This is a genomic window from Myxococcales bacterium (assembly GCA_016720545.1).
GTDB lineage: Bacteria > Myxococcota_A > Polyangia > Polyangiales > Polyangiaceae > JAAFHV01.
In genome coordinates, this window is sequence record JADKKK010000005.1 from 1 (window position 1) to 57671 (window position 57671).

Annotated in this window: 46 protein-coding genes and 1 pseudogene (1 of these 47 running past the window's edge); 18 read left to right on the forward strand and 29 right to left on the reverse strand. The window is 71.7% G+C overall.

The window, feature by feature from the left end; translation table 11 throughout:
* The 9 genes from IPQ09_11790 to IPQ09_11830 all read right to left on the reverse strand — a co-directional run.
* Positions 1-492 (reverse strand): hypothetical protein (locus IPQ09_11790; GenBank protein MBL0194886.1); only part of this gene is annotated, 492 nt, incomplete at its 3' end.
* A complete protein-coding gene (locus IPQ09_11795; GenBank protein ID MBL0194887.1) occupies positions 480-1826 on the reverse strand; it encodes a hypothetical protein in 1347 nt (448 codons plus the stop codon). The genes IPQ09_11795 and IPQ09_11790, both read right to left, overlap by 13 nt.
* 52 nt (positions 1827-1878) lie before the next feature.
* The gene (locus IPQ09_11800) at positions 1879-2700 is read right to left on the reverse strand and encodes an OmpA family protein (GenBank protein MBL0194888.1); all 822 of its coding nucleotides are present in this window, start codon (positions 2698-2700) and stop codon (positions 1879-1881) included.
* A complete protein-coding gene (locus tag IPQ09_11805; GenBank protein MBL0194889.1) occupies positions 2697-4829 on the reverse strand; it encodes a hypothetical protein in 2133 nt (710 codons plus the stop codon). The genes IPQ09_11800 and IPQ09_11805 overlap by 4 nt, the downstream gene beginning before the upstream one ends.
* 1028 nt (positions 4830-5857) lie before the next feature.
* Positions 5858-6292, reverse strand: a complete 435-nt coding sequence (locus IPQ09_11810) for a transposase (protein MBL0194890.1) — start codon at positions 6290-6292, stop codon at positions 5858-5860.
* A 1586-nt stretch (positions 6293-7878) separates the two neighbouring features.
* Positions 7879-9810, reverse strand: coding sequence for a PQQ-binding-like beta-propeller repeat protein (locus tag IPQ09_11815; protein ID MBL0194891.1), 1932 nt, complete (start codon positions 9808-9810; stop codon positions 7879-7881).
* Complete coding sequence (locus tag IPQ09_11820; GenBank protein MBL0194892.1) at positions 9807-10292, reverse strand: hypothetical protein; 486 nt, start codon at positions 10290-10292, stop codon at positions 9807-9809. The genes IPQ09_11815 and IPQ09_11820 overlap by 4 nt, the downstream gene beginning before the upstream one ends.
* A 214-nt stretch (positions 10293-10506) precedes the next feature.
* Positions 10507-11397 (reverse strand): Mrp/NBP35 family ATP-binding protein, encoded by an 891-nt coding sequence (locus IPQ09_11825; protein MBL0194893.1) that lies wholly within the window; start codon positions 11395-11397, stop codon positions 10507-10509.
* A gap of 70 nt (positions 11398-11467) precedes the next feature.
* Entirely contained in the window at positions 11468-12304 is an 837-nt protein-coding gene (locus IPQ09_11830; GenBank protein ID MBL0194894.1) for a MoxR family ATPase, read from the reverse strand.
* 101 nt (positions 12305-12405) lie between these two features.
* On the opposite strand from IPQ09_11830, the gene IPQ09_11835 reads away from it, so the two are divergent.
* The 6 genes from IPQ09_11835 to IPQ09_11860 all read left to right on the forward strand — a co-directional run bounded on the left by IPQ09_11835 (position 12406) and on the right by IPQ09_11860 (position 20811).
* The gene (locus tag IPQ09_11835) at positions 12406-13851 is read left to right on the forward strand and encodes an FAD-binding protein (GenBank protein ID MBL0194895.1); all 1446 of its coding nucleotides are present in this window, start codon (positions 12406-12408) and stop codon (positions 13849-13851) included.
* Between the two features lie 210 nt (positions 13852-14061).
* Entirely contained in the window at positions 14062-14268 is a 207-nt protein-coding gene (locus IPQ09_11840) for a YHS domain-containing protein (protein ID MBL0194896.1), read from the forward strand.
* A 154-nt stretch (positions 14269-14422) separates the two neighbouring features.
* Positions 14423-17083, forward strand: a complete 2661-nt coding sequence (locus tag IPQ09_11845; protein ID MBL0194897.1) for an AAA family ATPase — start codon at positions 14423-14425, stop codon at positions 17081-17083.
* Entirely contained in the window at positions 17080-19584 is a 2505-nt protein-coding gene (locus IPQ09_11850) for a VWA domain-containing protein (protein ID MBL0194898.1), read from the forward strand. Before IPQ09_11845 ends, IPQ09_11850 begins: the two co-directional genes overlap by 4 nt.
* A gap of 23 nt (positions 19585-19607) precedes the next feature.
* Positions 19608-20021 carry a hypothetical protein gene (locus IPQ09_11855; protein MBL0194899.1) on the forward strand — a complete coding sequence of 138 codons (414 nt, stop codon included), beginning with the start codon at positions 19608-19610 and terminating at the stop codon, positions 20019-20021.
* Between the two features lie 145 nt (positions 20022-20166).
* Positions 20167-20811, forward strand: coding sequence for a hypothetical protein (locus IPQ09_11860; GenBank protein ID MBL0194900.1), 645 nt, complete (start codon positions 20167-20169; stop codon positions 20809-20811).
* Positions 20812-20881: 70 nt separating this feature from the next.
* On the opposite strand, the gene IPQ09_11865 is transcribed toward IPQ09_11860, so the two are convergent.
* From IPQ09_11865 to IPQ09_11890, 6 genes are all read right to left on the reverse strand, one after another.
* On the reverse strand, positions 20882-21775 hold the full coding sequence (locus IPQ09_11865; protein MBL0194901.1) for a 1-acyl-sn-glycerol-3-phosphate acyltransferase: 894 nt from the start codon (positions 21773-21775) through the stop codon (positions 20882-20884).
* Between the two features lie 193 nt (positions 21776-21968).
* On the reverse strand, positions 21969-22529 hold the full coding sequence (locus IPQ09_11870) for a hypothetical protein (protein MBL0194902.1): 561 nt from the start codon (positions 22527-22529) through the stop codon (positions 21969-21971).
* Complete coding sequence (locus tag IPQ09_11875) at positions 22526-24055, reverse strand: hypothetical protein (GenBank protein MBL0194903.1); 1530 nt, start codon at positions 24053-24055, stop codon at positions 22526-22528. Before IPQ09_11875 ends, IPQ09_11870 begins: the two co-directional genes overlap by 4 nt.
* Positions 24056-24125: 70 nt before the next feature.
* Positions 24126-25688, reverse strand: coding sequence for a glutathionylspermidine synthase family protein (locus IPQ09_11880; protein MBL0194904.1), 1563 nt, complete (start codon positions 25686-25688; stop codon positions 24126-24128).
* Positions 25689-26437: 749 nt separating this feature from the next.
* A complete protein-coding gene (locus IPQ09_11885; protein MBL0194905.1) occupies positions 26438-26887 on the reverse strand; it encodes an Hsp20/alpha crystallin family protein in 450 nt (149 codons plus the stop codon).
* A 158-nt stretch (positions 26888-27045) separates the two neighbouring features.
* On the reverse strand, positions 27046-27873 hold the full coding sequence (locus tag IPQ09_11890; protein ID MBL0194906.1) for a hypothetical protein: 828 nt from the start codon (positions 27871-27873) through the stop codon (positions 27046-27048).
* A gap of 91 nt (positions 27874-27964) precedes the next feature.
* Here IPQ09_11890 and IPQ09_11895 point away from each other — a divergent pair, with 91 nt between their 5' ends.
* Complete coding sequence (locus IPQ09_11895; protein ID MBL0194907.1) at positions 27965-29026, forward strand: 2-dehydropantoate 2-reductase; 1062 nt, start codon at positions 27965-27967, stop codon at positions 29024-29026.
* A 26-nt stretch (positions 29027-29052) separates the two neighbouring features.
* Here IPQ09_11895 and IPQ09_11900 read toward each other — a convergent pair whose 3' ends face one another.
* Together IPQ09_11900 and IPQ09_11905 are read right to left on the reverse strand one after the other, a co-directional pair.
* A complete protein-coding gene (locus IPQ09_11900; protein MBL0194908.1) occupies positions 29053-29646 on the reverse strand; it encodes a hypothetical protein in 594 nt (197 codons plus the stop codon).
* Positions 29643-30701 carry a hypothetical protein gene (locus IPQ09_11905; GenBank protein ID MBL0194909.1) on the reverse strand — a complete coding sequence of 353 codons (1059 nt, stop codon included), beginning with the start codon at positions 30699-30701 and terminating at the stop codon, positions 29643-29645. The genes IPQ09_11900 and IPQ09_11905 overlap by 4 nt, the downstream gene beginning before the upstream one ends.
* A gap of 47 nt (positions 30702-30748) precedes the next feature.
* Here IPQ09_11905 and IPQ09_11910 point away from each other — a divergent pair, with 47 nt between their 5' ends.
* Positions 30749-31870 carry a hypothetical protein gene (locus tag IPQ09_11910; protein ID MBL0194910.1) on the forward strand — a complete coding sequence of 374 codons (1122 nt, stop codon included), beginning with the start codon at positions 30749-30751 and terminating at the stop codon, positions 31868-31870.
* Positions 31851-32525 carry a hypothetical protein gene (locus IPQ09_11915; GenBank protein MBL0194911.1) on the forward strand — a complete coding sequence of 225 codons (675 nt, stop codon included), beginning with the start codon at positions 31851-31853 and terminating at the stop codon, positions 32523-32525. Before IPQ09_11910 ends, IPQ09_11915 begins: the two co-directional genes overlap by 20 nt.
* Positions 32526-32538: 13 nt before the next feature.
* Here the strand turns inward: IPQ09_11915 and IPQ09_11920 are convergent, their stop codons facing one another.
* The 5 genes from IPQ09_11920 to IPQ09_11940 all read right to left on the reverse strand — a co-directional run bounded on the left by IPQ09_11920 (position 32539) and on the right by IPQ09_11940 (position 37108).
* The gene (locus IPQ09_11920) at positions 32539-33111 is read right to left on the reverse strand and encodes a pilus assembly protein (GenBank protein MBL0194912.1); all 573 of its coding nucleotides are present in this window, start codon (positions 33109-33111) and stop codon (positions 32539-32541) included.
* A 36-nt stretch (positions 33112-33147) separates the two neighbouring features.
* Positions 33148-34509, reverse strand: coding sequence for a hypothetical protein (locus tag IPQ09_11925; protein MBL0194913.1), 1362 nt, complete (start codon positions 34507-34509; stop codon positions 33148-33150).
* Positions 34506-35006: a hypothetical protein gene (locus tag IPQ09_11930; GenBank protein ID MBL0194914.1), complete on the reverse strand. Its 501-nt coding sequence runs from the start codon at positions 35004-35006 to the stop codon at positions 34506-34508. The genes IPQ09_11925 and IPQ09_11930 overlap by 4 nt, the downstream gene beginning before the upstream one ends.
* Positions 35007-35234 (reverse strand): hypothetical protein, encoded by a 228-nt coding sequence (locus tag IPQ09_11935; protein ID MBL0194915.1) that lies wholly within the window; start codon positions 35232-35234, stop codon positions 35007-35009.
* Positions 35235-35479: 245 nt separating this feature from the next.
* Positions 35480-37108 carry a hypothetical protein gene (locus IPQ09_11940; GenBank protein MBL0194916.1) on the reverse strand — a complete coding sequence of 543 codons (1629 nt, stop codon included), beginning with the start codon at positions 37106-37108 and terminating at the stop codon, positions 35480-35482.
* 190 nt (positions 37109-37298) lie between these two features.
* Here IPQ09_11940 and IPQ09_11945 point away from each other — a divergent pair.
* Both IPQ09_11945 and IPQ09_11950 read left to right on the forward strand, forming a co-directional pair.
* Positions 37299-37397: pseudogene (locus IPQ09_11945) on the forward strand (RNA--NAD 2'-phosphotransferase).
* 53 nt (positions 37398-37450) lie between these two features.
* Positions 37451-38830: a hypothetical protein gene (locus IPQ09_11950; protein ID MBL0194917.1), complete on the forward strand. Its 1380-nt coding sequence runs from the start codon at positions 37451-37453 to the stop codon at positions 38828-38830.
* A gap of 97 nt (positions 38831-38927) precedes the next feature.
* On the opposite strand, the gene IPQ09_11955 is transcribed toward IPQ09_11950, so the two are convergent.
* Positions 38928-40091 (reverse strand): ERAP1-like C-terminal domain-containing protein, encoded by a 1164-nt coding sequence (locus IPQ09_11955; GenBank protein MBL0194918.1) that lies wholly within the window; start codon positions 40089-40091, stop codon positions 38928-38930.
* A gap of 25 nt (positions 40092-40116) precedes the next feature.
* Positions 40117-41694, reverse strand: coding sequence for a hypothetical protein (locus IPQ09_11960; GenBank protein ID MBL0194919.1), 1578 nt, complete (start codon positions 41692-41694; stop codon positions 40117-40119).
* 134 nt (positions 41695-41828) lie between these two features.
* On the opposite strand from IPQ09_11960, the gene IPQ09_11965 reads away from it, so the two are divergent.
* The 6 genes from IPQ09_11965 to IPQ09_11990 all read left to right on the forward strand — a co-directional run bounded on the left by IPQ09_11965 (position 41829) and on the right by IPQ09_11990 (position 48425).
* The gene (locus IPQ09_11965; GenBank protein MBL0194920.1) at positions 41829-42488 is read left to right on the forward strand and encodes a hypothetical protein; all 660 of its coding nucleotides are present in this window, start codon (positions 41829-41831) and stop codon (positions 42486-42488) included.
* Positions 42489-42580: 92 nt separating this feature from the next.
* Positions 42581-44590: an asparagine synthase (glutamine-hydrolyzing) gene (asnB, locus tag IPQ09_11970; GenBank protein ID MBL0194921.1), complete on the forward strand. Its 2010-nt coding sequence runs from the start codon at positions 42581-42583 to the stop codon at positions 44588-44590.
* Between the two features lie 145 nt (positions 44591-44735).
* Positions 44736-44978 (forward strand): acyl carrier protein, encoded by a 243-nt coding sequence (locus tag IPQ09_11975; protein MBL0194922.1) that lies wholly within the window; start codon positions 44736-44738, stop codon positions 44976-44978.
* Positions 44979-45124: 146 nt separating this feature from the next.
* Complete coding sequence (locus tag IPQ09_11980; protein MBL0194923.1) at positions 45125-45607, forward strand: DUF2238 domain-containing protein; 483 nt, start codon at positions 45125-45127, stop codon at positions 45605-45607.
* Positions 45608-45637: 30 nt separating this feature from the next.
* A complete protein-coding gene (locus IPQ09_11985; GenBank protein ID MBL0194924.1) occupies positions 45638-47755 on the forward strand; it encodes an amidohydrolase family protein in 2118 nt (705 codons plus the stop codon).
* Between the two features lie 49 nt (positions 47756-47804).
* Entirely contained in the window at positions 47805-48425 is a 621-nt protein-coding gene (locus IPQ09_11990) for an AgmX/PglI C-terminal domain-containing protein (protein ID MBL0194925.1), read from the forward strand.
* Positions 48426-48677: 252 nt separating this feature from the next.
* Here IPQ09_11990 and IPQ09_11995 read toward each other — a convergent pair whose 3' ends face one another.
* The 5 genes from IPQ09_11995 to IPQ09_12015 form a co-directional block, all read right to left on the reverse strand.
* Positions 48678-49988 carry a peptidylglycine alpha-amidating monooxygenase gene (locus tag IPQ09_11995; protein MBL0194926.1) on the reverse strand — a complete coding sequence of 437 codons (1311 nt, stop codon included), beginning with the start codon at positions 49986-49988 and terminating at the stop codon, positions 48678-48680.
* Positions 49989-50040: 52 nt separating this feature from the next.
* Complete coding sequence (locus IPQ09_12000) at positions 50041-51294, reverse strand: hypothetical protein (protein MBL0194927.1); 1254 nt, start codon at positions 51292-51294, stop codon at positions 50041-50043.
* A gap of 300 nt (positions 51295-51594) precedes the next feature.
* Positions 51595-53907, reverse strand: a complete 2313-nt coding sequence (locus IPQ09_12005) for a copper-translocating P-type ATPase (protein ID MBL0194928.1) — start codon at positions 53905-53907, stop codon at positions 51595-51597.
* A 473-nt stretch (positions 53908-54380) separates the two neighbouring features.
* On the reverse strand, positions 54381-54989 hold the full coding sequence (locus IPQ09_12010; GenBank protein ID MBL0194929.1) for a hypothetical protein: 609 nt from the start codon (positions 54987-54989) through the stop codon (positions 54381-54383).
* 109 nt (positions 54990-55098) lie between these two features.
* Positions 55099-56130 (reverse strand): hypothetical protein, encoded by a 1032-nt coding sequence (locus IPQ09_12015; protein MBL0194930.1) that lies wholly within the window; start codon positions 56128-56130, stop codon positions 55099-55101.
* 60 nt (positions 56131-56190) lie between these two features.
* Here IPQ09_12015 and IPQ09_12020 point away from each other — a divergent pair, with 60 nt between their 5' ends.
* A protein-coding gene (locus tag IPQ09_12020; GenBank protein MBL0194931.1) for a GMC family oxidoreductase crosses the window boundary here: on the forward strand, positions 56191-57671 show its 5' portion. It continues 1018 nt past the right edge of the window; the window shows 1481 of its 2499 coding nt (coding positions 1-1481); its start codon is at positions 56191-56193; the stop codon falls past the right edge of the window.

Consider the following 57671-nt stretch of genomic DNA (forward strand, 5'->3'; position numbering starts at 1 on the left):
GCCTCGCATGCGATCGTCGAAGGTGTTCGCGGCGCGCGCGTTGAACGCGTCGACCTGCTCCAGGAGGGCGAACGTCGCCGGTGACAGCACGTGGCGCTCCGCGCCGGCGGCGATGAAGGCACCTTCCCGCTCGAGGGCTCGCTCTCCGCGCCCCGCATAGGCAAGACCGACCTCCAATCGGAAGTCCACGTCCAGGGTCGCGCCGCGCGCTCGGATCGAGACGCTCGGGTCCCGGCGCTGTGGCAGGCCGAGCAGGCGGAGCTCGGCGTCTGTCAGGTCGGGGATCGCCCGATGCGGCACGTACACACCTTGTCCGACCGGGAACGCGAGGTCGTCCTGCAGGAGTGGCACGAGCGGGCCCGCGCTTACCGGCGCCCCGGCTGGGCTCCTCAGCTCGTGAAGGAGCCACGACTCCACCGGGAGGCAGACGCCATCTGCGCGCACCTCGAACCGGACCCCGCCCGCATCCACGTGCCAGCTCAGCGTTTCCATTTTGCTCCTGTTCTGGGCTGGGCTCCGGTCTCATCCGACAGGAGGCGCCGGACTTTGTCCTCCCACTTCCCGTACGCGTCGTGGGCGACCCACTTCGTGGTGGCGCCGCGCAGCTCCTCCCTCCGGTAGGAGCGTTGGTACAAGCGAGGCGCGCCATCCTCGTCGGTACTCCACACTCGCGCCGCCCCCTTATGACTCCACTCGCAGACGATGGCGTCACCCGTGGGGCCGTGGATTCGCATGATGAGCGTGCTCTGCCGGCGGTCTTCGGGGCTCATGGTCCCGAAGGCCCGCTCGTCCAGCTCGAGCTGCGTCCTCGCGAGCATGGCTGCCTTGGGGCCCAAGACCGGCCAGGCCTCGACCAGCGCACCCGGCCTGCCCTCCCTCGGTAGGTAGCCCTCCCAGAACGCGCGCCGCGCCATCCACCGATCGTCGGCGGTCAGGTCGAGGATCCTCATGAACGTTTCGAAGGCGGCCGCGGTGAGCCAGCGATCCATCGTTCTTCGGTCGCCCTCGTCGACCCCCACCCAATGGGCCGGCTCAAGGCGTGGATGCCCGAGGAGCATGAGCAGCGCGCGATCTAGGCAGTCCTTGAGACCGGGCTCGCGCGGATCTTCGTTATGGAAAGGACGAAGCAGAGCTTTCGCCAACTCCACCCTAAGCGACCGGAACCGCAGCCTCCGCTGGCCGTCCTGAAGCGGCGCGAGCAAGTGCGCCACGACCTGAGGACGCCCGCGCGAGCGCGTCTCCTCGGCCACGAAGCTCAACACCCACCGCAAGCTGTGCTCGAGGAAGTGCGCGTGGGCGAGCTCCCCGTCGAGCCCCGCCTCCTCGAGGAGCTTGGTCGGCGCCTGGGCGTCGCGGAGCGCCTCGGCGAAGCGCTTCGGCCCGTCCTCCGCCAGCAGCCCAAACCGCTCGGCGCGATCTCTCCATCGCGCCGCGGCCGGACCGCGACACGCCGCGAGGTCGCTAACCAGCGCCCGACGCCACTCCTCGGCCCAGGGTTGCCCGGTCGGGTACGTCTTCAAGAACATGCGCACCAAGGCGGCGAGCGTGGTCGAGCGACTCCGATCCCGGACCCACCGCAGGTAAGCCTCGCGAAAACCCGCTCGACCGGCGACCGGCGCGTCCGCTTCGCCAGCCTCTGTGAACGCAAAGAAGGGCACCAGGCGGAGCACCCTCGGCGAGACGCCCTCCAAGGTACCCGTCACTCCCCACGCGGCGAGGAGGTCTTCTTTGGCCTCCGCGAGGCGCAGCTGCGCCGGAGGCTTCTGACCCGCGTTCGCGAACAGGTGCTTCACGCGCGTGGCGGCCGCCAAAATCTTCTTCGGCACGAGCCCGTGCAGGTCCAGCTCTCGAAGCGACGAGAGCGACGCTTCGAGAGCGCTACTCAGCTCCACCGTCGCCCCCCTGCACGCTGGGCGCGGCCATCAAGATGCGGATCTCGATGCGGCGATCCCTCGCGAGGTCTGCCGCGGATCCGTCGGCGGAGGCGTGGGGTTCAAGGTCCGCCGCGGATCCGTCGGCGGAGGCGTCGCGTTCAGTGGGGCGCGAAGAACCATAGCCGGAGATCCCGAGCAGGCGCTGCCCGTTCAGGTTCCTGAAGTCGCGGAGCTGCGGCTCCAGCACCTGGAAGGCCGCGAGAGCTCGTTCTGTCGAGAGGCGCCAGTTGCCGTCTCCCCCATCATGGCCGACTTCGGGGATTGGCCTCGCGTCGGTGTGGCCCTCTACGAGCAGGGCGTCTATCCCGCCCGGATAGATTCGATTCGCCTCGCACGGCGCGCTGCTGTTCGTCTTGGACGGTACGAAACATGGCAGCAAGCGTTTGAGCTCTTTCCCGAGTTTGTCTAGCGCGTCCTGCCCTGCCTTCGTCAGGCGTGACTCGTTGGAGGCGAAGAGGACCTCCGATTCAAAGCGTATCCCGTCGGCGGTGACCTCCACCTTGATAGAATGCTGCTTGAGCGCCGCCTTGACCTTGTCGAGCAGGTCCTTGCGCGCGGCGGCGGCGCCGACGACCGCTTGGTTTGCCTGCTTGAGTTGCGTCTGCTCCGCATCGGCCCGGCGCTGCGCCGTCGTCGCGGCGTCTTGGGCGTCTTTGGAACGGAGCGCGAACAGGACCGCCACGATCACGAAGACGAACACGAGCGACGCCATCAGGTCGCTCGCCGAAGCGAGGTAGTCACCGGACGAGTGGGCCGCCTTCTTCATCGCCGCGCGCCGCCCTGGAGCCCGCCCCCAAGCCTGTCGACCGCGTCCGCGAACCGCTTCACCTGGTCTGGCAGCGCCTCGAGGTCCTCCCCGAGGGGGCTTATCGCGCTGGAGAGCTGGTTGACCGCCTCGCCCAGGCTGCGGTCCACCTCCGAGAGGTACTCCTTCACCCGCGCGGCGTAGCTCGCGAGCCCCTCGTCGAGGCTCTTGAACGTCTGCGCCAAAGACGCGTCGACTCCGGTGAACCGCCTCTCGTACTCGCCCCAGGATGCGCGCGCGTGCTGAAGGCTCTCGTCGATCGCCTTCGTGGCGGCGCTCATGGCCGCCGCGGAGCGCGCGGTCGCCTCGGCGTGGACGGCGAGGTGAGCCTGCGCACCGTCCATGCTGCTGGCCGTACGGGCCAGGTTGGCGGAGATCGCGGTGAGCTGCGTCCCGGTGCTGTCGAACGACTGCACGGTGGTCCCTGCGCGCTCGACCAGCTGCTCGGAGCCTCGGATCAAGCTCGCCCAGGTGTCGGTCGCGCGGGTGAGCGCCGCCGCGGAGGCCTCCAGCGCTGCGGTCTGCTGCTGCGTTCCGCGAGCGAGCTCGTCGCCAGCCGCGGTGAGGTGAGCTCGCACCGCGCCCTGCGAGGTAGACGAGGCTTGGTGGATCATCTCCGTCACGGTCGCGAGCTGGCTGTTCATCGCCTCGCGCATCCCGGCGACCAACTCGGTCATCTGCGCCGTCGCCGTCGCCGAGGACGCCCCGGAGCTTTCGAGGACTTTCGCCATGCCGGCGGTCGCGCGCTCGATGACCGCCGTGACCGAGCTCCCCGATTCGGTCGCGATGGTCCTAATGAGCTCGGACAGCGCGGCCGTCTGCGTCCCGAGCGCCTCTTGCGTCTTCGTGAGCGTGGTCGCGGCGTCCGTGGTCATTCGGGCTGAGGTCGCGGACGCGCGCTCGTGCGCCTCGGACATGGCGGCGGACGCCTCGGCCAGCGACCCGCGGAGGTCGGACAGGGTCTGCGCCATTCCGGCCATTTCACTGCCAGCAGCGCCGGTGAGGGTGGACTGGAACTGCGACACGAGGCCCTGGAGTGCCTTCTCGTTGGAGGAGCTGCGCTCCGAGCGGATACCGCCAAGCTCCGCGATGACGGCCTGAAGCATGGGCCCGAGGCGCTCGCTGATGCGGCGCTCGAGCGCCGTCTCCAGCGCCCCGCTCACGCTATTCGCAAAGTCCGTGTTGAAGTGCTTGAGCTGGGTCGTCTGCTCGCTGAGCTCCCTCGTCTGCTCGCGGGTCCCGTCGAGGTTCTTGGCCGCCACGTCAAGGCGTGCTCTCGCCTGGCGAGTCTCCTCTGCCGCGTGGGCTTCCATCCTGGCGTGGTGTCGGCTCGCGTCCTTCGCTTGGTCCTCGCCGTGCATTCGCTGGTCGCGCAGCTCGGTCGTTATCTGCGCGAGGAGCGTCGCGCTCTGCGCCGCGAACGCGTCAAGGCTCGCTGTCTGCTTCAGAAGGGTGTCGATGAGCTCGCGCGTCTGCGCGTTCTGCTCCAAAGCGAGGCGCTCGGGCGTCACGAGCGTGAGCCGCTCCTCGAGCGCCTTGGTGAGCTCGCCGAGCGCGGCCTCCGCCTTGGATTGATACCAGTCGTCGACGCGTCCGAACACGAGCGAGCAGAAAATCGCGGCTGCCGACTTCCCGAACGAGAGGAAGGCCCCGTCCAGCAACGACTTGAGCGCTGAGATGTCCCCCAAGTTGAGTTTACCACTGGCCAGAGAGATACCGGCCGCGAGACCGAGGAACGTGACGCCGAGGCCGAAGCCGACGAGGAGGTTTGGCAGGCTCGAGTGAAACCTGCGCGACACGTGGCCTTCCTGGAGCCGAGCCAGGTCGAAGTATTCGCCGGGCTGGGCGGTGTTGGAGACCTCGCCGGTGGGCCACAATTCCCTCCGGACGAGCGTCTCGAGGAACTCCATCCACGCGTGCTTCAGCAAGGGTGATTTCCCCAGCTCCGCGGACACGCGCTCGAAGTGGAGCCCGAAGGTCGCCCTGTCGACCTTGCTAACTGTCGCAGTCGCTCGCTTCAGCTCTCGAATCACCGCGCGATTCTGGAATACGAGATGGATCGCGAAGAACAGCGTCGCTGCGAAGATCAACCCGATAAGGCACCACGCGAACTTCTCGTTAACGAGGAAGTTGGCTATTGTAGATGCAGTTGATACGGGACTACTAGTAGCGGATGCAGTTGATACGGGTCCAGTAGCTGTTGCTGCCGTTGCTGCCGAAATAGGGTCGACTAGCCACTCGCCCATGTCACTCCCCAATCCTTTCCACAAGTCACCCAACGCCGGGGACGGAGCGTCCACCGTCACGTCGCGGACGTCGCGGACCCGATCCCCGATGAGCTTACGTCAGCGGGCGCAGTGGACCAGCGAATTCCGCCCCCGCGGACGAGGCGCGCGGAGAGTGCGAGGGCGTTCGCGGCTCGCGCTCCCCCGTCGTGGCGTTTTGGGTCGAGCTCCTTGTCGTTCGAGGAGCGCGGGGGTGTCCGCCTTTTTCGGCGGCGGTGGGAGGAGCCTCATGTCTGAGGCCGGCGTTCTCGCGCGGCTGCCCGTCGTACGGCGTCTCATCCCCGGCGGGAGGCTCGCCTTCATCGCGCGGAACGACGCCGAGTTGAGGTGGGGCCCGCCGGCGCCGAAAAAGGGGGCGCCCCCGGGCTCCGCGCCGTCTTCCTTCTTGTCCGTCCGCGAGGCGTGCCCGCTCCACCCTTTGCGTGGCGTTTTGGGTCGAGCTCCTTGTCGTTCGAGGAGCGCGGGGGTGCCCCCTTTTTCGGGCTCTTTGTCAGAAGTCGGGCTGCGTGGGAGCGCATAGTTTGTTAGGCCGCCCGACCGAGTGGGAGAGGCGGTTAAGGCCGAGAGCGAGAAGCGCCTGATCCCGTCCCCCTCGCGATGGGGTTCGCCGTCATGAAGCGCAACTTGCGTAGGAGGTATGCGTGGTCTCGGATCCGCGGGCCCTTCGACCAGCGTCTCCCAGTTGTTGTTGACGCTTCGACTCGCCCAACAGCGGGGCGGTGCTCGGCCAAGGCAACGATCCGTTGTACCGCTCATTGAGAGTATCGTGCAGTCGGCGCAGCGGACGGATGCTGTGCCGGTTGGTCCGACGAAGGATGCGGTCGAGCCCGCCTTCATCGCGCTTCGATCAGGCGCCGCAGGACTTCGCGGCTCCTCCTGATCTGGTAGGCAGCCAAGGTCTTGTTTGCGCGAGGAGCATCTTCAGGTCGCGCGCTGGCCTTCCCGTGCGCTCCCAGGCGCGGAGCAGGAGCCAGCGGCGTCCCTTGCCGACGGCGCGCACCGGGCCCGCGCGGAAGAAGACTCGCGACGGACCCGTCGAGCATGGCCCCGGCGAGCTTCATGATGTGAAACGGGTCGTGCACCACGAGAGCGTGCTCGAGGCCCGGAACGCCGTCGACCGCGTTCCAAAAGCCCCGGTGCAGGTCCATGGCGAAGAGCTTGATGGTGCTTCGCTGCTCGAGCGACAGGCTTTCGAGCCAGCCCCGCAGCGTCGCTTCGCTTCGGCCATGGCCGATCCACACTGGCTCGCCCGTCTCCAGGTCGCTCACGATCTGACGTACTTGTAGGCAAGGTGGTGGCGGCGGCCGAGCCACTTCTCGTCGACGCCGACATGACGGAGCGGGCGGGTCGACAAGTCGCCTCCCACCGCGCGAGCGCGCGCCTCTTCCGCGCGGTGAACGGTCAGCCAGCTGAGGCCGAAGCGCGGCGACGTGCATGACCGGCATGGACGCGGCCTCGACTGCGAGGCGCTGCTGCAGGCGCCTACTCTGCCGCTGGTAGGGTCGGCCCACGCGACCATTCGGTCGTCGCCGTGCCACACGTTCGGCACTTTTACCCGGCTGGCGGCATACTCGATCTCGACGGGTGGTCGCCCCACGGCAGGTCCGCCCAGCGCCGCGGCTTCCTTGCTCGTGGATGCGGGGGCCCTCTCCGTGCACCGGCCGCACCGCCGAACCCATCGACGCTCGACAACGAGCACGACCTTCGTCCGCGAAGCGCGGCGTACAGCCGGCCGGGCGTCACCCGTTCGCCGGTAGCGTTCTCGAAGTAGGCTCCTTCACACGCCACCCATCGAAGCCGAGAATTTTCAAGAATACGAGCGCGCTGCCCCATCCGGTGTCCTCCAGGCTGCTTTTCACAACCCGATGGATGCCACCGCACGGTGCGGAATGGGTGGGGGAGCGCACTCTCACGCCCAAGATCGCCGCCGCTCGAGATCGACCCCGCGCCTCAGGCCGGCGCCCGAGGCGCAACCCGCCCCTTTCACGTGCTCGAGCGACGAAAGGCGCTCGGAACCCTGCCCGACTTTCGAGAAAGAGCGCTTTTTCGGCGGCGGGTGGGAGGAGCCTCATGTCTGAGGCCGGCGTTCTCGCGCGGCTCCCCGTCGTACGGCGTCTCACGCCCGGCGGGAGGCTCGCTTCATCGCGCGGAAGACGCCGAGTTGAGGTGGGGCCCGCCGGCGCCGAAAAAGGGGGCGCCGCCGTGCTCCGGGTCGATCTTGGCCTGCCCACGGAGTGTCGAGAGCGAGGGCGTCCCCCCTCGCGCTCCCCTGGTGTCGTGGTCGGTTGGGTCGAGGTCCTTGTCGTTCGAGGAGCGGGGGCCCCCTTTTCGGCGGCGGTGGGAGGAGCCTCATGTCTGAGGCCGGCGTTCTCGCGCGGCTCCCCGTCGTGACCCCGTCTCACGCCCGGCGGGAGGCTCGCCTTCATCGCGCGGAACGACGCCGAGTTGAGGTGGGGCCCGCCGGCGCCGAAAAAGGGGCCACCCCCGGGCTCCGGGCCGTCTTCCTTTTGTCCGTCCGCGAGGCGTGCCCACCGAGTGTCGAGAGCGAGGGCGTTCCCCCCTCGCGCTCCCCCTTGGCGGGCTCCCGGAGTGTCGGGTCCTGGTGTCGTCGAGAGCGAGGGCGTTCCCCCCTCGCGCTCCCCCCCATTGTCGTGGGGGTCTGGGTCGAGGTCCTTCGTTCTCGCGCGGCTCCCCGTCGTACGGCGTCTCATCCCCGGCGGGAGGCTCGCCTTCATCGCGCGGAACGACGCCGAGTTGGGGCCCGCCGGCGCCGAAAAAGGGGGCCGCCCCCGGGCTCCGGGCCGTCTTCCTTTTGTCCGTCCGCGAGGCGTGCCCACGGAGTGTCGCGACGAACCTACTGGGCCACAGGCGCCATCGTGGGCCCCGTCGTCCCCTCGAAGCTTCCCAGCGGCACGACCGATCGCTTCGCGTACTCGGCTGCGGGATGCAGGCTCGCTTCGTCGAGCCCGTAGGCGACGAGTCCGCGGTTGACGAGCTGCACGGCGCGCTGCTCCTTGCCGTCGACCCATTTCGAGGCGTCGAGGCCCTCCGAGAACGTGACCACCGTCTGCGCTAGCGGTAGGTAAGCCGCGACGGAGGCCTGGCGGAACGCGTCTTCGTAGACGTCCGGCGGCCCGGTCACGATCTCGCGGAATGCCCCATCGCTCTTCCGCACGACGAGCACGCCACGACCCGTAGCCCACGAGATCGGACGCAGGATCATGTTGGACCCGTCGTCGATGCGCGCCTGCGCGAGCGACGCGCGCACCTGCTCGCGCTTCCGGAAGTTCAGCGCCTCGACGAACATACCCCAGTTCCCCGCGGACGCCGCCTGCCCGGCGCTCTGCATCTGCATGGTCGCCTCGAGCGCGCCCGTTGTGAGGCCGCCCCCACCCATGTTGTTCATGGTGGTGAACAGCTCCGTCGTAGCCGCCTGGTTCTGCCGGATCCGCATCAGCATTGCCCCGGCAACGCTGTCGTCGAACTTGCCAAACGCCGACAGGAGCCGCCCCTGCCGCGTCACGTGCGGCAGCGAGCGCACCCGGATGGCCCAGCGGGCGTTGCCCTTCGTGTCGCTCACCTCGATGCCGGCGACGCCCTTGGCCGTGTCGAGCACGACGAGTCCATCGCCCGCGAGCGCGAGCCGGTCGGCGATCGCCAGGCTCTGCGCGTCCTTCGGGTCCTTGGCGAAAGGCGCGACGGTGTACGCGAGCGCGCCCGTCGCAACGTCGAGCGCAGTGACGCCCTCGGAATGCGGAAAAAGGACCCTCGATCCGACGACGAGCCCAGCGCCGCTCGCCGCGGCGGGGAGCTTGGCCGTCCAGGCCGGAGAGCCGTCCGCCGCCTTGAGCGCGGTCACCGCTGCCCCGTCGACGAGGAGCGGGCCCGCCGAGGTCACCACATCGAGCGCGCCCTTCGCCGTCGTGTTCGTCCAAGCGAGCTTGCCGTCGCTCGTGATGCGGGAGAGCCGCGCCGTCTTGGCCTTCGCGTTCGCCCCGAGCGCGTAGACGGCGTCGCCGGTCGGGAGAGCGTCGAGCGTCAAGGAGCCGGCGCCGAAGTCGATCGACTTCACCACTTGCCCGCTGCCTCGCGCGATGACCGTCACCTTCGACCCCAGGACGATGACGCTCTCGCCGACCGTCACGACCTTCGCAGAGAGCTGCGCCTCGTCGCCGAGCTTCGCTTCCCACTTGCGAGAGAGCTGATCGCCCTCGTGAAGAGAGGCTCTTCGCCCGCCGGCCTTGCCCTGCACGAGCACGAGCGCCTCGCCGCTGGCGGTGGCTTGCGCCGGCCGTTCGGCGGCGACGGACGCGACGGTCTTCCCGGTCGCTGTGTCGAGCGTGGCGAGCTGGAACCTGGCCGCCTCTCCGTCACCGCGCAGGCCGAGGACCACGAGCCGCGGGTTGACGCTGATGATCTCGTCGTCGCAGCCCGGGGCTCGTTGAACGCTCCAGACACGCCGACCACCGCGGAGCTCACGCATCTCCAGCGGTCCGCAGATCGGGTACGCGCCGAACGATCCCGTACCGAACGCACCGCTCCCTCCGTCCTCCCCACGGAAGTCGAGCAGCGCTCGGGTGCCCATCGGGCGCACGTCGCGCAGCGACTCGGCCGCGATCACCTCGCGGAGGGCCGGCTCCGTCGCCGAGGCCTTCAAGACGCGCGCGAAGGAGGTCGCGGGCGCGCGGAACGTCGACGGCGCCGCCATCGAGAAGGCCTCTCCGCAGCCGGGCAGCGCGACGATGAGACCGAGCGCAGCGAGTCGAGCGCGATCGAGGCCCTTCATTCCTCGTCTCCGCTTGAGGCGGGTGCGGCCTTTGGGGCGGGTGCGGCCTTCGCGGTGGGACCGGCGGACCCCGTCGCGCAGGCGGCGACGATGCGGCTCGCGAGGGCGCCGGGCATCGCGATGGTCTCCTGCGTGTCGTACAGGTTTGGTGGGACCGGCGCCGAGTAGATGGTGATCATTGAAGCCGTGGGTTGGGCAGGCGCCTCCGTCACGTCGACCCTGAACAGCAGGTGCGGGTCGGCGAGCCGTCGGCTGCGGAACAAGATCCATGGCGTGCCGGGCGCGGAGGAGGGCTCCTCGACGGTGAGCGCCATCGTGCTCGCGGCGTCCGGAACGACCGCGTGGGCGGCCGCGGCCGTGCACGGCGCATGGATCGAGAACTTCGAGAGCGACGGCGGGATCGCCTTCATGTCCGCGGGACCGCGGACGGAGCAACCGCTCGCCAACAACAGCAGCACCGCTCCCCCCCTCTTGGCGTTCATCGATGACGCTCCTTCCGCCCTCCGCATGGTGCCAAAGCAGCGAAGGAAGGGGAAGGGCTTACGCTCATCGCGCGTGCCCGGGGCGGGCCGGCGGTCGCCGAAGGCGCAGTCGATGTTGGCGTCGACGTAACTTTTGCGAGCTGCCATCGCTCGCCATCGCTCCCGGCGCCCGTGAGCCGACCAAGCTTGAGGGTGAACGCCCCACCCCCCAGGGTCACTTCATGACGGGCAGGCGCTTCTTGCCGCCGGGGCCGCCGCTGCGGTCGATCACGGGGCCGTCGTCGTCGCCGGCCTCCGCCTTGGCGAACACGACCTCGACCAGCTTCTGCGCGATCTCGGCGAACACCTGGGCCGTCGGGCCGTCTGGCTCGGCCTGCACCAGCGGCGTGCCTTTGTCGCCCCACTCGCGGATGCGCTGGTCGATAGGCACTTGGCCGAGCAGCGGGGCCTTCGCGAAGTCGGCGATCGCCTGGCCGCCGCCCTTCCCGAAGAGCTCGTGCCGCACGCCGGCGGTGTCGATGAAGAAGCTCATGTTCTCCACGACGCCGAGCACCTCGATGTTCACCTTCTCGCACATCGACACGCTCTTGAAGACGTCGTCGGTGGCCACCGACTGGGGGGTCGTGACGACCACCGCGCCCGTGACGCCCAGGCGCTGCGACAGGGTCAGCGTGACGTCGCCGGTGCCGGGCGGGAGGTCCATCACGAGAAAGTCGAGCTCTCCCCAGCTCACGTCCTTCAGGAACTGCTGGAGCGCGCCGTGGAGCATGGGGCCGCGCCAGATGACCGCCTGCTTGGGGTCCTCCAGGAGGAAGCCTATCGACATGAGCCTCACGCCGAAGCGCTCGAGCGGCTCGATGGTCTTGCCGTCGGTGGAGACCGGCCGCCCGCTCACGCCGAGCATCGTGGGGATCGACGGGCCGTAAATGTCGGCGTCGAGCAGGCCCACGCGGTAGCCCGCGCGCTTCAGGGCGAGCGCGAGGTTGGTGGCCGTCGTGCTCTTGCCGACGCCGCCTTTGCCGCTCATCACGAGGATGACGTTCTTCACCCCGGGGAGCGGATCTTCAGGGCCGATGGTGCGCGCGCTGGGCGTGTCGTTGGGCATGGGGGAGGGGTTAGTTTCACCGCGCGCGCGCGTCAACCTCCACCTCACGGATGAGCCGCGCTTCCGCCGATCAGGAGCGGAACAGACCGCTCTTCTTGGCCGCCGCGAGCAGCTCCACGTCTTGCTCCTTCTTCAGCAGCACGCCGAGGAACGGCAGCTCCTTCACGAGGCGCTCGCGCCCGACACCCGACTTGCGGAGCACCGTGATCCAGTCGACCAGCTCGCTCGTGGTAGGCCGCTTGCGGATGCGGGGCAGCTCGCGGAGGCGGTAGAAGGCGACCACGGCCTGGTCGACCAGCTCGCGGTCGACGTCCGGGTGGTGCACGTACACGATGCGCTTCATGAGCTCGGGATCGGGGAAGTCGATGAAGTGGAAGACGCACCGGCGCAGGAAAGCGTCGGGCAGCTCCTTCTCGTTGTTCGAGCTGATGATGACCACCGGGCGCTCCTTGGCCACGATTTCGTCGCCGGTCTCGCCCACGACGAAGCGCATGCGGTCGAGCTCGTGGAGGAGATCGTTCGGGAACTCGAGATCGGCCTTGTCGACCTCGTCGATCAGGAGCACCACGCGCGAGGGCGCGGCGAACGCCTCGCCGAGCGGGCCGCGCTTGATGTAGTGGCGGATGTCCTTCACGTCGCCGTCGCCGAAACGTGCATCATACAAGCGCTGGACGGTGTCGTAGACGTAGAGGCCGTCTTGCGCGCGCGTCGTCGACTTCACGGCCCAGTGGAGCAGCGGCAGGCCGAGGCTCTTGGCGACCGCCTCCGCCAGTAGGGTCTTGCCGGTGCCGGGCTCTCCCTTCACGAGCAGGGGTCGCTCGAGCGCGAGCGCGCAGTTGACGGCGGTCTCGAGGGCGTCGTTCGTGAGGTAGGAGTCGGTGCCGGTGAAGCGGACGAAGGAGATCACGTCGGGTTAGATGCCCTACGGGGTGGGATTGAGCAAGGGCGTCGGCGAGCGCGCTGCGCCGGCCCGCGCGGCGCCCGGCGAGCTGGTACGCTCGCGCTTCGATGGCAGTGGAGGTACTCCTCGAGCTCCCCGACGTGGCCTTGCCCTCCGAGGCGGCCCTCACGCGCGCGAAGGTCGCGCTCGGCGCGCGGCTCGGCGACTCGAAGGTCGACACGTCCCGCGACGGCTGCGAGCGCTTCATGCGCGACGACAGCGACGCCACCGGGCGCCTCCCATCGGCGGTGGTGCACGCGGCGAACACGGACGACGTGCGCGCGTGCCTCGCCATTGCGCAGGACCTCGGCGTCCCCGTCACGCCTCGCGCGGCCGGCACCGGGCGCACGGGCGGGGCCGTCCCCGTCGCCGGGGGCATCGTCCTCGCCACGTCGGCCCTGGCGGACATCAAGGAGATCGACCGCGACGACCTCGTCGCGGTCGTGGGGCCTGGGGTCGTCACCGGCGAGCTCCACGCGGCGTGCGAAGCGGAGGGGCTCTTCTATCCGCCCGATCCGAGCTCGTGGCAGACCTGCATGATCGGCGGCAACGTGGCCGAGAACGCGGGCGGCCCGCGGGCCTTCAAGTACGGCGTCACCCGGGACTACGTGCTCGGGGTCGAGGCGTGCCTCATGGGCGGCGAGGTGCTGCGCCCCGGGCGTCGCACTGTGAAGGGCGTCACCGGGTACGACGTGACCTCCCTCCTCGTGGGGAGCGAGGGCACCCTCGCGGTGTTCTCCGAGGTGACCCTCCGCCTCGTGCGGAGGCCGCCCGCGGTGCACACGCTGCTCGCGCTGTTCGACGACGTCACCGCGGCCGCGCGCGCGGTGAGCGGGCTCGTGCGAGTCGGCCACGTGCCGCGGTGCCTCGAGCTCATGGACCGCGAGACCCTCGTGGCGCTCCGCGCGAGCGGCGCCGCGATCGACCCACGCGCCGGGGCGCTGCTCCTCTGCGAGGTCGACGGGCACCCCGCCGCCGCGGAGGAGGCGTTCGAGCGCGTCGGGGAGCAGCTCTCGGCGTCGCCTGGGATCCTCGAGGTGCAGGTGGCCCAGGACGAGGCGTCGCGTGACCGACTCTGGGCCGCGCGGCGGGCGCTCTCCGGCGCCACGCGGAAACTTGCAAAATACAAGCTCTCCGAAGACGTGGTGGTGCCCCGGAGCCGCCTGGAGGAGCTCCTCGTCGCGACCCGCGAGCTCGCGGCCGAGCACGGCGTCCGCCACCTCACGTACGGGCACGCGGGCGACGGCAACATGCACGTGAACTTCCTCTGGGACGCCCCCGAGGAGCGCCCGGCGGTCGCGCGCGCGATCGAGGCGCTGATGCGCACCACGGTCGCGCTCGGGGGCACCCTCTCGGGCGAGCACGGCATCGGCATCGCGAAGGCGCCCTACCTCGCGCTCGAGCAGTCGCCCGGGCTCATCCGCCTGCAGCGCGACCTCAAGTCGGTGTTCGATCCCCGCGGCCTGCTGAACCCCGGAAAGATCTTCCCGGCTCCCGGCCACCGCGCCTGCTGAGGTCGCTTGCGCGCCGGTCGAGGGGAGGAGTAGTAACCAGGCGTTCGAGCAAATGCGCTGTACAAACAAGCGCCTACCGAAAGGAACCCCGTGAAGAAGCTCCTCGCCGTCGTCGCCGTGGCCGCCGCGTCACTCTCGCTCGCCTGTGGCGGCACGCCGCCGCCCCCTCCCGCCGCGCCCGCCGCTGCGCCCGCCGCCGCCGCCGCCCCCGTGCTCTCCCCCGGCACGAAGGCCCCGGGCGAGGCCAAGGTAGGGGACAAGTCGTACTGCCTCGTCTCCAAGGAGGAGTTCACGGTCACCGACGCGTCGCCCAAGGTCGAGCACGAAGGGAAGACCTATTATTTCTGCTGCTCAGGCTGCGACCAGAAGTTCAAGAAGGACCCGAAGAAGTACATCGGCAGCGGCGGCTCCACCTGAGCTGAAGAGCGCTCCATAGCGCCCGCCCCGGCGGAAGCACGGCCCGCCCAACGGGGGGAGCGCGAGCGGCGAGAGATCTCCGACCGGCCCCGGCGCGTAGCCCGCTTCGCCGAGGCTGCGCATCAGGTAGGCTCGTGGGGTGACTCACCCATCCATGCGTTCCCCCCCCAGCGCGACCACGATCGCGCTCGGGAGCCCGCGCGGTCCGGCGGCGACTTCGTTCGATGTCGCCGCGAGCCGCTTTCGCGACTTCTTCGCCGAGTTGTCGCGCGCGTTCGTCGAGCGCGACGACCTGCTGACACAGATCTCTCTCGCCCTGCTCGCACGCGAGCACGTGCTCATGACGGGCCCGCCGGGGACGGCCAAGAGCGGCGTCGCCACCGCCGTCTTGGGCCGCATCCTGGACGAGACCACGGGCAAGCCGAGCCTCTTCGCGAGGCAGTTCACCGAAAGCACGGTCCAGACCGACCTCATCGGGCCCATCGACTTCAAGACCCTGATGGCCACGGGGCGCACGGAGCACTTCACCGACCAGGGCATGCTCGGCGCCGTGCACGCGTTCCTCGACGAGGTGCTGGACGGGCGCGACATGCTCCTGCGCACGACGCTGAACGTCCTCAACGAGCGGGAGCTCAAGCAGGGCACCAAGGTCACCTCGGGCATCATCGAGTGCGCGCTCATGACCACGAACCGCTACCTCGCGGAGGTGCTCGAGAGCTCGCGCGACACGCTCCTCGCGTTCGTCGACCGCATCGCGTTCGTGGCGTTCGTCCCGAAGGGGTTCGGGGCGCCCACGTCGATGGGGCGCGTGCTCCGCTCGCAGCTCGGGGGCGCGCGCTCGCTCGGTTGGAAGAGCGTGCTCACGATCCAGGACCTCGACGTGCTCCAGAGCGTCACCGAGAAGGTCGGGATGGACGACGCGCTGTGCGACTCGCTCGAGCAGCTCATGACCTTCGTCGAGACCGACTTGGCCGCGGCGACGCGCGCCGATCCGACCTTCATCCCCACGCGCTACCTCTCGACGCGCACCGCCGTGCGGCTCGGCAAGGTGCTACGCGCGGCTTGCGTGCTCGACCGAATCCGCGGCACGGAGCGCCCGTTGGAGGTGACCATCGAGGACTTCGAGCGGCTGCGCCTCAGCATGTTGCTCTCGGGCCCGCCGCCGGAGCACCTGGCGAGCCTCCTGTCGCGCGAGACCGACGCGCGCGAGCGGCGGCAGCTCTCGATCATGCGGACCGAGCGCGAGATCTTCGATCGCGCGCTCGCGAGGCTACCCAAACCGAAGAAATCGCAGAAGAAGGCGCCGAAGGGACCCGACGTGTCGGTGCTGGCGAGGGCGGTCGAGAAGGCCAAGCCCGCGGGCGACACGAAGGCGCTCCTCGAGACCACGGCCCAGATCGCCTCGGCGGTCGAGAGCGGGGCGCCGGGCGCCGATCAGGCGCGCGCGCTGCTCGATGAGACCGTGGCGTCGCTCTCGGAGCGGGCCGTCCGAGGGGGGCTCTTGGCGGGGGCTGGGCCCGGCCTCGGCGCGCCGGGCCAGGAAGCGCGGGACGTGGCGGCGGCGCTCGCCGAGCTCGCGGACGGCCTCGAGAAGTCTGCCGGCACCGCGCGCCCCATCGGCCGCTGGCTCCGGGGTCGGGCGATCTCGCTGCTCGACGAGGCGGCCGCGCTGTCGACCCTGAAGGTCGGCGCGAGGCTGGACGCCTCGATGCCTGTAGACGCCACCCTGAAGGACTACGCCGCCCAGGCCGACCAGGTGCTCTGCGAGCTCGAGGCGCTCGCAGATGCGCGCGCTCGACTCGAGCGCCTCGGGGCCGACGGCGTGGACTCCGGGGTCGCCGCCGCCGCCCGCGAACGCGCCCTCGCCCGGGTCGAGGACGAGGTCTGCGAGATCATGGACACCGCCTTCCGTGACGCGATCTCCGACGCGCTCGGGCGCCTCTCGGCGGCGAAGCTCGGCGCCATCCTCGCGGCCCTCGGCCCCACGCTCGCGCGCATCGACCTGCTCGGCGAGCGACTCGTCGCCGTCGGGGCCGCGCGCGGCCGCCTGAAGGCGCGCGTCGTGGGCCCCCGCGTGAAGCCCCTGCTCACGGCCGCGTTCGAGCGCCTCGACGCGGCCGATCGCATGGAGCTCGTCGACCAGATCGGTGACCTCTGCGAGGAGCTCGAGCGCGGCGGGCTCGCGAACGTGCTGCTCACCCAGGAGCTGCTCGAGATGGCCGCGGCTTCGCTCGTCAAGCGCGAGCGCAAGCGACCCCGCGCCGTCACCCCTACCGCGGACGTGGGCGGCTACCGGGCCCTGCGGGCGGCCGAGCAGCGCGTGTCGCTCGCGTACACCATGGTGGAGGCCGCCTCCCGTATCAAGGAGCCGCGTATCGCACCGGCGAGCCCGCCCGACGCGGCGCTCGCCGAGCTCACGCGGGCCTCCTTCGCACTGCCAGGCGAGCTCCGCGGCATGATGGGGCGCCTCGATCTCGAGCGGATCGCGCGGGCCATAGACCAGCTCGAGGCCTTCTGGCGGCCCCTGCGAGAGGTCGCCGCGCGAGCCCTCGAGAAGGGCGAGCTCGCGCCCGTGGGCGAGGCCATCGACCGCCTCGGGTCGTCACAGTTCTTCCATGTCACGCGGGACGAGGGCGCGCTCTTGCGCTTCTCCCTCGAGGCGCGCGTGGTGGGCGAGGTCTTCCCGGAGGCGAGCGCCGAGGCCGCGGCGCTGCGGGCGCGGATCGACGAGCTCGAGGTCGCCTCGAGCCAGGCGCTGCAGAGCCTCCGCGTCGCCCGCGCCGATCTGGGCTGGAAGGACGTCCTCGCGCCGTGAGGGCCGCGCTCCGCGAGCTCGAGCAGCGCATCGAGCGTGTGTCGAAATACGATGATGTGTCGACGCTTTACCGCATCGCGGCGCCCGTCTTTGAGGCCCTGGGGTGGAAGGTGCGCCTCTCCTCGAGCGCCATGATGAGCCTGGTCGTGGGGTTCTCGGCGAAAGACGACCCCACGCTCGGCGAGGCGCGCGCTCGGCTCGGCCCGCTGCTCGACGCCGCGGTGCGCGAGCTCTCCGACAACACCACGAACGTCGAGCGCCTCGCGGCCGTGAGGCGTCGCCAGCCCGTCGCGCACGCGGCGTGGCTCCGTCGCTCCTTCGAGCTGCTGGTGCGGGCCGAGGGCGCGCTCGAGCCGATCGACGAGGAGGAGCGCCACGAGCTCTCGGACGCCGTGGCGGTCGCGCAGCACCTCGCGCTCCAGCCGCCGCTCGGGCGGAGGACCCCGGAGGCGGGGGAGGCGCCCGAGCCCGCCGAGGCCGCCCAGGCGAGCCGGGCCGAACGGGTCGTCGAGCTCGAGCTCGCGGCCGTCGACCACCTGCTCACCGCGGCGCGCCTCGAGCGCGACGTGCTGTCGCGGCGCCGCCGCCTGTTCGAGGCGGCGCGGCAGGTGCTGCTCGACGCCTCGGCGGCCCTCGCGCTCGAGGCCGAGGGCGTGAGCCTACGTGCGCGGGCGATCACGGCGGAGATCACGCGGCTCGACCGCCTCGAGGCCGCAGGCGTCGACTTCCACGTGGGCCTCCCGCACCAGGCGCGCACGGCCGTGACGCGCGGCGAGGAGGAGCGGCTCGTCGCCGTGATGGCGGCGATCGACCACGTCGCGCGCTCGTCGGGTGACACCGCGATGAGGCGCATCTCTCGGCGCGGGGTCCACGCGCTCTTCGGCGATGTCCGCGCGCTCACCGAGGCCGCGCGCGCCGAGTCCGTGGTGCGCTCGGCCGAGCAGGCGCTCGGCGCCGACGTGTGCGCGCGCGTGAAGGCGGCCTACGCCGCGGCCGCCATCGCCAAGGCGGAGGACGCACGCGCGCACGCGCAGGAGGTCGCGTACGTGGGGGGCAGCGCGCACGAGCAGACGCTCGCCGCCTCTCTCGCCGTGGACGGCGCCTTCGACCTCGGGGGGACCCTCTCGCCCGTGCGGGTCACCAGGGAGCGCCGGACGACGCGCCGCGTGCCGTTCCCCGCGCCGGCGCTCGCGCTGGTCGCGGCCGAGTCGGTCGAGGACCTGCCCGACGCGCTGATCGAGGACCCGCGCACGCTCGTGCTCCAACTCGCGACGGGGAGGCTGCTCGCGCGGCGCTACGTGCTCGAGGAGGTCCACCGCTCCACGCAGATCGTGATGACGTCGGAGGTGCGGGTGTTCCTCCTCGACGGCTCCGGAAGCATGCTCGGGCCCCGCGCGCGCGTGCGCGACGCGATGCTGGTCGCGGAGCTCGCCACCATGCGCCGCCGGCTCGAGCACGCGCGCGACGTGCGCACGGCCCTGTTCTATGGGTACTTCACCGACGAGGTCGGGGCGATCTCGCGCGTCGACTCGGCGAAGGGGGTCGACCAGGCCATCACCCAGGTCATCTCCACGGTGCGTGTAGGCGGGACCGACATCCAGCGCGCGCTGGTCGCCGCGTTCGAGCTCGTCGCCGCGGCGAGGGGCGACGACAAGGAGCTCGCCCGCGCGCAGGTGGTCCTCGTCACAGACGGCGAGGCGGCGGTCGACGAGGCCACCGTGCTCGCGGCGCGGGAGGGCGCGGGCGGGGACCTGCCGATCGGCGTCAGCGTCGTCGCCCTCGGCACCGAGAACCCGGCGCTCCGCGGGCTGGTCGCGAGGCAGCGCGCCCGCGGGGAGCGCGCCTTCTATCACTACGTGGACGACGCGCTCCTCGCCGACATGGCCTCCGGCGAGCTCGACGCGGGGCTGCCCCTCCACGCGCCCGCCGAGGCGTGGAGCTCCCACCGGGCGGCGGTCACGCTCGAGGCGCGCGCGGGCGCGCTCGTCGCGGAACTGGAGGACCTCGCCCGCGAGCGCGACCTCGACGCGCTCGAGCGCATGGATCACGAGCGCGAGGCGCTCCGTGAGGTGGGCCTCGAGGCCCACACGTCGCTCACCGAGGGCGAGCGCGCGCGGATCGAGTCTCTGCAGAGAGACAGCGCGGCGCTGGCGCGCAGGTTCTGCCGCTGGTTCCCCCTGGCGCAGGATCACGACGCGAGCCACCTCTCGGTGGTCGGCGCGCAGGCCTCCTCCGACGCCGAGGCCGTGCACGTGATGCTCGCCTCGATCGTCGAGATCACCCGCGTCGTGGGCGGGTCCGAGCTCGCGCGCCGCGCCGACGCCATCGATCTCGTCGAGCGGCTCCTGCCCGACGCGGGGCTCACCCCGGCGCGCTACTTCGCCACGCTCGCGGCGCACGAGCGGCGCCTCGCGCCCGCGCTCGCGGCGCTCCACCAGGCGGTGCGCGGCTCGCCCGGTCCCGGCGGCGCCTCGCGCGAGGGCGGACGCTCCCCGTCGTGACACGCTTCGTGTAGGCTAGTCCAATGAGCAAAGAGGCGTTCGTGGCCGAGGTGAAGCGCATCGTGGGTCTCACGCGGGGTGGCGACCTCGACGCAGCGAATCACGCGTTCGCGGCCCTCTTCGCGAGCCCCATCATCGACGCCCAGCGGCCCGAGGATCGGCGGCAGGCCTTCAAGCTGCTCGTCCTCGCCAAGCGCAGCGGTGCGCCGAGCGCGAGCTTGCTCTCGGCCATCTCCGCCGCGCGGAGCCCGATCGACCGCCTCGTCGCGGAGACCCACGCGGCCGAGGATTACGAGATGCTCGGCGTCTGCCACGTGCTCCTCGGCGATCCCGACACCGCGACCACGTTGATCCGCGAGGGGTTGCGCCTCGAGCGCGAGAAGAACCCCCAGAGCGATCTCTGCGGCCGCCTCATGACCCGCCTCTCGGCGCTGTGACACCGCCGCGCTCGGGGGCGTCGTGAGCGATTCGCGCGAGCGCGAGCCTGTCGGCGGGGTGCGCGAGTACGCGTCCCTGGAAGCCTACCTGCGGGTCCCGCGGGCCGAGCGCCGCGCGCTCGTCGATCGCAGCCTCGCCGTCCACATCGCGGGGGCCCTCGCGCCGGACCGCGCGGCGGCGTGGGCGCGCCGCGCGCTCGAAGCGCGTGCAGACTACACGTATGCGTTTGGGACCCAAGCGAGCCTTGGAAACGCCTGGTACACGCACCTCGAGGAGGGCCTCGCCCGGCGCTACTTCGAGACCGCGGCGGCGTCCGATGCGCGGGTGAGGCGCCACATCCCGGGGTTTCAGCGCGCGCTGATGACCCTGGCCGGAGCGCTCCTCGGGGTGACGCCGTCTCCTCGGCGCGGGTACGCCGGCCCCGGCGTGCACGTCTTCGAGCCTGGGGGCGAGTGCGCCCGCGAGGGCGGCGAGGTTCACTCGGACACCGAGGGCCTGCCCACGCCCTACGCGCTCGCCGGGCTGCCGGCCTACACCCTCGTCGTGGCGCTCTCTCGGGTCGCCTCGGGCGGCGGCCTGCGGCTCTGGGACGCGCCGTACGGCGGTCACGACGATCCCTCGCTGGCCGAGCTCGCCGAGCCTGACCGTGTGGGGTACGCGCCGGGCGACGCGGTGTTCTTCGAGAGCTACCGGCTGCACCAGATCGAGCCCTTCGGCGGCGACGCACCACGCGTCACGGGCACCTGCCATCTGGCCCGCTTTGCGGGCCGCTGGGAGGCGTGGTTCTGAGCGCGGCACGCTCGAGGAACTCGTCGTAGGTGCCGCCGTAGTCGACCAGGGGCCCCGCTCCGCCGAAGCGCTATCCGCGCGAGTCGCGGTGTGGCATCGAGCGGTAGGTGCGCTCCTCGACGGAGAGCCGCCGGACGTGCTCCATCGAGATGTCGCTCAGCTCTTTGTGGAGCTTCGGAGAGCCGGGGCGCTTGAGCGCCGCGCCGAAGTCGATGGGCTCGCCGAACACGGCGATGACGCGCTCGCCGTGGCCGTTGAAGTTGTCGCGGATCTGCTGGAAGAAGCCGTTGCCGAGGCCGTTGATGAAGACGGGCACGACCTTGGCGTTCGGGCACTCGTGGAGGATACGACCCACGCCGCGCTGGGCCGGGAGAAACTCGTAGGGATCGCCCTGGTTTCGCTTGCCCTCAGGGTGCATGCCCAGGAATACGCCGCCGCGACGGAGCAGGCGGATGGTCTCGTCGAGGCTCGCGATGTTCAGCGCGGCGCGCGAGCGCTCGCGGAAGATGGGCGGGTACATCGCGAACGCGCTCATCACGCCGTTCACGAGCAGGCCCGCGGGCGAGTCGTAGAAGAACTTCGAGCGCACGGGGAACACGAGGCGCTTCTTCATGTGCAGCCGCTTGATGAGCATGCACGACAGCACGTACATGTCGAAGAAGCTGCGGTGGTTCGAGACCAGGATGACGCTGTCGCTGGGCGTGAGGCGAGGGAAGCGGTCGAGCCCGTAGACCTCGGTGAGGTTGTAGGTTGTAAGCTGCACCCAGCTCGCGCCCAGGATGCGCTGGTGCGCAGAGGCGAGGTCGCTCATCCACGGGCGCTCGAATGTGCGCCGGACGAAGCGGATTTGGGCGCGCTCGACGGCTGTGAGGGTGCGCTCGCCGAGCGAGAGCAGATCGCGGTAGGCAGGCCTGCTGGGCTCCGGGGCGGCGTCGGGGAATCGGTTCGGCGCTTCAGAGGTCACTGCGCATAAAAAGCTCATTCCGGCGGGAGAGGCAAGTTGGTTTCGGTTCGCAAAGTCTCCCAAACGTCTCGCTCTCTCTCCCGCAGAGCCTCGGGGCGAGGCGGGATCGACGCGGGCGTCCGCCTCAGCGCGGGCCGTCCGGGCGCCCCCGGGAGTCGACAGTCAGTCGGCAGTCGCTGGGCCTCACGCCGCCTCAGGTGAGCTTGCGCAGGTACTGGTAGTGCTCTTCGCCGAGCTCCGCCGCGGTGACGCCGCCGCCCATCACGCCCGGCCTCACATAGATCGCGTCGGACGACACGGTGGCGAAATTGAGCTGCGGCAGCACGGCCAGCAGGCGACCGAAGGTCTGTCGGGTCCACTCGGTGCCTTCGGGCATGCGGCAGGCCTCGCACATCATGCGGTCGGCGGCCTTTCCATGCGCCATGAGCAGCAGGAGCGTGACGAACATTTGCGCCGCCCCGGCGCGGTAGGGATCGGGCGCGGGCGCATCGCGGGCGTCGGCCTCGGTGCCCTCGCACCACTGCTGCCACTCTCGCTTGGCGACGTCGTTGTCCTCGAAGTAGTCCCACACGCCGAAGGTGAAGCCGCCGACGTGGGCGTGGAGGAGCCGGGTGATGTGCGCGTAGGCGTCGTTCTTTGCGGCGAACCCGCTCTGGTCGGGCATGCGACGCACGGTCTCGACCAGATCGTGGCGGAGCGAGTCCGCCGCGGGGAGGGGGAGGAACACCTGGAGGGCGAAGAGCGAGACCTTCACGAGCCGCTCCCCCAGCCGCCGCGACCCCAGGAGCCGGAGCTGGAGTAGCCGCCGGAGCGGCCGCTCGACGGCTTGAAGACCGTGACCCTCCCGAACGAGGTGGGCCGCGAGCGCGTGGAGCCGAGGCGCGAGAACGGCGTGCTGCGCGAGACGGGCACGTACGGCGGGCGCGCGGGCGGGAACATCGGGCGCACAGCGCCCACGCGAGGCGTACCCCACCCGTACGTGTGCCAGAACCAGTAGTGCGAGCCGCGCGAGCCGCCGTAGTAAACGTTGGGGTTCGCCTCGTAGCTGCCCGACGCGCCGCGCGGGCCGACGGCGACCGCGGGCTGTGTGCCGGCCGGGTCTACCGTGAAGTCGGACATCGCGACCATGCGAAGCTCGAGGCCCGCCTTCTTATACTCGACGAAATCATCATTGAGATCATCGGGTTCGGCGTCGCCCTGCGCGCTGACGTAGAGCACCTGCTCGGCGCCGAGCGCGCGCAGCGCCTGCGCCGAAGGCAGGACCGCCAGGTACCGGTTGTCGAACCTGTCGGACTCGTCGTCGTAGGGCGCCAAGCGTGCGCGGTCGAGGACGAAGACCGGCGGCGCGTCCGGCGCGCGGGTGTCCGCGAGCTTCTCGAAGAGCGACGCGTAGTACAGCGCGGAGCCGAGGGTCACGTGCGAGGGCACGACGCCCCGCGGGTGCGGCCAGCCATCAAACGCGAACACGGGATCGAACAGGGACGCGACGCCCGCGGCGAACGCGACGGCGAGAGGCCCCGGGAGATCGACGACCACGACCTTGTGTGCCACCTTGGCGCGCGCGGCCGCGGACGGCGCAGAGGCTGGCGCGGCCGTCGGGACGGGCGCGAGGGGCAGGACCGCTGCCCCAGCGTCGGCCCGACGGGCGTCGCGCGGGGTACCCGAGGCGGGCGCGGCCGGCGTCGTGGCGGCCGCCGCGCCGTCGTCGAACAGCGAGGCGAACGCGCGCCCCTTGTCGAACGCGAGGCGGGTCTCGGTGTTCGACACGGGGCGCATCTGCTCGCGCAGCACCTTGCCGGTGTCGATGAGGCCGTTGGTCGTAGGGGTCGCCGCGAGCGCATGAAAGAGCGTGCCTCGGTAGTGGGGCAGGTGCGCGGCGACGGTCGGCTTGAGCCGCGTGGCGAGCGTGCGCTGGACGTCATCGGGGCAGACCTCGGTGAGGGCCGCGGCCTGGTAGTCGAGCGGGTCGCTCTCGGCGCCCAGGTTCCAACCGAAGCTCTTCTGCGCGTCGAGGGCGTCCGAGTCGATCCCCGACGAGCGGCTCACGCTCGCCACCGCGGCGCCGACCCCGGCGATGCCCACGCCAAGCGCCAGGATGCCGAGCAGCGCCTTCCTGCGCGCGACCCCGTCGAGCTCGCGCTCGAGCCCCTCGTGCCACCAGCGCGCCCCGACATAGTTCGCCGAGTCGAAGCGCGCCACGAGCGCGAACGGCGCCTTGCCGGCCGGCGCCTGGCCCGCCGGCGCGGCCGGACCGCGCGGGGGACCGCCCGCCGGGTTCATGCCGACACCTCGCCTTCGGCTCGGGGCCGGCATCGACCTAGGTTCGCCCCCGCGGGGCTCACTGGGCGGTTCATGGCGCCCTCCGAACGAGCACGGCCACGCTCTGCGCGGCGCGGTCGGTCGCGCCGACGTGCACGCGCGCGTAGAGCCCCGCGGCGGCGCCGGCGACCACGTACACGCCGTAGTTGACCGCCTCGCCGGCGACCCCCACGGCGCGAGGCGCCCGCGGTGGCGCCGGCTGCGATCGAGGATGGAACCGGCGCTGCACCACCCAGCGCCCCGCCTGCGCGAGCCCGAGGGCGCGGTCCCAGTCTGCCTGAGAGAGCTCCCACCCGGCGACCACCTCGTCGCCTTCGCAGCCGTAGTCGCTCTTCAACACCCATGACTCGCGCTCGACGGACAACAGCGCGGGGTGCACCGACTCGAGCCGGAGAGTCTCGGGGATGTGGGCGCGCACGGTCGCCTGCCCCTCCTCGGAGAGGCGATCGAGGTGCTCCCACAGGAACGCGAGCATGCGCTTGTTCTGGGTGAGCACCGCGCCGAACGGGTTCACGACCACCGAGTGACCTCCGAGCTCCGCGCGCGCGAGCACCTCGAGCGGGCCCGCGAGCGGGAGCGGCGCGTCGAACGGCGCGTCGCCCATCCACACGGGGAACCGCTCGCCCCACCAGTCGGTCTTGTAGTGCCGCACGAGGAGCGAGCAGGGTTCGCCGAAGAGCGCGGCCCGGCCGTCAGGCGCGGTCGTGAGGTTCTGCGGTGCGCCCGACGCGACCCGGTACCCGCGCGCCCCGAGCCAGCCCTCGAGGAGCCGGACGAGTGGCAAATCTTCTGTAAGATCCGTAGGGTAGATGATTCCGGCGGTGCGCTCTGCGTCGGCGCCTAGGCGGCGCTGGACGTAGGCCTCGAGCATGTCGAGCGTGGCCGTGGCGAGGCCCGCGTTGGGATCGTGGAGCGCGCCGCTTGCGAGCTCGCCCGCGTGCTCTTCGCGGGCGACGGCCGCGAGCGCGAGGGTCTCCGCGTGGCCGGTGGGGGTGTCCGAGTTGAGCTCGCACGCGACGAAGCCGCTCGGCGTGTCGAAGATGTCGGCGCGCGCGTAGCCGTGCCAGGAGGCCGCGCTCTCGTGCCAGAGCAGCTTCTGGCAAGGGGTTAGCTCGAAGAACGTGTCGAGCAGCGACTCGTCGTCGGCGACGAGCCTCACCGCCTCGTCGTGCACCCGCACCACCGCCTCGGCCGCTCGGCACATGGCGTCGTAGTCGCGATCGTCGACGACCAGCGTGCCGTCGCGGAAGCGCGGCTCGCCGTCGAAGTACGGGTCGCCGATGAGGCCGCCGTCGAGGAGCCGCTCGGGCAGCGACGGCGGCGCGCTGGCCGGGGCGACCGAGGTGACCGGGGTGACCGGGGTGGTTCGCGCGATCACGGCAGGCGCACCACGATGAGCGCCGCGCCGAGGTAGGTGGCGGCCTCCAGCGAGGCCAGGCCCACGCTCCGCGCCGCGATGCCGCGATCGAGCGGCCCGCCGCGCAGGGTCGGCCGGTTGCCGAGGACGACGCTGCCCACCACGAACTGCCGCACGAGGTACAGCAGCGGCGCGTACGCGAGCACTTGGGCGAACGCGCCCAGCGACTGGGTCCATGTCGTGAAGTCGCCCTCCGTCGCGCGGGCGACGAGCAGCGAGATGGCGACGGCGATGCCCGCGTAGCTGAGGCCGGCGGCGACGTTCTCGCCGAGGATCTCCTCGGCGTCGTCGTACACGGTGAGCGCGCGGAAGAGCGCCACGAGCCCGAGCAGGGCGACCTGCCCCAGTACGAAAAATACGAGCGAAATCCCCACGTCGCGCGCGGTCTCGGAGCCCACCGCGGTGGTCGCGAGGATGCCCGTGGCCAGCGAGTGGCCGGCGGCCGCTGCGCCCGCCGCGACGTTGCCGCGCTCGATCTCACCGCCGAGCTTGGCCGCGACGAAGAAGCGCACCTGGGCGCGCGAGCACACGACGAAGAGCAGCTCCGCGGCGACGCCCTGGAGGCTCGCGTGCAGGAGGTCTTTCCCCACCGAGTCGCTGTCGAGCCCGCCTGCCACCGTCGAGGCGATGAGCAGCGTCGCCACGACGTCGGCCGCGTGCACGAGGGAGCTGGCCGGGTTGTGCGCCTTCTCGTTCTGGCGGAGCGACGGCGACTTGCTGAAAAACCGGAGCGACATCTCCAGCACCACCAGCAGGAAGACCGCGAGCGCGAAGCACACTCCGAGGCGGTAGAGCGAGGCCGTGTCCATGCAGCTCGATAGTAGCGAGCCCGCGCCCGGCCGTCTCGGCAATTGCAGGCTCGCGCGCCGAGGCCCGACCCGGGCGGGGACCGCCCGAGTCGAGCTGCGACCAGGTGGCGAGGCGGCTCAGCCGACCTTGATGTCGATCGCCTTCGGCTTGGCCTTCTCGGCCTTCGGGATGCGCACGTTCAGGAGGCCGTCTTTGAACTCGGCCGAGACGCGCCCGTCGTCGACGTTCTCGGGCAGCGTGAAGGTGCGGAGGAAGCTGCCGTAGGCGCGCTCGACGCGGTGCCAGCGCTTGCCCTTCTCCTCCTTCTCCTGCCGGCGCTCGCCCTCGATGCGGAGGACGCCAGCGTGGACCGAGACCTTCACGTTCTCCTTCGGGACGCCGGCGAGGTCGGCCTTGATGTGGAACTCGTCGGCGCTCTCGGCGACGTCGACCGTGGGCGCCCAGTCGAACGCCGTCATGGCGTCTTTGGCGTCGGACGGGCGCTGCGTGGGCGCGCCGAAGAAGCGGTTCAGTCGGGTGCTCATCTCTTCCAGCTCTTGAAACGGATCACGGCGTACGAGGCTCATGGGGCCCTCCTGACGGTGCTTGGTGGGTTCGACCGAGGTGCCCGCGCGCCCCCGTATTGGCGCGCGCCGGCTCCGTCGCGTCTCTTCCTCGCCGCCCAGAATGTGCACGGTCGTATGGCGTCGCAAGGCGCCTCACTGCACTTTCTACGGCGCGTGCGTCACCTCGGCAGGCCGAGCTCCTCGCGCAGCTCGGGGGTGAAGGCGCCGTCCACGCGGAGCGAGTAGCGGAAGTACGGGTCGGGCAGCACGCCGTGGTAGTCGGCGTCGTTGAACCAGTAGGCGCTGCTCTCGACCACGCGCTCGGTCTGCTCCTCGTCGTCCCACAGGAAGAGCCGCTTGCCGCGGCCGCCGCGGGCGCACGACATGGGCGACAGCATGACGAACGTGTCGGGCGCGCGGCCCGCCGCGGGGTCGCGATCGCGGTGCACCGTGCCGTGCTGGTTCGCCGAGAGCCCGAGCACCTTCACGCTCCCGATCGAGGCGAGCGGCAGCGCGCGTACGAGCGCGACGGTGCGTGGAAAGTACACGAGCGCGTCGCGCGTGAAGGCCTTGCCTTCAGGGAGCGCCGCCTCGTCCCAGGTGCCGCCGGGCATGAGCTCGAGGTAGGTGGACCACGGAAAGTACACGCCGTAACGGAACTCGAGGTAGCGGGCCTGTCGCCGGCTCAGGGGAAAGTCGCGCTCTTCGCCGAAGGTGTAGTCTGCACGTTCGTCGGGGTCGAGCAGGTGTGGGGTGTCGGAGAGCGACGCGAAGAGGATGAACTCGTCCCGGCTCATCGCGGCGATCGCTTGCCCGTAGTCGACGTACGGGTCGTCGGCGAGGTGCGCGGGCACGATGCCCATGCTCTTGTGGCTCCCTCCGGTCACGAAGGTCGAGACGCGCGCGAGGCCGAGGCACACCTCGAGGTCGAGCGCCGCGAGCGCGGCCTGATCGACGAACGGAGCGAGGTCGACGTACGGCTTTCCCAGGATGCCAACGAGCGCCATGAGGCGAGGCAACCAGGGGTCGCCGCGCGTGTCGAGCGGCTTCGCGCGCGCCGCGGCGAAGTTCGCGCGGACTTGGCGTAGTATCGCGACGATGAGCGGACCACGCTTCCTCGTGATGGGCGCCGGCGGCCTCGGAGGGCTCGTGACGGCCCACCTCCTCGAGACCGGGCAAGACGTCGTGTGCGTGACGACCAACGACGCGATCGCTTCGGCGGTGGCGGCCTCGGGCTTTCGCGTCCGCGGCGACGACGTCGAGCGCGCCGTGCCTGGCGTCATCGCGCGGAGCGTGCCGGAGGGCCCGTTCGACTTCGTCATCCTCGCGGTGCAGCCCCCGCAGGTCGAGGAGGCCGCGCGTCAGGCGATGGGCGCGCTCGCCCCCAGCGGCAAGATGGTGTGCCTGCAGAACGGCCTCTGCGAGCCGCGCGTCGAGGCCGTGCTCGGCGAGGGCGGCCGCGACCGCGTGTACGGCGCGGTCGTCGCGTGGGGTGGCGCGATGCCCGAGCCCGGCGTGTACGATCGCACCGCGAACGGGGGCTTCACGATCGGGCGCTACGACGGGCGCCCGCTCGACGCCGACGGGCGCGACCTCGCCCAGGCGCTCGAGGCCATCGGCCCGGTGGAGGTGACGCAGAACCTTCGGGGCAAGCGCTTCAGCAAGCTCGCCATCAACTGCGCCATCTCGTCGATCGGCACGCTCGCGGGCGAGCGCCTCGGCCCGCTCATGCAGCACCGCTTCATCCGCCGCCTCGCCCTCGAGATCATGACCGAGACCGTGGAGGTCGCGCGCCGTGAGGGCGTCGCGCTCGAGAAGGTGTCGGGCACGATCGACCTCGAGTGGATCGCGCTCACCCCCGAGGAGCGCGAGGCCGTCGGATCGAGCGGGCTCTTCGCGAAGCACGGGCTGCTGCTCGCTGTGGGGTTCCGCTACCGGCGAATGCGCAGCTCGATGCTCCAAGCGATCGAGCGAGGTCGCGCCCCCGCGGTCGACTTCCTGAACGGCGAGGTCGTCGCGCTCGGCGAGCGTCACGGGGTGCCCACCCCGGTGAACCGCGCGGTGCTCGACGAGGTCTGGCGGCTGGCGCGCGGCGAGTCGACCGCCGGCCTCCAGCTCGTGCGCAAGGTGTTCGACGCCACCGGCCCCCATGGTGCCTAAAAGTGTCATGATTCCGAATGGTTGCGCTAGCTCTTTGGGCACGAGGTGCCGGCCGGCGCGCACGCCCTGCGGCACGCCGTGAGGCCGACCGTGCAGCGCGCGATCGCCTCTTGGGGGCGGTGCGCGCAGCCCTTCGTGCAGGCCGACGCGTCGACGCGCGCGGGCGCCTCGCCCGGCCTCGGCGCGGAGGGCTTGCCGTATTTTTTCTGGAGCGCCTCGCCCACCGAGCCGGGCTTCACGGCCGGGGCGTAGCTGGCCGCCTCGCGCGCCGTGCGTGGGAAGCCGTTCCAGAACCACTCCGCGTGCATCGTCGAGTCGAGGTCGGTCACGCAGCGCGAGAACTTGAGCTCCTCGAGCGACGCGAGCTCCTCGGCGTCCGACGGCGCGCCGGCGTTCGCGATCGCGCGCTCTTCCGTCTCCTTGCAGCACTGGAGGCATGACTTGACCTTGGCCCTCTCGGTGGCCTGCTTCACGCACGCGGCGAAGTACTGCTCACACTTCGGCGCGCAGCTCACGCTGGCCTCGGCCTCCGGCAGGCCGCCGCGCTCGGAGGCGAGCGACGCCCAGAGCGTGCCTACGAAGGCCGCGACGAAGGCCGCGCGCACGGGGGCGCGGCTCACGGCTGCACCTCCCCGTTCGCGTCCGCGACGACCTTCCCGTTCGCGTGGAACGCTGCCGCGCCGCGGGGCGGCGTCGTCTCCGTGACCGCGAAGACCGTGCGCTCCCCCTCGCGCCTCACCGCGACCAACACGTGCAGATCGGCGCGAAAGTAAGCGCGCAGCACCTGCTCGCGGGCCCCCGGGGTGAAGCGCTGGAAGCCCGCGTCTTGGAGGGCGCGGTCGTAGTGCGCGGTGACGTCGGCGACGGGCGCGCGCGTGTCGTAGAAGCGGGTCGCGTGAGGCGTGCCGTCGACCTCGGCGACGAGCCAGCGCCGCGCGCCGGGTGGGCGAGGCGCGCGCCCTTCGGAGCCGTCGTCCTCGCCGCCTGCGCCGATCTTCTTCAGGTCGAAGTGCGCGTCGGTCCACGCGAGCGTGAGCGCGGTCGTCGCGCCGTCGGTCGCGCGCCGCGCGTAGACGTAGCGCACGCGGCCGAGGTCGCCGAGGTCCTGAGACGCCGCGAACGCCTTCAGCGCGGACGGGAGCGGGCGTCGCGCGCCGTCCACGAGGCACACCACCACGCCCTCGCGCTCGGTCTCGTTGCGCACGATCCCGCGGGTGAACGAGGCGGGCAGCTCGTACGGGAGGCCGCCCGCGGTGCCACGGGCGGGCACCGCGGCGAACAGGTCGGAGAGCGCGCCGGGGCGCTCGCGGCAGGCGCGCTCCACCGTGTCGAGCGCCTCGTGGACGGTGCGCGAGGTCGCGCTCTCCGCGACGTGGAAGGCCTGGCCGTTGAGCCTCACCGTCGCGCCGCCGGGGTCGCCTCGCTCCGCCGCGAGCGCGCCGAGCTCACGACCGAGCGAGAGCGCGGCGCCGCCGGCCTCGGCGTGGGCCGCGCGCGCGCCGATCGCCCCGAGGGCGAGCGCGGCGACCGCCGCGTAGGCGCCGAGGCGGAGCGCGCCGGGGACGCGGTGACCGTGGGCCACGCGGGGTTCGGGTGCGCCGCCGGCGGCGAGCGAGCGCCGGGAGCGAAAGTTGCGAAGTGCCTGGAGGGCGAGGACAGGGAGGAGGGGATGCACGGAGGCTCCTTTCGAGGCGTGCCCCCCTCTCGGCAGCCGTGGCCGGAGTGTTGCGGCAGAACGACGCGAACCGCGAACACGCGAAGGACGTGGCCGCCGACGGCCGCTTGCGTGGGCGCGTGAAGGCCGCGACACTGGGGGGCATGGTCCCCGCCACGAGGCTGCTCGCGCTCGCCGCCGTGGTGACGCTCGCGGGCGCCCCCTCCGCGTGTCTCTCGCGCGCCGAGCCGTGCGCGGGCGTCGCGGTTCGGCCCGGCGACAGCCTCGAGTGTCCAGTGCCCGAGTGGGTCGACCGGGGCTTCGATCTCGAGGTGCCCGCCGGGTGGGACGGTCGCTCGCCGCTCCCGATTCTCTTTGCATTTCATGGAGGTGGGGGCAATCGCCGCTCGGCCGCCAGCGTGACCTGCCCCGACGGGAAGCTCGACGCGCCCGAGTGCCTCTCGGCCGTCGCGAAGGCGGCGGGCTTCGCGCTGGTGCGCGCCGACGGCACCGGCTCGCGGCCCGCGCGAAACGTGCGCACGTGGAACGCCGGCGGCGGCGTGGGGCCGTGGAACTGCACGAGCGGCGGGGCCTGCGCCTCGGGGGTCGACGACGTGCGCTTCTTCGACGATCTGCTGGCCGAGGTGGGCCGCGTCGTGCCCGTCGACCCAAAGCGTGTACACCTCACGGGTCTCTCGAACGGGGCCGCGATAAGCCACAGGCTCGCCTGCGAGCGGCCGGCGCGGGTCGCGTCGATCGTGACCCTCGGCGGCGCGAACCAGCACGTGGCGGCGGGCGGCGTGTGCGCCGGCGCGGTCCCCGTGCTCCACATCCACGGCACCGAAGATCCCTGCTGGGCCTACGAGACCAGCGGGCGGTCGTGCCTCAGCGAGGACGGCGAGAAGGTCGGCGTGGCGCCCTCGATGGAGGGGTGGCGGCTGCGCAACGGGTGCGAGGCCGGGACCGACGAGGCGCCGCTGCCCGATCGCGATCCGGCCGACGGCACCCGGTCGGTGCGCGTGCGGTGGCGGGGCTGCGCGGCGGCGACCGAGCACATCCGCGTCACGGGCGGCGGCCACACCTGGCCGAGCGGCCACGGCTACCTGGGCGAGGACCGGATAGGCCGGGTCACGCGCGACTTCGGCAACGAGATCCTCGTGGAGTTCCTCCGTGCACACCCGAAGCCTTGAGCCCTTCGCGCGAGGTCTGCTCTGCGCCTCTGCGGCGGCGCTCGCGCTCGCGACGGCGCTCGGCACGACGGCGTGCGGGACGCTCGCCACGCACCAGGGCACGGCGCCGGTCGCGCCGGGCGAGTGGCAAGTGGCGGCCTCGGCGGGCGTGCTCGGGCTCGTCGACACCGAGCAGAAGACCAAGGCCCCGGGCGCCGACGTGCAGCTCGCGCTCCGCCGGGGGCTCGCCCCGAACCTCGACGCAGGGCTGAAGCTGTCGCCCTTCGGCCTCGACGCGCTCCTGAAGTGGCGAGCGCTCTCGGGGAGCTGGCCGGTCGCGGTCGCGCCTTCGTTGGGAGTCGCGCGGACGCCCCGCACCGGGCTCACCACGAACGCCTTCTTCACCTGGGCCCACCTGCCGATCATCTTCGGCCACGCCGTGAGCGAGAAGGTGTCCATCAACGTCGGCCCGCACCTCATCTACGGGTACTACCTTCCGGCCGTCGGCGATCCTGCGCACGGGCTTTCGCTGGGCGGGTTCGTGAACCTCGAGTGGCGCGTCGCGGCGCGCGCGCGGCTCGTGCCCGAAATAGGCGTGTTTCGCACGCTGTCGGGCGAAGTGCCGATTACGGGGTGGATGGCCTACGTGGGGCCTGGGGTGCTCGTCGACCTCTGAAGGCGCGAACAGCTTACTTGGCGACCTCGTCGCGCACGTACTCGGCGAGGCCCGCGATCGAGCCCTCTCGTGGCGCGTCGTTGCACAGGGTCTCCGCGCGCTCGCCGTGGAGCGTGAGCTTCCAGCCGAAGCCCCCGGTGGCCTGGGAGGGGTGCGGGTTGTCGATCACCCGATCGGCGTAGCGCGCGTTCGCGTGGCCGGCGCGGCCCGAGAGCGCGGGGGTGGTCTTCTCGAGCTCTCGTGCGATCGAGCCCGCGGCGCCGGGCGTGGGGCGCTCACGTCCCGGAAGCGCGGCGAGCTCGCGCGTGGCGCCTGGGGTGGTGTTAGCGCCGCCGCGGAGCCCCGTGCGCTCGCAGTCATGGCTCGCGTAGTCGAGAGAGGAGGCGCGGATCGCCTGATTGGCCTCGAGCTTCTCCGAATAGGCCCGCGCGAGCATCATCCCCACACCGAGCAGCGCGACGAGCACAGGGATGACCACGGCCGCCTCGACCAACGCCGCCCCGCGTCCGCGGCGCACGGTGCGCTGTCGAAGGCGCGCCTCGATGGCATGAAGTCCGGGGCCTGAAGAGAGGATTCGTGGGCTCATGGTCTGCTCTGTGGGGATGGTGGCTGTAGAGTGCAATCAATGGAGGAGTCGCCCGTGGGCGTCGCCGAGCGCGCCCGCGAGGAAGGCGCTGCCGTGTCGCAGGCGGCCTGCGTCCGGCGCCTCGCCGGGGGAGCCAAAGCGCCCCGGGTGGCGGGCGGCGAGGGCGAAGAGCTCGCGCACTCCGAAGCCTGCGCGCGGCGCGGACACGGGCCGGAGGCGCGCGCGCCACTTCATGTTGAACGTGGCCTGGCTGTCCTCGGCGGCGCCGTTGCACGCGCTCGCTGTCCACGCTCCTCGGCAGTCGTAGAAGAACTCGGCCTGCGCGAAGAACGGGCCCGGCTCGGCGCGCTCCTCACGGAGTCGCCTCGACTCGGGGATTCCCGTCTTCGTGCCTTGGCCGAGCGCCACCTTGCTCGTGGCGTGGCCGTCGTCGTACGCCCCCGGGAGCGCCATACCCCACACTTGCAGGTAGTCGGAGCCGTTCTTCGCGGGCTTCACCATACGCTTCCAGCCGAGGGCGCGGGTCTCCCAGGGGTGGCCGTCGCAGTAGCCGCCGGCGTCGGTGAACGCGCCCGCCACCCACCCGAGGACCGCGCCGAGGGCCGGGGGGAAGTAGTCGGTGATGTGGTCTTGGGCCAGCCCGCAGAGGCGCTTGTTCTCTTCGTTCACGACCGGCAGGCCGAGCTTCGGATCGTCGCCCGAGTCGTTGCCTTCGGCGCCTCGGCGCTCGGCCTCGCACCCGAGCGCGGCGAGCTTGTCGTCGGACCCGTCGGCCAGGCCGTCCATGGGAGAGTCGAACGCGAGCCCCGGCACGTGCGACGGGCCCACCGCGATGGCGCCGGCCTTGTAGGTCGCGCCCACGCCCGCGGCGGCGGTGGAGGCGTACCACGGGTAGGCGACCGCGGCGGCGGTCTCGACGCCGGAGACCAGCGGCAGGGCCACGTTGACCACGCTCTGCTCGTAGGTGATTCGCGCGTTCACGATCGCCGTGTAGGCGGCCGTCGCCGTGCCGAGCAGCGGCGCGCAGACCGCGCTCGTGACCCACACCGCCGCGCACGCGGTGAGCAGCGCGATCGCCAGCACGAGCAGGTCCTTCAGCACGGAGAGCACGAGCCAGATGAGCGCGATGACCTTCATGACCACGTTGAGCGCGGCGATGAGGTTCATGCCGCGGGCGTGCACGACGGCGGAGGCGTACACCTCGTGGTCGGCGGCCTCTTGCATGCGGTGGCGGAAGAGGATGGCGTCGCCGAGGCCCTTCATCGACCACATGGCGCCGATGAGGAGGCAGGCGAAGAAGAGGCCCATGACCATGATCGCGCCGCGCTCGTCCGCAAGCAGACCGGCGCCCGACGATTGCGTGCAGTGTGCATGTGAGTGACGCGCGTCCGAGGTCATCGCGAGGCTCCTTCCGGCTCTTCGTAGCGGGCGCCCTGGTGGGGCATGGTGGCCGTCGCGCGCAGGAGCTTGCGGGGGCCCCGGCAGAGCACGCGCCCCATCATGGGCACGGCGCACGCGACGCTGGCTGTCACCGTGACGGTCACCGGCCCGCTGGGATCCGCGTCGCTCGAGGCGTCGGCGACGTCGACCACGACGTCGTCGAACGAGCGCGCCGCGATCCACGGCGCGAGCGCCATGTCGGCCGCGCGCTGGGGCAGGGCCGCGTCGCCCGGTCGAGCGCCGGGGTTGTTGGCGTGGACGTTCGAGCTCACGGCCGCCGTGCGGGCGGCGCACACCGCGGCGTGGCCGAGGAGGAGCTTGGCCGTCTGGAGCTTCGTGAGCTGCAAGAACGCGAACGAGGTCGCGAGCAGCGGCACCACGGCGATGACGAACTCGGCCAGCGCGGCGCCACGCCCACGTGCGCGCCTGCGTCGCAGCAGCGATCGCGTGCTCATCTAGAAGTGCCCGCGCGCGGAGGAGGCTTGCGCGACCTTGGGGCGGATGGCCTTCAGCGCACCGGCCGCGAGGAGCGCCCCCGTGGCGAGCGCGAAGGCGCACTCCATGGTGGAGACGCCGCGTGGGCGCCCCTCACGGCGCGTGGGCGGGGGCTCCGGCGCCTCCGGCGTGGACTTGCGCGCGGGCGCGGGCGTGGACGTGTGTGGCTCGGGCTGGCAGGGGCTCATGGCGTCGACCTCGCTGCCCTCTCGGCAGGGAGAGCCGAGGTGTTGCGTGGGTCGACGCGCGGCCGTGAGATTTGCCGCGAGCGCGCCTCGCGCGGGTCGCACCGCGCCGTGAAGGTCGCCGTGAAGGTGCGACGAGAGCCGGAAGAGCCCGCCGCCCCGGCGGGCTTCGCGCACCACCACCGTGTGCTCTCCCTGCCCCGGGCTTCAGCCCGCGGGCACGAACCGGGATTTGTGCCTAAGACTCCTTAGGAAATGACGTACGCGACCGTCCCGGCGATCCACCCGACGAGCGCGACGAGGGCGAGCGCCGAGAGCACGCCCCAGAGCACGCGCTCGCGGCCGCGGGTGCTGAGCGCGTCGTCGAAGGTGAGCTGCTCGGTGCGCGCCTGGTCGACCGTGGGCCGCAGGTCGAGTCCGACGATGTTCTCCGCCGTGCAGTAGCGGCACTGCGCTACGCCGCCGAGCCCGACCTCAGGGAGCGGGCCCTGGCAACGCCGGCAGCGCGAGGGCTCGCCCTCTCGCCGCGGGGCGAGCGCGCCGAAGCCGAGCGTGAGCATTTGCAGAGCGCCGCGGTCGGCCAGCCGACCTCGCGCGAGGAAGAAGCCGGCGAGCACCGCGGCGAGGGGGAACATGAGGAACGCGATGTCTTTGCCTTCGTAGCCGGCCTCGAGCACGCGCACCGCGGTGAGGGTCCAGCTGAGCGGCCAGGCGCCGAACATGAACAGCGTGAACGTGAGGAGCCACACGTTCGACGAGGCCGCGCGCGGTTGGTCAAGGAGCTTTGCTATCATCTGCGCGCTGCGTGTGCGCGTGTGCGCCATCGCCTTCGCGGCGGCGGCTTGCCCGCGCACCTGCGGCGGCAGCTCGACCCACGCCTGACAGAACGCGCACTTGACCGCGGGCGCGTCGTCCGGCACGGCGGGGGAGCCGCAGCCGCCGCAAACGGCGATGTGCTGTTGCACCGCGGGGGCCTCGGCCACGTATTTCTGCCCGGAGACGACCGCCTCGATGCTCGACGCCGCCGCGCGCATGGAGTCGGCCTCGATGGGGCGATCGCTCTCGCCGAGGAGCCGCGGCTGACCGTGCTGGTGCACCCAGAGTCGCCAGACCGTGACCTTCGCCAAGGGCGAGCTCACCTGGCTGTTGCGCGCGAGGAGCGAGAGCGCGAACACGAAGATGCGCCACACGGTGAGGCGCGAGGCCTCGGTCTGCTCGACGTGGGCATACGGTGGGGTGAGCTCTTGCCAAGGCAAGCGCGCGCCACCGTGGCGTCCGCCGTCGATCTGCACGCCCTCGGGGTAGAGGAGCAGATCGCTGGCTCGGGTCTTCAGGGCCGTCCACATATGCGTGAAGGCGTACGCGATGAAGAGCCCGCCGAGGATCGCGGGGAAGATGAGCACCTCGGCCTCGTGCGCCTCGGAGACGAGGGCGAACCCACCGCCGATGAAGGCGATGCCCGGGAAGAGCGTCGCGGCGGCGCGGCCGGCGCCCCAGGTCGCGGTCGTGCCGATCTGAAGCGGCAACCGGGCGAGGGGCTTGCCGGCCGGGCCTGCGGGAGCGCGAGGCGGGGCGACGGCGCTGGCCGCGGCGGCGTGCGCGTGCCCACCCTGCGGCGGGGCGTAGGGAGGCTGCGCGTGTGGTGCCGGGTGCTGCGGGAACGGCGGCTGGGGGGGCCCGTAGGGGGAGGGCGCGTGCGCGTGCGGCGGCCCCTGCGGCGGCCCGTAGTGTGGAGGCGGCGCGTAGCCCTGCTGCGGCGGTGACGGCGCGTAGCCCTGGTGCTGCGGTGGCTGTGGCGGCTGCTGCGGCGCGCCCGGGCCACGGTTCCCACCGCCCCACGGCGGGCCTCCCCCTCCTCCCGGCGGTCCGAAGTTCACTCCCTGAGGCTACCTCGACGCGGTGGGGCGCGCCCGCAGATCGTCGCGGCCTCCAGAGGGCGCCCCGCGACCGTCGGACCGCGCGCGCGGAGTCGGCGCTCCGCCTGCGGTCTCCAGGATGAGCGCGTGGAGCCGTCGAGCGCTCTCGCCGCCGGCCGACGCTCCGCGTGACGCTAGCCAATACGTGACCGGCCGCATGCACGCCGACGGGCACGTGTTCTACGTGTCCGCGAACGGCGTGTGGCTCACCGAGCGCGTGCCGCCCGAGTACCTCACAGTCATGGCGTGACCTCGCCCACACGGACGTTGACGTGGGGCCTCGCCCGGGGTCGAATTGGTACCATGCGCCTTCCCCTCGCCGCGCTCCTCGGGGCGTCCGCCGCGCTCCTGTTTCCCTCCGCGGCGCTGGCGGCGAACAACGCCGCGCGGTGCTCCGCCACCGAGCCCCGGTGCGAGCGCGCGACCCTCTCGGTCTCCAAGGCCGAGAAGGCCCCGTTCGACTTCGACTTCGACACGGGCTGGGTGCCGGGCGGCTCGCCCATCCAGGTGCGGGTGGTGGCGAAGCTGCACTCGCGGGTCGGCGTCTCGATGGAGGGGACGCTGGACGCCACCTGGCCCGAGCCCCTCACGCTGACACCCAAGGGTGAGCCGGGGCGCGGGAGGCTCTCGCTCGACGAGGGCCTCGAGGTCGAGGCGCAGGGTCGCTTCACCGTCACCGTCGCGGGGGTCCGCTACAGCTGGGACGGCAAGCTGCCGGGCATCCCCAGCGTGAACCTGCTGGCGGAGGGCTCCAACACGTTCAACCCATGGGCGTGGAAGGGCGCGACGCCGCCCGCGGCGATCACCGTGAACACGCCGACCACGCGCATCGCGCGGATCTCGCTCACCGACTCGTTCATCCCCATCCGCGGAATCTCAGGCGGCTTCGACCTGGACGGCTCGGTCGATTTCTCGGCCGCGTACTCCACGCTCCGCATCGGCTTCGACGAGCCGAGCACGTCGATGCGGGTGGACCGCGAGAACCCGTTCACGCGCCTCTTCATCTCGCCCACGCCCGCGGTCGACACGAGCGTGTTCATCCACGGTGAGATGGTGCGGCAGGCGACCTTGCACTTCATCCCTTCGTTTTATTTCACGATCCTCGGCGCGAACTTCAGCATCCCGATCGCCAATCTTCCGCTCGCGCTCCCGCCGTCCAAGCCTGAGCCCTGGGATTTCGACAAGGTCGACGTGCACATCCCGCTGCCGCAGATCTCGACGCCCGCCGAGCTCGACCTCGGCAGCGTGCCCATCGGCGCGGCCACCGCCGTGCAGCTCAAGGTGAGCGACGTGGGCGAAGAGCTGCTCGTCGTGGACGCCGCGAGCGTGCACCCGTGGGCCTTCGTCGACACGCCCCGCGCGACCGTCGATCGCGGCGCCACGACCAGCGTCCGCGTGGCCGTCACGCCGGACAAGGAGGGCAAGTTCGACGTGCCGGTGACGCTCACCACGAACGATCCGCTCCGGCCGGTCACCGAGGTGCACCTCCGCGGGCTCGCCGAGAAGAAGCTCGCGCCCGGCGCCGCGCCCGGTGGTGACCCGGCCGCGGGCGAGGAGGCGTCGGGCTGCGGCTGTCGCGCGGCCTCGCGCGCGTCGTCGTCGGAGAGCTCCGCGCCGTCGTGGGCCGCCCTCGGGCTCATGGGCTTCGCGCTCGCCTTCGCGCGCGGTCGCCGTCGGCGCTGAGCGACGCGCCCGAAGACGCGTCCGCGACCCGTCCGCGTGTGTGTAGGATGCATGTATGTAGGATGCACGCGTGCAGGATGCGCGTAGAGCGCGGGGCTCAGCGCTTCTTCGTGAAGAACGCGGTCACCTTGGGCTCCTGCGCGACGCGAAACGTGTGGCAGAGGTGCAGGTTCTCGAGCGCCTGCGCGTAGAGGCGCGGACCGCCGACGTACCGCGCCGCGCGCGGACCGAAGAACGCCTCGATCTCGCTCCGGCGGGCGTCGTCGCAGAAGGCCGCCCCGACGTTGGGGAAGCCCGCGGCGGTGTCCCTCGGCAGCCTCGCGACGAGCGCGTCGAAGTGGTCCTTGAGGAACGCGTACGCGAGCGGCACGGTCTCGGGGAGGCGTGTCGCGCTCCACAAGAGGCGCACGGTCTCGCGCGCGTCGAGGCCCGGGTCGAGCACGAGCGCGAGCGACGCAGAGACGAGCGCGGGCTCCTGAAACTGGCCGAGGGCGCCGAGCGCGTAGTCGCGGTCGCGGCGGTCTCTCGTGGTCTTCGCCTCGCGCACGAGGGCGTCGAAGAGGGCGCGGTCACCGAAGCGCGCGGCGATCGCGAGCACGGTGCCGACGAGCTCCGGCTCGATCGCGTTCTTGTCGGTGAGCCACGCGCGCGCGAGCTTCCCGCACTCCGCGCGGAGCGCTGGGTCCTCGCCTTGATCGGCCACGACCTCGACGAGCCCGGGGCGGAGCCAGCGCGTGTTCTCGTCTTCGTTCGGCTTCGCGCGGAGCCCCAGGGTCCGCGCGCGCGCGCCGAAGTTGCGCTGCACGAACGTGGCGTATTCGCGGCGCGTCGCCTTCGTGACGAGCGGGGTGTCGCGCAGGGTCGCCACGGGCCAGAGCGCGGCCTCGACCACCTGCACGTCGGAGTCCTTCGCGAGGGCGGGGACGAGCCCGAGGAAGGCGCCGAGGTCGGCCTTGCCCGCGCGCGCGGCCGCGAGCACGTCCCCCGAGAGCGCGATCTTCTCGGCGGGCGTGAGGCGGCTCATGTGCGCGGCGAGCCCGGCGAGGAGCGCGGGCGAGTGCCCCACGCGGTAGTAGCCGCTCGCGCCGTCGTTGGGCAGCGCCCACGCCGGGCACGAGGGCAGGGCGAGGGCGCCCTTCTCGGTGGCAAGGAGCGTGCAAGTTATTGATTCTGCATCTGTTTTTGTGCCGCCTCCCGCGCGCGCGCAGACCGGGATCTGCCAAGGCGGCGCCGCCGGGGTGCCCGGCGAGCCGGCGGGCAAGTACCGGGATTGGGTCAGGCGAAGCTCAGGGCTTCCCCGCGCACGACACCTCGGCCTCGACCAGCGGGACGCCCGGCCTGTCGAGGAACGTCGCGAAGGGGGCCGACACGTCGCGGCCCGCCTCCGCCGAGATCGCGCCGAGGAAGTCGCGTGAGGTCGCCGTGCCGTGGGCGTGCTCGCGCATGTAGCGCCGCACGCCGCGCTGGAAGGTCTCGGCGCCGACCCAGCGCTCGAACATGCCGATCACCGCGGCGCCCTTTTGGTAGGTGATCGTGTCGAAGGCGTTCTTGATGTCGTCGCTCGAGGCGATGGGCTGCCGTATCTGTCGCGCGCTCACCAGGCTGTCGGTGCGCATCGCGCCGCTCGCCGACGACGCGCGGCGCGTCGAGGCGCCCCACTCGGGCCGGTAGGCCTCGATGACCTTCGGGGTCATCCACGTCGCGAACGCCTCGTTCAGCCACAGGTCGTCCCACCACGCGGTGGTCACCAGATCGCCGAACCACTGGTGCGCGAGCTCGTGCGCGTTGACGCTCGCGAACGCGCGCCGGAACCCTGTCGACTCGGTGCCGGGCTTCGCGAGGATGAGCGACTGCCGATAGGTCACGAGGCCCGGGTTCTCCATGGCGCCGCCGAAGAGCGGCACCGCGATGAGGTCGAGCTTCTCGTACGGGTAGGGGCCGCCGAAGTATTTTTCGAGCTCGGTGAGCACCGGCGGTGTGCTCGCGACGGCGTAGCGAGCCCAGTCTTCCTTTCCGTGAGGCACGACGATGCGCACCGGGGTCTTCCCCACCTTGCCGGCGTCGACGTAGCCGAACGGGCCCACGGCGAAGGCGACGAGGTAGCTCGGCAGCGGCTTCGTCTCAGCGAAGCGCACGGTCGTGAAGCCGTCTTTCCCTTCTTCGCTCGACAAGATGGGGGTGTTCGACACCGCCGTGTCGCCAGGCTTCACGCGCAGCGTGAGCTGCCACGGCGCCTTGTACGCGGGCTCGTCGAGGCACGGGAACACTCGCCGCGCGGCGAGCGGCTCGAAGTGGGTGAACACGTACGGGCGGCCGTCCTCCACCTGCCGCGAGGCGCCGTCGGTCTCGGTGCTGGAGAGCTTGCCCTCGTAGGTGATGTGCACCGCCGTGCGGCCGGCGATCGGCTGCGGAAAGGAGAGGGCTACGAAGCTCGCTCCGCCCGGCACGATCGCGGCCTTCACGGCCCCCGCGCCCTCGCCCGCGTGGGCCTCGCGCAGGGTGAGCGCGTCGGCGTTCAGCCAGAGCAGCGAGAGCGGCGCGTCCACCTCGAGCTCGAGGGTCATCTCGCCCTCGAAGACCTCGCGGGACGGCACCACCGTGAGGGTGGCGGCGTTCCTCACCGAGCGCACCCCGGAGGGGAGGCGGACGGTCGGCTGCGGAGGAGTGGCCCCTGTCGTCGAGGCGACCGCGGTGGGCGCGAGCGGCGTGGCCCGCGGACCGGGGGCCGCGGGATCGGGCGGGGGTTGGGCGGCGGCGCACGCGGCGAGCGAGGCGAGCGAGGCGAGCGAGGCGAGGCCGACACGCGCAGAGAGCGCAGAACGCGGAGCGCGCGTGACGAGGGGCGGCGGGGGGCGGCGAGGCATCTCGCAGTCGTACCGGACCTCGCGGCAGGCGGGCGTGGATTCCGCCCCGGTCGCGGTTGCCGTGCGGGTGGCCCCCTGCGATGCTCGAGAGGCCGGCGGCTCGTGAGGCGACACCGCGAGATGGCGAGGCGAAGATGAGCGGAGAGGGCAGCTACACGACGGTGGACGCGGGCGCGTACGAGCGCTGCCGCGCGCTCTCGGGCGAGATCGACGAGGCGAGCTGGCGAGGGCTCGTTTCCGCCGCGCAGGCCGGGAGGTACGAGCTGTTCGGCGACGAGCCCGAGGACGTCGCCGAGACCGGCGCGCGCGCGCGGCGGACCGCCACGGGACGTCTCCTCGAGGGCTTCGACGCGGCGACCATCGTGCTGGGCGTGTGTTTCGTCGGCGCCAGCCGCCGGCTCCGCGCGGACGCGCCGGTGTCCGACTACCTCGTCCACGACGGGTTCGACCACCGCGCGGCGTTCCGCGCGGCCCTCAACGAGCCCGCCGCCGCCATCGCCGCGTGGGACGGCCTGCGGGCCACGATGAACGCGGCCTCGCCGGCGGATCTCCCCTGGTGGCTCACCACGCGCGCCCGTGGGTGCGACTGGTGGTGCGGCGCGACCGACCCCGCGACCGCGCTCGCGCTCGGCGAGGCGCTGCACTCCACCGGCGCGCTCGAGGCGGGCGCCGTAGCGCTCGAGGCGCAGGGGCGACCGGGCGGAGACCTCACGGATCTGCTCGCCATCGCCGAGCTGCTCACCACCGCCGGGCGAGCGGGGCGCTGGGTGCTAGGCGGCGCCGCAGGCACGTAGCCGCCCTCGAGGCGCGCGCGCAATTCGCCCGTGCTTCCGGTAGCATCACCTCGCGCTTGGCCGCCACGGCGAGGCCCGCGGGGAGAGACACCATGTGTGGGATTGCAGGAATTTTCGCGCGCAGGCAGAGCAAGCAGGCGCACACGCCGACGCGAGAGGAGCTCGCGCGCATGTGCGGGGCGATGCACCACCGCGGCCCCGACGAGTTCGGGGTCTACCGTGACGCGCGCTGTGGCCTCGCCCACGCGCGGCTCTCCATCATCGACCTCTCTACCGGCCAGCAGCCGCTCGCCAACGAAGACGGCACGCTGTGGATCGCCTTCAACGGCGAGATCTTCAACTACGTGGAGCTCCGCGCCGAGCTCGAGACCCTCGGCCACACGTTCCACACGAAGAGCGACACCGAGGTCATCGTCCACGCCTACGAGGCGTGGGGTGACGACGCCTTCGCGCGCATGAACGGCCAGTGGGCGGTGGCCCTCTGGGACGAGAAGCAGCAGAAGCTCGTGCTCTGCCGCGATCGCGTGGGCGTTCGCCCGCTCTACATTTGCGAGCACGAGGGGCGTGTGTTCTTCGGCAGCGAGGTGAAGGCCATCTTCGCGGCCGACGCGAGCATCCCTCGCGCCTTCGATCCGATCGGAATAGAGCAGACTTTTACCTTCTGGAGCGTCGTCCCGCCGCAGACCGTGTTCCGCGGAGTGGAGGAGCTCCGCCCGGGCTGGGTGCGCACGTACACCAAGGCAGGCGAGGTCAGCGAGCGGCCCTATTGGGAGCCGAGCTACGCCGAGCCCAACGGCACGAACGCCTTCAAGGGCTCCCTGGAGGACGCCACCGTCGCGGTGCGCGAGGCCCTCGAGAAGGCCACCGCGCTGCGCATGCTGCGCGCGGACGTGCAGGTCGGCAGCTATCTCTCGGGCGGCCTCGACAGCTCGTTCATTGCCGCCCTCGGCCTGCGCGCCAAGGGCGAGAAGTTCGCCACGTTCTCGGTCGGCTTCGAGGACGCGGAGTACGACGAGACGCAGTACCAGCGGCAGATGGCCGAGCGCCTCGGCACCGAGCACCACTCCATCGTGGTGAAGCGCGGCGACATCGCGCGGGTGTTCCCCGACGTGATCCGCTACGCCGAGCGCCCCGTCCTCCGCACCGCGCCCGCCCCGCTCTTCCTTCTCTCGAAGCTCGTGCACGAGGCCGGCATCAAGGTGGTGCTCACGGGCGAGGGCGCCGACGAGATGTTCGCCGGCTACGATCTGTTCCGCGAGGGCAAGGTGCGGCGCTTCTGGGCCAAGCAGCCGCAGTCGAAGTCACGACCGCTCCTGCTCGACCGGCTCTACCCGTATCTCGCGCGGTCGCCCGTGGCGCAGAAGGCGATGGCGGTGCAGTTCTTCGGCAAGAACCTGGAGGGAGCGGGCCTGCCGGGGTTCGCCCACGAGGCGCGGTGGCGGTCGACGGGCGCCCTGAAGCGCCTCTTCGCGCCCGCGGTGCAGGCCGAGGTGGGCGCGCGCGACGTCGCGGCCGAGCTCTTGGCCACCCTGCCGCCTGCGTTCAAGCGCTGGTCGACCCTGGCGCAAGACCAGTACCTCGAGATACGCACCCTGCTCACCGGCTACCTGCTCTCGTCGCAGGGCGACCGCATGCTCATGGGCAACAGCGTCGAAGGGCGCTTCCCGTTCCTCGACAAGGACGTCATCGCGCTCGCCGACTCGTTGCCTGCACACTACAAGCTTCGTGTCTTGGACGAGAAGCACATCCTGAAGCGCGCGAGCCGTGATCTCGTGCCCGCCGACATCCTCGCTCGCAAGAAGCAACCCTACCGTGCCCCCGACGCGCTCTCTTTCGTCGACGAGGCCGGCGCGCCGCCGGAGTGGGCCGCCGCGCTGATGAGCGAGGCCGCCATCGCCGAGGCGGGCGTGTTCTCCGTGCCGTCGTCGCAGACCCTCTGGAAGAAGTGCCTCGCGCGCGCGGCGAGCGGCCAGTTCTCGAACGCCGACAACATGGCGGTGGTCGGGATGCTCTCCACGCAGCTCGTGCACGAGCACATCGTGGCGCGTCCGGCCGCGCCTCGCGTGGTGCCCATCAAGACCGTGATTGACCGCCTCGCCTGAGCGAGATGGCGAACCCCTTCGCGCGCCGGAGGCCGCGCCGCGCTTCCCGACTCCTCGCTTGTTCTCTCGGGGCGAACCTGAGACTATCGGCCCCGCTTTCGAATGGCGCAATTCCGGCCCGACGCCGGCGTGAGGGAAGATACCCATGAGCATTCAGGACGACGTCCGCCAGTTCATCGTGAAGAACTTCTACGTGGCCGACGCGGCGGGCCTCGCGGACGACGCCTCGCTCCTCGACAAGGGCGTCATCGACTCCACGGGTGTGCTCGAGGTCGTCGCGCACCTCGAGGAGGCCTACGGCATCAAGGTCGACGACGCGGAGCTCTTGCCCGAGAACCTCGACTCCATCGCGCGCATCGCCGCGTTCGTTCAGAAGAAGAAGGGCTAAGCCTGGAGGCGCCCGCGCATCGTCGCCTGCCGCTCGGCCTGCTCGGCGCGCTGGGGATCATTTGCGCGGTCACCGCCTACGCGCCGCCCGCGGGGCGCCAGAACTGGGCGCTCGAGGTCGTCCCGGGGCTGTTGCTCGTGGCGTACATGGTGGCCACGTACCGACGGCGCCCCCTGTCGCACCTCGTGTACGTGGGCACGTTCCTCCACGTGCTCGTGCTCGTGTACGGAGGGTTCTACTCGTACGCCAAGACTCCGCTCGGCGAGTGGGCGCGGGTCGCGTTCCACCTCTCGCGCAACCACTACGATCGCGTCGGGCACCTCGCGCTCGGCTTCTTCCCGGCGCTCCTCGCGCGTGAGGTGCTGGTGAGGCACACGCCGCTCGTGCGCGGCGGCTGGCTCGCGTTCCTCGCGTGGTGCGTCGTGTTCGCGTTCGGCGCGTTCTGGGAGCTGCTCGAGTGGTGGACCACGCTGATCGTGGCGAGCGATCTCGGGCAGGCGTTCCTTGGCAGTCAGGGCGACGTCTGGGACGCGCAGTGGGACATGTTCCTCGTCGGCGTGGGCGGCGCGGTCGCGCTCGCGGTGATGGGCAAGGCCCACGACCGCTCGATGGCGCGCGTGCCCTCGTAGCCGGCCCACCGCCCCGGAAGCTGCAAGAGGGTGCCCGCGCGAACCGCCACCTCCGCGATCGCCTTCGCCGCCGCGGTCGCGCTCGCGTGTGCGTGCGGCAAGGGGCCGTCCTCGCCGGCCGCCGCGCCGTCCGCACCGTCCGCACCGTCCGCACCGCGCGCGCTCGCCGACGTGGCCTTCGTCGACGTCACGGTGCTGCCCCTCGACGCCGACCGCGCGCTCACGCACCACACCGTGCTCGTCGCGGGCGATCGGATCGTGGCGCTCTTCCCGACGGGGCAAGCGGAGCAGACGCTGCCGCCCGGCGTGCGCGTGGTCGACGGCCGAGGCAAGTTCCTGGTCCCGGGCCTCGCCGACCTGCACACCCACCTGAACCACGAGGAGGACCTGCGCCTCTACGTCGCGCACGGGATCACGACGGTGCGCAACATGTGGGGTGCGCCCGTGCATCTCCAGTGGCGTCGCGAGATCGCCGCGGGGGTGAGGCTGGGCCCCACGATCGTCACCGCCGGGCCGATCGTCGACGGCGCGGAGCCCGCCCACGATGGCAGCCTGGTGCTCCGTGGCCCCGAGGGGGCGGACGAGGCCGTCGGGCTACATCGCCGCATGGGTTACGATTTCATTAAGGTTTACAACGGCTTGTCCGTTGCGTCGTACGGCGCCCTCGCGGCGTCGGCCCGGCGCTCGGGCCTCGACGTCGCGGGCCACACGCCCGACGCCGTGGGCCTCGAGGGGGTCCTCGCCCTGGAGCAGCGCTCCGTCGAGCACATGCACGGCCTCGTCGACGCGGTGCAGCCTGCCGGCTCGCCCGCTCGGGGCAAGCGCGATCGCGCCTCGCGCGCCACGAAGCTCGCCCTCGCCGATCACGCTCAGCTCCCGGCGATCGCCGAGGGCCTCAAGGCGCGCGGCGTGTGGAGCTGCCCCACGCGGGTGGTCATGGACGCGTGGGCCCCCGCGGCGGAGGTGCGACGGCGGCTCGCGCAGCCCGAGATGAAGCTCGTTCCCGCGGCGACGCGCGCCACGTGGGAGCCGGGCCCCGACGACGCCGAGGAGCTCGCGCGCGACGCGGCCTCGGTGCGCCTCATCGACGCGTCGGTGCGTGCGGTGCACGCGGCCGGCGGCCGGCTGCTCGCGGGCACCGATCCGGGCAACCCGCTCGTGGTGCCCGGGTTCGCGCTGCACGACGAGCTCGCGCACCTCGTGCGTCTCGGGCTCACGCCCTACGAGGCGCTCCGCGTGGCCACGCGCGACGCCGCGGAGCTCCTCCACGCCGAGGCCTCGGTGGGCACGATCGCGCCAGGCCAACGGGCCGATGTGCTGTTGCTCGACGCCGATCCGCGCGCCGACATCCACAACACGCGGGCGATCGCCGGCGTCATGGTACGAGGCCGCTGGCTGCCCCCGAGCGAGCTCCAGGCGATGCTTACGGACGTGGCTCGCACGATCGACGGCGAGGCCACGGCGTTCGTGGGCCTCCCTGCCGTCGCCCTCCCAGGCGGCCCAGCCGCGCACGCGGAGCTCGAGGCCACGTTCGACGTCACCTGGAAGGGCGTCCACTTCGGGAGCGAGCGGGTCGTGGTGGGGCGCGAGGAGAACGGATCGCGTCGACTGCGCGCGCAGGCGTTCAACGCCCACAGCGGCCAGCGCATGACGCTGGCATTGGACCCGGATCGCCTCGCCCTCGAGAGCGACGGCCCGCAGGGGCGCGGGGCCCTCGCGCTCGAACGCAACCCTGGGGGAGTGGGCAAAGCGCGCCTCACCGCCACGAGGCTCTCGGGGCTCGCGGTCTCGCGCGAAGAGGTCCTCGCGCCGGGTGAGGCGTTGAGCGCCCAAGGCTTCGTCGTGTCGACGATCCTCCTCGGGCTCCGCGCGGCAGACCTCCCGCCGAACGCGTCGCGCGAGGTGAGGCAGCGCGAGGTGTCGCTCGGCTCTGAGGTCGAGATCGCGGAGCGCGCGGTGCTCGTCACGCGCGTGCCCGACGCGACCCTGGCGACCGCGCGGGGCTCGGTCGCCGCGCGGCGCTTCGAGGTGGTCCCGGCGGCGGGCGGGCGTGGTCCGAGGTCGCTGCTCTCGGTCGACGCGCGCGGGTGGCTCGTGCGCGCGGAGACGCGCTCGCATGGCGCGGTGCTGCGGTTCGAGCGCCGCTGACGCGCGCGCGGCTCGTCGCGCGCCGCGCGGGAGGCTACGCTCGGTCCAGATGGTGCGAGCTCGTTCGATTTGGACCTCCGTCGCGCACCTCGCGCACCTCGCGCCGCTCGCCTCGCTGGGCTGCGCCTCGGGGACGGCCCCGCCGGTCGCGCCGCCCCAGTCGGTCGAGCTGCCGCCTGCGCCCCCTCGCCCCCGAGAGGTCGCCACCGCCGACACGGCGACCGCGCCGCCTGCCGTCCCGCCGCGCGCGCCCGCGTCCGCGGAGCCCGCCGCGTCGTCGCGCGTTCGGGAGCCCGCGACCGAGCTCGGTGGGCGCCTCTCGCCGTCGCTGATCCTCGGCACGGTGAAGCCCTCCCTGCCGCGCATCCGCCGCTGCTACGAGCTCGCGCTCGCCGCCAACCCGAAGCTCACGGGGAAGGTCACCGTGAGCTTCGTCATCGGTGTCGACGGCGTCACCCGGTCCGTCGGCGCCGGACCCGCCGACTTCCCCGATCCTCTCTTGCTCCGCTGCGTGGAGACCGTGATCTCCGCGCTACGCTTCCCGGCGCCCGAGGGCGGCGACGTGCACGTGTCGTATCCGCTCGTGTTCGTGCCGGACACCCCCATCGCGGCGAGCACGCCGAGCGGGAGCGCCCCGGCCCCGGCCCCGTCCACGCTCACGAAGAAGTAGGCGCGGCCAGGGGCGAGGGGTAACAGCCCGTTGATTGACTCCCGTCGGCCCGTCGCCGCCGCATCCCGACCGCCGTCGTTGCGATCCTGCGGTGCGTGCTCACCTAGAAACGCCCACCTGGAACACGCTCCGCGCGCTCCTCGGATCGCGCCTTGGCGGGCCGGGCGCGGACGACGCCGGGCCTCGGTCCGTAAATCAACAGGCTGCTAAGCCAGGGGTAAGCGGGGCCCGCAGCGGGGCCCGCTACGGCTGCTACGGCACGACCTTGCACTGCGAGATGGAGGCCGGGAGCACCCCGGAGAACGCCTGGAGGTTCGTCTTCGGGTAATACGTAACGAAATTATAGCACATTTCGTCGCCGGTTCGCTCACCGAAGCCCACTCGCTCGTTGGTGGTGTTGTTCCAGGTGCAACGCGTGACCACGGTGTCGCCACTCGCGACCTTTACGTTCATCGGATAGCCAATTTGGTTGTAGAAGTCCCACTGGGCGATCTCGCCGAGCGACGCGGAGGAGCCATCCGGGCGCAACACCTTGGTGGAGAGGCTCGCCCCGAGCTGGTGCATGTGGGGCCAACCGCGGAACACCGTGATGGGGAACTTGTCCGGGTTCTGCGGGATCTTCAGCGAGCACTCGATGGTGGTCTTCGCCTTGGGCGGCAGCGAGAACGAGGCCCCTCCGACGGCGATCAGGTCGGCGTCGTTCTTGCGCAGGTCGGTGGTGGTGCAGAGGCTGACGCCCGTGGAGTCTTTCTGGCCGGCCACCTTCTTGATGTTGCTGTAGTGGAGCTGCACCACGTAATGGGTCGTCGTGCCCGGATCGAGCGGATAGCCGGCCTCCGCGGGGAGGTTGTAGGGCTTGGTGCCCGGCGCCCACGCGTAGATGAGCTTCCAGTCGAGGGGGAAGATGTCCTTGCACTTGTGCGGTGTGCCGCTCTCGGTCGTGGGTGACTCGAACACGAGGATGTGATGGACGATGCTCGCGTTGTCGATCTTCGCGTCGAGCCCAATCACGTGCCGCTTCTGCGCCGTGCCCGGCAGGTCGACGCCGTAGCACACGTACTCGTCTTCGACGTCTTGCGGCATCTCGAAGGGTGTAGGAGGCTTCAAGGTGACGTCGGGGGGGCACGCCAGCTTGTCCTCGGGGAGCGGCGCCGAGGCGTCGGTCGGGGGAACGGCGCATTGGGCCGTGTTCTCGGGGGTGCCGGCCGCGATCCACGACTCGAAGGCCGCGATCTCGCTCTCGGGGGCGCGCGGGTTCGGCGCCTGGGGCATCGGGCTCTGCGGGTCGCGCATGCGGACCACGGCGCGCTCGGCGTACGTCTTCGAGCCATCGCGGGTGCTCTTGGCGAGCAGGTCCGCGCGCGTGACGAGCGGCATCGGCGCGCCGAACTTCGGCGGATCCGAGTGGCAAGTCTGGCACCGGTTCGTGAGCGTCGTCTGGACGGCGCACGGGGGCATTCCCGAGGCGGCCGTCGTGCTGGTGGTGCAGGCCGCGACGGCCGACAGCCCCGCGACGGCAGCGCCCAAGAAGAAGAGAGGCAGGAGAGGCAATGCTCGCTTCATGTGTGCTCCGGTGCTGTCTGTCGTGGTCTATGTGTGGCGAGCGTATGCGTGGTCAGGGCGCCAGTTTGACGAGGTAGATGTCGCCCCTGCCGCGGTTCGGTTGGGTGCCCGTGCCGTAGTCGAAGGTGCCGTCGAAGTGGCCCGTCGTCACGGCGCCGCCCGACACCGGGTCGACCGCCACGGTGTTGAAGAGGCCGTAGTTGTTCAGCGTGGTGGAGCCCATGTCGCGGGCCCACAGCGCCTTGCCGGTCATGTCGAACTTCAGCAGCGAGTTGTTCAGGAAGCCGGAGGCGACGATCGTCCCCGACCCGTAGTCGAGCTCACCGGAGAAGAGGCCGCTCACGAAGAGCCCTCCTTTGTTGTCGAACGCCGCCGCGAACGCCGCGTCGGGGCTCACCGTGCCGTACGACTTGCCCCACGTGGTCTTGCCGCTGGGGTCGAGGAGCGCGAGGCCCATCTCGTAGCCGCCGCCGCTCTTCTGCGGGCCGGTGCCGAAGTCGATCGAGGGGCCCTGGTAGGCGAAGGTGACGGCGGCGTTCCCGGCGGCGTCGACGGCGATGTTCGAGGCGGCGTCGTCGCCAGGGTTCGAGAACCCTCGCGCCCACTTGGGGGCGCCGTCGGGGCCGAGGCGCACCACCCAGCCGTTGTCCTTGTCGCCCTCGGCGTAGGGCAGCGGGCCGGTGCCCACGTCGACACCTTCGCGGTAGACGCCTGCCAGCCACATGTCGCCCCCGGGGCCCGCCGCGAGCGCCTGGAGCGCGTCGCTCCCAGGCCCGCCGAACACCCGGCTCCACACGTGGTTGCCGTCCTTGTCGAAGCGCGCCACGAAGCCGTCCTGCTTCTTGTTCGCGACCGGGCCGCCACCGAAGTCGACCGGCCCCCCGAGGATGCCCGCGATGGTGACCTCGCCCGCGGGGGACACCACGATCGACCGCGCGATCTCGGAGCCCGCGCTGCCAAAGGTCTTGACCCACACCGGCGCGCCGTCCTTGTCGAGCCGGGCGAGGAAGGCGTCGGTCTCGCCCTTCGAGGTGGCCTTGAAGGTGCCGAGCGTGATCTCTTTCGAGAAGATGCCTGTAATATACAAGTTTCCGGCTGCGTCGGCGCCGATGCCCCCGATCGCGTCGATGTCCTCGCCGCCGAGGCGGAAGCTCCACTGGTGTTTGCCGCTCGGGTCGAATTTGGCGAGGAAGGCGTCCTCCTTGCTGACGCTGACGAGCGGTGTGCCGCCGAACTCGATGGTGTCTTCGAAATAGCCGCTGAGGAAGACGTTGCCGGTGGGGTCGACGAACACGCCCGCGCTCACGTCCTCGCCTTTGCCACCGAAGGTCTTCGCCCACGCCGGCTTCGGGCCCTGCGCCGCGGGCGTGACCGCGCCGCTATCGGGGGGGCCGCCTTCGGCCGGCGCACCCGCGTCGGTGGCCCCGGGGTCGTGGCGCTGCCGCAGGCGGCGACCAAGGCGAGCGAAGCAAGAGGCAGGAGGGACGCGAGGCGAAAGAGAGGGCGCATGACGATTCGGCGAAACGTACCTCCACACGGTGAGGAGGCAAGGTCAATTCGCGCAATGTTTGCGGCCCTCCGGGGGACGGGGGTGACCCGCGCGTGGTCACCGCGAGCGGGCGAACCGCCGCAGCCGCAGGCTGTTTCCCAGCACGAAGAGGCTGCTCATGGTCATCGCGCCGGCCGCGAGCATGGGCGAGAGCGCTATACCGAACGCCGGCTCCAGCGCGCCGGCCGCGAGGGGCACGAGGGCCGCGTTGTAGGCGTACGCCCAGAAGAAGTTCTGCTTGATGACGCGCCGGGTCGCGCGCGCGAGGCGGATCGCGTCGACGACGGCGACGAGCTCGCCCCGCATCGAGACCACGTCGCCCGCCTCGACCGCGACGTCGGCCCCGGTGCCCATCGCGACGCCCACGTCGGCTGCCGCGAGCGCGCCGGCGTCGTTCACCCCGTCGCCCACGAACGCGACGGTGGTCTTGGTCTGCGTGTGCGACCCCTCGATCGGGCCTGCGCGGCTCTGCAGCTCGCGCACCCGCGCCGCCTTGTCGGCCGGGCGCTGGCTCGCGAACACGCGGGTCACGCCGAGCTCGCGCGCGATCCGCCCGGCGCTGCCCTCGGTGTCGCCCGTGGCCATGACGACCTCGAGCCCCAGGTCCGAGAGTGCGCGCACCGCCTCCTTTGCACCGGGCTTCGGTTCGTCCATGAGCTCGAAGGTGGCCGCCAGCGCGCCGCCTTCGGCCTTCAACAGGGCGACGAGCACGACGGTCGTCCCGTCGGGCTCGGCGTCGCCGGCGCTCGCGACAGGCACGCCGTGGGCCGCGAGGAACGGCGCGGTGCCGATGACGAGGCGCTCGCCGTCCACGGTGGCGAGCACGCCCGCGCCAAGCTCGGCCTCGAACGCGGTCGGCGTGAGGGCGCTCGCGCTCGCGCCGGCCACTGCGCTCGCCTCGCGTTCGGCGCGCGCGTAGTCGAGCACCGCGCGGCCCACCGGGTGCTCACTCCGCGCCTCTGCGGCGCTCACGAGCGCGAGCGTGCGCGCGCGGTCGTGCCCCTCGGCGATGGTGCAGCGCACCACGTGGGGCTTGCCGAGCGTCAGCGTGCCGGTCTTGTCGACGACGATGACGGTCGCGCGCGCTAGCTGGTCCAGCGCGGTGGTCTTGCGGAGCAGAACGCCGAGCTCGGCCGCCCGCCCCGTGGCGACCATCAGCGCGGCGGGCGTGGCGAGGCCCATGGCGCAGGGGCAGGCCGCGACGAGCACCGCCACCCCGGCCACGAGCGCGCGCGGCAGCGCCGGGGCCGGGCCGAGCGCGAGCCACGCGCCGGCCGCGATCGCCGCTACGGCGAGGATGACGGGCACGAACACGGCCGCCACGCGGTCGGCCATCGCCTGCGCTTCGCTCTTCTCGCTCTGTGCATTCTGCACTAATTGGATGACCTGCCCGAGCGTGGTGTCCTCGCCCACGTGCGTGGCTTCGAGCACGAGCGCCCCGCGGCTCAGGGTGGTGCCGGCGAACACGCGATCGCCCAGCCGCTTCACGACCGGCAGGGGCTCCCCCGTCACCGACGACTCGTCGACCAGGCTCTCCCCGTCGACCACCGCGCCGTCCACCGGGAAGGCCTCGCCCGGGCGCATGACCACCTGAAAGCCGACCCTCACCTCCGCGAGGGGCACGGTGATCTCTTCGCCGTCCCGGAGCACGCGCGCGGTGGTGGGGCGCAGCGCGAAGAGCTTGCGGAGGGCGACGGCGGTCTGGTCGCGCGCGCGGGCCTCGAGCGCCTTGCCGACGAGCACGAGCGTGACGATCGAGGCCGACGCTTCGAAATACGTATGCGCGGTCCCTGGCGGAAAGACCGACGGGAACACGAGGACCGCGGCCGAGTAGAAGAACGCCGCCGAGCTGCCGAGCGCCACGAGGGTGCTCATGCCGAGCGCGCGGTGCCGCACCTCGGCGACCGCCTGGCGGTAGAACCTGCGACCCGCGAAGACCTGCACGGGCGCGGCGACGAGGAGGCCGCCCCAACCCATGAGGAAGTGCATCACCGGCGCCAACCGATCGTGGAGCGCGGGGACGGCCATGGGGAGCATGGTGAGCGCCACGAGCGGCGTGGAGAGGCCTAGGGCGAGCCACGTGTCGGCGTCGAGTCTGCGCTCCTTCGGAGGCTCCGCGGCGTCTCGCCGGGTCTCGTGGGCCTCGTAGCCGGCGTCGCGGACGGCCTCCGCGAGGGCCTCCGCCGCCACCCCCTCGCGCGCCTCGATGGTCGCCGACTCGGTGGCGAGGTTCACGGCGACCTGGCTCACGCCGTCGATCGCGGCGATCGCGCGTTCGACGCGCCCGACGCAGCTCGCGCAGGTCATGCCCTCGATCCCGAGGGAGACGGTCTTGGTCTTGCCCGGGCGCCCGTGGCTCGCGGTCACCATGGACGTACGGGTAGTCTCCATGGGCGCGCCGGGCAACATGGCTTGTCACCGGAGGACGCTGTCACTCCGCCCACCACGCCAAGACCGGCGCGCTGCGCGCCGCGCGGGCGCCAGGACTGGCCGCCGGTGCGCGGCGTCGTGCACCACGGCGGCGCCGGCACCACCGCCGCGGCGTTCCGCGCGGGTGTGCCGCAGACCATCGCCTGGCACCTCGGCGACCAGCCGGTGTGGGGAAAGCGGGTCGCCGATCTCGGCGTGGGCCTCACGCCCTGCGCCCATCGGGAGCTCGACGCCCGGTGGCTCCACGCGCCGGTCGATCGCATGCTCCGCGATCGCGTGATGCAAGGACGCGCGCGCTCGGCCGGGGGGTGCGGGCGGAGGACGGCCTGGGCCATGCGGTCGCGGCGATCGAGCGGGCGATGCTCGCCGCGCGCCGAACCTCGGAGAAGACCGCGACGCGGCTCGAAGGGGCCTCAGCCGGGGCGTGACGCGCTCCCGCGAAAGTACTCGCGCTTCACCGCGCAGTACGCCGCGAAGCCCCACCAGCAGACGACCACCAGGAACACGGTGAGGGTGCCGACCTCGAGGATCGCGTCCGCCGGCAGGAGCGAGGTGACCTCTTCGTGCCCTTCGAGGGCGTGCGCGAGCTCGGCCTTGCGCGCGGGGGTGTCGAACGCGAAGAGCGCGCGCTCGAGCGTGTAGAGCGCGGTGCCGCCGAGCACCGCGTAGAGCCCCCACGGCCGCGGCCGGAGGAGGGCCACGCCCATGGCCACGAAGACGCCGACGTAGGCCAGGTGGTAGACGACCGCGAAGCCCCCGCCGCGCAGCGCGCCGAAGAGCGGCACCGTCGACGTGATCGAGACGAGCTCGAACGCGGCCGAGACGAGGAAGAGCGCGCCGGACGACTTCATCGTGAAGTTCGCCATTCCCGCGTTGACTGGCTTCGGCGCCGCGGCGTTGGGGTGCCGCGCGTGCGGAGAGCGCCACGCCGAGCCGTCGCCCGCGGCCTCTTTTACGGCGCCGCAGAAGCGGCAGAGGATGGCCGCGTCTTGGATCTCTTCGGCGCAGTAGGGGCACCTCATGGCCGGTCCCTTGGTCGCGTGCGGGAGCGCGAGGCTGGTTCATGGATGGGGCCTCTCGTGCGGCGCGCAGACTACACCGCCCCGTCGGCGACGCCCGCGACCGAAAGCCTCACGCGAGCATCGTTATTCCGTGGCGTGGGTCCTTGGTGCCGATCTCGAGCGCCGCCGCGCGCGTGATGACGTCGAGCGGTGGCCGCCCGCGCACGGCGAGCCGCACGCGGGCCCGGGCGATCTTCGAGTTGAGGCAATACGTGGTGTCGCCCACGGGGTTCTCGTAGGCGAGCCCCACGAAGTCGGCTGTGTCGGCCCACACCTCCCCGGACACCTGCGCGAGGTCGTTGTGGGCCTCGAACTCCCACCGGCGTTCGCCGATCGCCCCTCGCGCACGGAGCAGCGTGAGCGCGCCGTTCAGGTCATACCGAACGCCGCGGTGACGCACGCACACCACGGTGAGCGGCGGCGCGAGCAGCGGGCCCACCTTGACGCGGCCCGTGACGCCCTCGAGCACGAGGTCCTCCTCGTTGTCCCACTGGTTGGCGTGGCACCACGCGTAGAGCTCGGCGTGCTTCGTGCCCCAGTTGTGGCCTTGCATGCCGCGCCAGCCGTCGACCGCGACCTCCACGCCGTCCACCGAGTAGCGGCCTTCGAAGCGGGAGTCGGGGTGAGGCGACACGAGCTTCGAGCTCGGCAGCGGTCCAGTGTACATGCGTGGGCTAGGGAAGGGGACGAGGGCGGGGGCTCCCGGCTCGAAGCGGAGGTCGAACGCGATGGGCACGCGTGACCCCGTGAGCGCCGAGCCCCGGACCGAGCCCCGGAGCCGCCCCTCGTCGACGACGAGGTCGGCCACTCGGATGGCCAGCCGGTCGCGCGAGAAGCTCGCCCTCGCGAGCGGGACGGTCTCCTTCGCGGCCACGTGCCCGCCCTCGCGATCGAACGCGATGGCCCACGCCTCGGCCACCGGGAGGCGGCCTCGGCCCGCCCGCTCGAGCAGCGTGGCCTTGAGCCAAAGCGCGCGCCGCCCCTCGGGATCGTTCAGCTTGAAAAAGTAGCTTTCGACGTGGGGGCGCTGCGTGTGGCTGGTGCCGGAGGCGCCGGCGTGGCGGACGCCGTTCCATGGAGGCAGGGAACTTTGGGCTTGCATCTTCGTTCTGAATTTACAGAATGCACGAAACGAATCAACCCCAGCGAGAAGGTTTCCCCCATGGCGATGCCGAGCGACACGCTCGCGGGCCCGATCTCCGCGAGCGCCGCGGGCGCTCCTCCCGCTCCCCCCGCCCCCGGCGTCTCCGCCAGCTCCCGCGCCGAGGTGCTCACGCCGGCCGAACGTCGCGTCGCCCTCGCGCTCGCGGAGGCCGCGCTGCCCAGCCTCGCGAGCCTCGGCGGGCGCATGCCGGGTGGAAGCGAAGCGACCGTGGCCAGGCTCGACGCGCTCCTGTCGAAGCTCGGGGAGCCGGCCGCCCGCGCCGCCCGCGCGGGCCTCTGGGCGGCCGAGCTGTGGTCCGTACCGCGCCACGGCGGCCGGCTCTCCGCGCTGCCGCTCGACCGCCGCATTCGTGCGGTCGAGGCCTGGGGCGAGAGCCCTTCGCGCCACGAGCGTTGGGCGCTGCGCGCCCTCCTCACGCTGGTGAAGTCGGCCCACTTCGACCACCCCGAGACCTACGCCCACGTGGGCTGCGCGTATGCCCCGTCCGGCCCCAAGGTCGTCGAGCGCGCGGCGTGGCGCTCCCAAGTCACCGACGGTGCCGCCGTCACCGAAGACCTCGAGCTCGCCTGCGAGGTGGTGGTGATCGGCACCGGCGCCGGCGGCGCCGCAGCGGCCTACGAGCTGGCGCGGCGGGGGCGCGCCGTGCTGCTCTTGGAAGACGGTGCATTCACCACGCGTGCCGACTTCGACGGCCGGCCGACCACCGCGTACAAAAACATGTACCTCGGCCTCGGCTCCACGGTGGCGTTCGGCAACGTCGCGGCGCCGGTCATGGCGGGGCGCGGCGTCGGGGGGAGCACGACGGTGAACTCGGGCACGTGCTACCGCGCGCCCGACGCGACGCTGGCGCGCTGGGGCGAGGAGCACGGCCTCACCATGCTCGCGGCCGAGCACCTCTCCCCCTACTACGAGCGCGTCGAGTCCATGCTCCAGGTGGAGGTCGCGCCGCGCGCGTATCTTGGGGGCTCCGCGAGGGTCATCGCGCGGGGCGCCGAGCGTTTGGGGCTCGCGCACGGACCGCTCATGCGCAACGCGCCCGGGTGCGACGGGCAGGGCCTCTGCTGCTTCGGGTGCCCCACCGGCGCGAAGCGCTCCACCGACGTGAGCTACGTGCCGGAGGCGCTGAAGCGAGGCGCGGAGCTCGTCACCGGCGCGCGCGTTCAGCGCGTGAACGTCCGAGACGGGCGCGCCCGCGGCGTCACGGCCCGGCTGGCCTCTGGGCGCACGCTCGAGGTGCGAGCCGAGGCGGTCATCGTCGCGGCGGGGACGCTGCAGACCCCGATGCTCCTCGCCGACAGCGGGCTGTGCGGCCGCTCCGGCATGCTCGGCAAGAACCTCTCGATTCACCCCGCCACCAAGGTGATGGCGCTCTTCGACGAGACCATCGACATGTCCCGTGGCATTCCGCAGAGCTACGCTATCGACCAGTACGCGGACGAAGGGCTCATGTTCGAGGGCGCCTCGGCCCCGCTCGACGT

Excerpts from the sequence above, each read along its gene's own strand:
- IPQ09_11925 (MBL0194913.1), bottom strand. The coding sequence starts at position 34,509 with ATGACCTCGGACGCGCGTCACTCACATGCACACTGCACGCAATCGTCG.
- IPQ09_11835 (MBL0194895.1), top strand. The coding sequence starts at position 12,406 with ATGGCAGTGGAGGTACTCCTCGAGCTCCCCGACGTGGCCTTGCCCTCC.
- IPQ09_11995 (MBL0194926.1), bottom strand. The coding sequence starts at position 49,988 with ATGAAGCGAGCATTGCCTCTCCTGCCTCTCTTCTTCTTGGGCGCTGCC.
- IPQ09_11825 (MBL0194893.1), bottom strand. The coding sequence starts at position 11,397 with ATGCCCAACGACACGCCCAGCGCGCGCACCATCGGCCCTGAAGATCCG.
- IPQ09_11815 (MBL0194891.1), bottom strand. The coding sequence starts at position 9,810 with ATGAAGGGCCTCGATCGCGCTCGACTCGCTGCGCTCGGTCTCATCGTC.
- IPQ09_12015 (MBL0194930.1), bottom strand. The coding sequence starts at position 56,130 with ATGCAAGCCCAAAGTTCCCTGCCTCCATGGAACGGCGTCCGCCACGCC.
- IPQ09_11930 (MBL0194914.1), bottom strand. The coding sequence starts at position 35,006 with ATGAGCACGCGATCGCTGCTGCGACGCAGGCGCGCACGTGGGCGTGGC.
- IPQ09_11885 (MBL0194905.1), bottom strand. The coding sequence starts at position 26,887 with ATGAGCCTCGTACGCCGTGATCCGTTTCAAGAGCTGGAAGAGATGAGC.
- IPQ09_11875 (MBL0194903.1), bottom strand. The coding sequence starts at position 24,055 with ATGAACCCGGCGGGCGGTCCCCCGCGCGGTCCGGCCGCGCCGGCGGGC.
- IPQ09_11920 (MBL0194912.1), bottom strand. The coding sequence starts at position 33,111 with ATGAGCCCACGAATCCTCTCTTCAGGCCCCGGACTTCATGCCATCGAG.
- IPQ09_11890 (MBL0194906.1), bottom strand. The coding sequence starts at position 27,873 with ATGGCGCTCGTTGGCATCCTGGGAAAGCCGTACGTCGACCTCGCTCCG.
- IPQ09_11880 (MBL0194904.1), bottom strand. The coding sequence starts at position 25,688 with ATGGACCCAGTCGCTGGGCGCGTTCGCCCAAGTGCTCGCGTACGCGCC.
- IPQ09_11965 (MBL0194920.1), top strand. The coding sequence starts at position 41,829 with ATGAGCGGAGAGGGCAGCTACACGACGGTGGACGCGGGCGCGTACGAG.
- IPQ09_11960 (MBL0194919.1), bottom strand. The coding sequence starts at position 41,694 with ATGCCTCGCCGCCCCCCGCCGCCCCTCGTCACGCGCGCTCCGCGTTCT.
- IPQ09_11800 (MBL0194888.1), bottom strand. The coding sequence starts at position 2,700 with ATGAAGAAGGCGGCCCACTCGTCCGGTGACTACCTCGCTTCGGCGAGC.
- IPQ09_11975 (MBL0194922.1), top strand. The coding sequence starts at position 44,736 with ATGAGCATTCAGGACGACGTCCGCCAGTTCATCGTGAAGAACTTCTAC.
- IPQ09_11845 (MBL0194897.1), top strand. The coding sequence starts at position 14,423 with ATGCGTTCCCCCCCCAGCGCGACCACGATCGCGCTCGGGAGCCCGCGC.
- IPQ09_11980 (MBL0194923.1), top strand. The coding sequence starts at position 45,125 with ATGGTGGCCACGTACCGACGGCGCCCCCTGTCGCACCTCGTGTACGTG.
- IPQ09_11990 (MBL0194925.1), top strand. The coding sequence starts at position 47,805 with ATGGTGCGAGCTCGTTCGATTTGGACCTCCGTCGCGCACCTCGCGCAC.
- IPQ09_12010 (MBL0194929.1), bottom strand. The coding sequence starts at position 54,989 with ATGAGGTGCCCCTACTGCGCCGAAGAGATCCAAGACGCGGCCATCCTC.
- IPQ09_11950 (MBL0194917.1), top strand. The coding sequence starts at position 37,451 with ATGCGCCTTCCCCTCGCCGCGCTCCTCGGGGCGTCCGCCGCGCTCCTG.
- IPQ09_11820 (MBL0194892.1), bottom strand. The coding sequence starts at position 10,292 with ATGAACGCCAAGAGGGGGGGAGCGGTGCTGCTGTTGTTGGCGAGCGGT.
- asnB (MBL0194921.1), top strand. The coding sequence starts at position 42,581 with ATGTGTGGGATTGCAGGAATTTTCGCGCGCAGGCAGAGCAAGCAGGCG.
- IPQ09_11935 (MBL0194915.1), bottom strand. The coding sequence starts at position 35,234 with ATGAGCCCCTGCCAGCCCGAGCCACACACGTCCACGCCCGCGCCCGCG.
- IPQ09_11895 (MBL0194907.1), top strand. The coding sequence starts at position 27,965 with ATGAGCGGACCACGCTTCCTCGTGATGGGCGCCGGCGGCCTCGGAGGG.
- IPQ09_11855 (MBL0194899.1), top strand. The coding sequence starts at position 19,608 with ATGAGCAAAGAGGCGTTCGTGGCCGAGGTGAAGCGCATCGTGGGTCTC.
- IPQ09_12005 (MBL0194928.1), bottom strand. The coding sequence starts at position 53,907 with ATGGTGACCGCGAGCCACGGGCGCCCGGGCAAGACCAAGACCGTCTCC.